At 57.8% G+C, this 56803-nt stretch carries 56 protein-coding genes and 1 pseudogene (2 of these 57 only partly in view); 30 read left to right on the forward strand and 27 right to left on the reverse strand.

Translation table 11 applies throughout. The features are described from left to right. Positions 1-157, reverse strand: the 5' portion of a protein-coding gene (locus L0U84_RS04060) for a hypothetical protein (RefSeq protein ID WP_233847948.1). Its footprint begins 2090 nt before the window's first position; only the first 157 of its 2247 coding nucleotides appear in the window; it begins with the start codon at positions 155-157; the stop codon falls past the left edge of the window. 600 nt (positions 158-757) lie between these two features. Beyond that, positions 758-1273, reverse strand: coding sequence for a hypothetical protein (locus L0U84_RS04065; RefSeq protein ID WP_233847949.1), 516 nt, complete (start codon positions 1271-1273; stop codon positions 758-760). A 92-nt stretch (positions 1274-1365) separates the two neighbouring features. Between L0U84_RS04065 and L0U84_RS04070 the strand changes: the two genes are divergently transcribed. From L0U84_RS04070 to arsC, 3 genes are all read left to right on the forward strand, one after another. After that, positions 1366-1737, forward strand: coding sequence for a hypothetical protein (locus tag L0U84_RS04070; protein ID WP_233847950.1), 372 nt, complete (start codon positions 1366-1368; stop codon positions 1735-1737). Positions 1738-2031: 294 nt separating this feature from the next. Beyond that, positions 2032-3114 (forward strand): ArsO family NAD(P)H-dependent flavin-containing monooxygenase, encoded by a 1083-nt coding sequence (locus L0U84_RS04075; protein ID WP_233847951.1) that lies wholly within the window; start codon positions 2032-2034, stop codon positions 3112-3114. Next, positions 3111-3539, forward strand: a complete 429-nt coding sequence (gene arsC / locus L0U84_RS04080; protein ID WP_233847952.1) for an arsenate reductase (glutaredoxin) — start codon at positions 3111-3113, stop codon at positions 3537-3539. The genes L0U84_RS04075 and arsC overlap by 4 nt, the downstream gene beginning before the upstream one ends. An 18-nt stretch (positions 3540-3557) precedes the next feature. Here the strand turns inward: arsC and L0U84_RS04085 are convergent, their stop codons facing one another. The 3 genes from L0U84_RS04085 to L0U84_RS04095 form a co-directional block, all read right to left on the reverse strand. Then, positions 3558-3887, reverse strand: a complete 330-nt coding sequence (locus L0U84_RS04085) for a c-type cytochrome (RefSeq protein WP_233847954.1) — start codon at positions 3885-3887, stop codon at positions 3558-3560. A 65-nt stretch (positions 3888-3952) separates the two neighbouring features. Then, entirely contained in the window at positions 3953-6430 is a 2478-nt protein-coding gene (locus L0U84_RS04090; protein WP_233847956.1) for an arsenate reductase (azurin) large subunit, read from the reverse strand. An 11-nt stretch (positions 6431-6441) separates the two neighbouring features. Continuing rightward, entirely contained in the window at positions 6442-6966 is a 525-nt protein-coding gene (locus L0U84_RS04095) for an arsenate reductase (azurin) small subunit (protein WP_233847958.1), read from the reverse strand. Between the two features lie 166 nt (positions 6967-7132). Between L0U84_RS04095 and L0U84_RS04100 the strand changes: the two genes are divergently transcribed. The 6 genes from L0U84_RS04100 to L0U84_RS04125 all read left to right on the forward strand — a co-directional run bounded on the left by L0U84_RS04100 (position 7133) and on the right by L0U84_RS04125 (position 12367). Further along, positions 7133-8023: a substrate-binding domain-containing protein gene (locus L0U84_RS04100; protein WP_233847959.1), complete on the forward strand. Its 891-nt coding sequence runs from the start codon at positions 7133-7135 to the stop codon at positions 8021-8023. A 7-nt stretch (positions 8024-8030) separates the two neighbouring features. Continuing rightward, positions 8031-9494: a sensor histidine kinase gene (locus tag L0U84_RS04105; RefSeq protein WP_233847963.1), complete on the forward strand. Its 1464-nt coding sequence runs from the start codon at positions 8031-8033 to the stop codon at positions 9492-9494. Further along, the gene (locus L0U84_RS04110) at positions 9491-10852 is read left to right on the forward strand and encodes a sigma-54-dependent transcriptional regulator (protein ID WP_233847965.1); all 1362 of its coding nucleotides are present in this window, start codon (positions 9491-9493) and stop codon (positions 10850-10852) included. The genes L0U84_RS04105 and L0U84_RS04110 overlap by 4 nt, the downstream gene beginning before the upstream one ends. A 119-nt stretch (positions 10853-10971) precedes the next feature. Beyond that, entirely contained in the window at positions 10972-11187 is a 216-nt protein-coding gene (locus L0U84_RS04115) for a GDCCVxC domain-containing (seleno)protein (protein WP_233847966.1), read from the forward strand. 104 nt (positions 11188-11291) lie between these two features. After that, a complete protein-coding gene (locus L0U84_RS04120; RefSeq protein WP_233847967.1) occupies positions 11292-11837 on the forward strand; it encodes a chromate transporter in 546 nt (181 codons plus the stop codon). Then, a complete protein-coding gene (locus L0U84_RS04125) occupies positions 11834-12367 on the forward strand; it encodes a chromate transporter (protein ID WP_233847968.1) in 534 nt (177 codons plus the stop codon). Before L0U84_RS04120 ends, L0U84_RS04125 begins: the two co-directional genes overlap by 4 nt. A gap of 78 nt (positions 12368-12445) precedes the next feature. Here the strand turns inward: L0U84_RS04125 and arsB are convergent, their stop codons facing one another. After that, entirely contained in the window at positions 12446-13519 is a 1074-nt protein-coding gene (gene arsB, locus L0U84_RS04130) for an ACR3 family arsenite efflux transporter (RefSeq protein ID WP_233847969.1), read from the reverse strand. A gap of 2 nt (positions 13520-13521) precedes the next feature. Further along, positions 13522-14037: an arsenate reductase ArsC gene (locus L0U84_RS04135; RefSeq protein ID WP_233847971.1), complete on the reverse strand. Its 516-nt coding sequence runs from the start codon at positions 14035-14037 to the stop codon at positions 13522-13524. Between the two features lie 246 nt (positions 14038-14283). On the opposite strand from L0U84_RS04135, the gene pstS reads away from it, so the two are divergent. From pstS to L0U84_RS04170, 7 genes are all read left to right on the forward strand, one after another. After that, positions 14284-15303, forward strand: coding sequence for a phosphate ABC transporter substrate-binding protein PstS (gene pstS / locus L0U84_RS04140; protein WP_442793972.1), 1020 nt, complete (start codon positions 14284-14286; stop codon positions 15301-15303). A gap of 60 nt (positions 15304-15363) precedes the next feature. Beyond that, positions 15364-16392, forward strand: a complete 1029-nt coding sequence (gene pstC / locus L0U84_RS04145; protein ID WP_233847981.1) for a phosphate ABC transporter permease subunit PstC — start codon at positions 15364-15366, stop codon at positions 16390-16392. Beyond that, positions 16392-17249 carry a phosphate ABC transporter permease PstA gene (gene pstA, locus L0U84_RS04150; RefSeq protein ID WP_233847983.1) on the forward strand — a complete coding sequence of 286 codons (858 nt, stop codon included), beginning with the start codon at positions 16392-16394 and terminating at the stop codon, positions 17247-17249. Before pstC ends, pstA begins: the two co-directional genes overlap by 1 nt. Beyond that, on the forward strand, positions 17236-18024 hold the full coding sequence (gene pstB / locus L0U84_RS04155) for a phosphate ABC transporter ATP-binding protein PstB (protein ID WP_233847984.1): 789 nt from the start codon (positions 17236-17238) through the stop codon (positions 18022-18024). Before pstA ends, pstB begins: the two co-directional genes overlap by 14 nt. Before the next feature lie 8 nt (positions 18025-18032). Then, complete coding sequence (gene phoU / locus L0U84_RS04160; protein WP_233847986.1) at positions 18033-18755, forward strand: phosphate signaling complex protein PhoU; 723 nt, start codon at positions 18033-18035, stop codon at positions 18753-18755. After that, the gene (phoB, locus tag L0U84_RS04165; protein WP_233847994.1) at positions 18756-19484 is read left to right on the forward strand and encodes a phosphate regulon transcriptional regulator PhoB; all 729 of its coding nucleotides are present in this window, start codon (positions 18756-18758) and stop codon (positions 19482-19484) included. It begins immediately after the preceding gene. Between the two features lie 418 nt (positions 19485-19902). After that, on the forward strand, positions 19903-20250 hold the full coding sequence (locus L0U84_RS04170) for an ArsR/SmtB family transcription factor (RefSeq protein WP_233847995.1): 348 nt from the start codon (positions 19903-19905) through the stop codon (positions 20248-20250). Between the two features lie 67 nt (positions 20251-20317). Here L0U84_RS04170 and L0U84_RS04175 read toward each other — a convergent pair whose 3' ends face one another. From L0U84_RS04175 to arsH, 3 genes are read right to left on the reverse strand one after another with little or no spacing between them, the layout of a single operon-like run. Further along, the gene (locus tag L0U84_RS04175) at positions 20318-20785 is read right to left on the reverse strand and encodes an ArsI/CadI family heavy metal resistance metalloenzyme (RefSeq protein ID WP_233847998.1); all 468 of its coding nucleotides are present in this window, start codon (positions 20783-20785) and stop codon (positions 20318-20320) included. Next, complete coding sequence (locus tag L0U84_RS04180; protein WP_233851927.1) at positions 20786-21106, reverse strand: ArsR/SmtB family transcription factor; 321 nt, start codon at positions 21104-21106, stop codon at positions 20786-20788. Positions 21107-21120: 14 nt separating this feature from the next. After that, positions 21121-21807: an arsenical resistance protein ArsH gene (gene arsH, locus L0U84_RS04185; RefSeq protein ID WP_233851929.1), complete on the reverse strand. Its 687-nt coding sequence runs from the start codon at positions 21805-21807 to the stop codon at positions 21121-21123. A 254-nt stretch (positions 21808-22061) separates the two neighbouring features. Here arsH and L0U84_RS04190 point away from each other — a divergent pair, with 254 nt between their 5' ends. The 7 genes from L0U84_RS04190 to L0U84_RS04220 all read left to right on the forward strand — a co-directional run bounded on the left by L0U84_RS04190 (position 22062) and on the right by L0U84_RS04220 (position 29120). Continuing rightward, a complete protein-coding gene (locus tag L0U84_RS04190; RefSeq protein ID WP_233851930.1) occupies positions 22062-23327 on the forward strand; it encodes an MFS transporter in 1266 nt (421 codons plus the stop codon). Between the two features lie 21 nt (positions 23328-23348). After that, positions 23349-23813, forward strand: a complete 465-nt coding sequence (gene arsN2 / locus L0U84_RS04195) for an arsenic resistance N-acetyltransferase ArsN2 (protein ID WP_233848002.1) — start codon at positions 23349-23351, stop codon at positions 23811-23813. A gap of 724 nt (positions 23814-24537) precedes the next feature. After that, complete coding sequence (locus L0U84_RS04200) at positions 24538-25056, forward strand: gamma-glutamylcyclotransferase family protein (protein WP_233848003.1); 519 nt, start codon at positions 24538-24540, stop codon at positions 25054-25056. Positions 25057-25203: 147 nt separating this feature from the next. Then, positions 25204-26925 carry a hypothetical protein gene (locus L0U84_RS04205; RefSeq protein ID WP_233848004.1) on the forward strand — a complete coding sequence of 574 codons (1722 nt, stop codon included), beginning with the start codon at positions 25204-25206 and terminating at the stop codon, positions 26923-26925. Between the two features lie 41 nt (positions 26926-26966). Next, a complete protein-coding gene (locus L0U84_RS04210; protein ID WP_233848008.1) occupies positions 26967-27728 on the forward strand; it encodes a DUF3431 domain-containing protein in 762 nt (253 codons plus the stop codon). A gap of 93 nt (positions 27729-27821) precedes the next feature. After that, positions 27822-28568 (forward strand): HNH endonuclease, encoded by a 747-nt coding sequence (locus L0U84_RS04215; RefSeq protein ID WP_233848010.1) that lies wholly within the window; start codon positions 27822-27824, stop codon positions 28566-28568. A gap of 297 nt (positions 28569-28865) precedes the next feature. Then, a complete protein-coding gene (locus L0U84_RS04220) occupies positions 28866-29120 on the forward strand; it encodes a hypothetical protein (protein WP_233848012.1) in 255 nt (84 codons plus the stop codon). 38 nt (positions 29121-29158) lie between these two features. Here the strand turns inward: L0U84_RS04220 and L0U84_RS04225 are convergent, their stop codons facing one another. The 6 genes from L0U84_RS04225 to L0U84_RS04250 form a co-directional block, all read right to left on the reverse strand. Further along, entirely contained in the window at positions 29159-29500 is a 342-nt protein-coding gene (locus tag L0U84_RS04225) for an H-NS family nucleoid-associated regulatory protein (protein WP_233848014.1), read from the reverse strand. A 109-nt stretch (positions 29501-29609) separates the two neighbouring features. Then, the gene (locus tag L0U84_RS04230; protein WP_233848016.1) at positions 29610-29876 is read right to left on the reverse strand and encodes a hypothetical protein; all 267 of its coding nucleotides are present in this window, start codon (positions 29874-29876) and stop codon (positions 29610-29612) included. A 21-nt stretch (positions 29877-29897) separates the two neighbouring features. Then, positions 29898-30203: a hypothetical protein gene (locus L0U84_RS04235; RefSeq protein WP_233848018.1), complete on the reverse strand. Its 306-nt coding sequence runs from the start codon at positions 30201-30203 to the stop codon at positions 29898-29900. A gap of 489 nt (positions 30204-30692) precedes the next feature. After that, positions 30693-31301 (reverse strand): RNA 2'-phosphotransferase, encoded by a 609-nt coding sequence (locus L0U84_RS04240; RefSeq protein WP_233848019.1) that lies wholly within the window; start codon positions 31299-31301, stop codon positions 30693-30695. A 116-nt stretch (positions 31302-31417) separates the two neighbouring features. Then, positions 31418-32074: a hypothetical protein gene (locus tag L0U84_RS04245; RefSeq protein ID WP_233848020.1), complete on the reverse strand. Its 657-nt coding sequence runs from the start codon at positions 32072-32074 to the stop codon at positions 31418-31420. Between the two features lie 184 nt (positions 32075-32258). After that, positions 32259-32702, reverse strand: coding sequence for a BPSL0761 family protein (locus L0U84_RS04250; protein ID WP_233848021.1), 444 nt, complete (start codon positions 32700-32702; stop codon positions 32259-32261). Positions 32703-33545: 843 nt separating this feature from the next. On the opposite strand from L0U84_RS04250, the gene L0U84_RS04255 reads away from it, so the two are divergent. The 4 genes from L0U84_RS04255 to L0U84_RS04270 all read left to right on the forward strand — a co-directional run bounded on the left by L0U84_RS04255 (position 33546) and on the right by L0U84_RS04270 (position 39292). After that, the gene (locus tag L0U84_RS04255) at positions 33546-33782 is read left to right on the forward strand and encodes a helix-turn-helix domain-containing protein (protein WP_233848022.1); all 237 of its coding nucleotides are present in this window, start codon (positions 33546-33548) and stop codon (positions 33780-33782) included. A gap of 347 nt (positions 33783-34129) precedes the next feature. Beyond that, entirely contained in the window at positions 34130-35056 is a 927-nt protein-coding gene (locus tag L0U84_RS04260) for an HNH endonuclease signature motif containing protein (RefSeq protein ID WP_233848027.1), read from the forward strand. Between the two features lie 401 nt (positions 35057-35457). Beyond that, positions 35458-37962, forward strand: coding sequence for a DUF2726 domain-containing protein (locus L0U84_RS04265; RefSeq protein WP_233848030.1), 2505 nt, complete (start codon positions 35458-35460; stop codon positions 37960-37962). A gap of 178 nt (positions 37963-38140) precedes the next feature. Continuing rightward, the gene (locus L0U84_RS04270; RefSeq protein ID WP_233848032.1) at positions 38141-39292 is read left to right on the forward strand and encodes a GNAT family N-acetyltransferase; all 1152 of its coding nucleotides are present in this window, start codon (positions 38141-38143) and stop codon (positions 39290-39292) included. Here L0U84_RS04270 and L0U84_RS04275 read toward each other — a convergent pair. The 6 genes and pseudogenes from L0U84_RS04275 to L0U84_RS04300 form a co-directional block, all read right to left on the reverse strand. Then, positions 39258-40661 (reverse strand): hypothetical protein, encoded by a 1404-nt coding sequence (locus tag L0U84_RS04275; RefSeq protein WP_233848034.1) that lies wholly within the window; start codon positions 40659-40661, stop codon positions 39258-39260. The two genes, L0U84_RS04270 and L0U84_RS04275, sit on opposite strands and share 35 nt — an antisense overlap. Beyond that, the gene (locus L0U84_RS04280) at positions 40658-42757 is read right to left on the reverse strand and encodes a hypothetical protein (protein WP_233848036.1); all 2100 of its coding nucleotides are present in this window, start codon (positions 42755-42757) and stop codon (positions 40658-40660) included. Before L0U84_RS04280 ends, L0U84_RS04275 begins: the two co-directional genes overlap by 4 nt. Before the next feature lie 403 nt (positions 42758-43160). Then, a complete protein-coding gene (locus L0U84_RS04285; protein WP_233848038.1) occupies positions 43161-43772 on the reverse strand; it encodes a hypothetical protein in 612 nt (203 codons plus the stop codon). Then, positions 43769-46138: a hypothetical protein gene (locus L0U84_RS04290; RefSeq protein WP_233848040.1), complete on the reverse strand. Its 2370-nt coding sequence runs from the start codon at positions 46136-46138 to the stop codon at positions 43769-43771. Before L0U84_RS04290 ends, L0U84_RS04285 begins: the two co-directional genes overlap by 4 nt. Next, on the reverse strand, positions 46092-48128 hold the full coding sequence (locus L0U84_RS04295; protein ID WP_233848042.1) for a hypothetical protein: 2037 nt from the start codon (positions 48126-48128) through the stop codon (positions 46092-46094). The genes L0U84_RS04290 and L0U84_RS04295 overlap by 47 nt, the downstream gene beginning before the upstream one ends. Before the next feature lie 151 nt (positions 48129-48279). Then, a pseudogene (locus tag L0U84_RS04300) lies at positions 48280-48546 on the reverse strand (peptidogalycan biosysnthesis protein); the annotation flags it as partial. A gap of 150 nt (positions 48547-48696) precedes the next feature. On the opposite strand from L0U84_RS04300, the gene L0U84_RS04305 reads away from it, so the two are divergent. After that, positions 48697-50409: an NAD+ synthase gene (locus L0U84_RS04305; protein WP_233848043.1), complete on the forward strand. Its 1713-nt coding sequence runs from the start codon at positions 48697-48699 to the stop codon at positions 50407-50409. 102 nt (positions 50410-50511) lie between these two features. Beyond that, entirely contained in the window at positions 50512-50850 is a 339-nt protein-coding gene (gene glnK / locus L0U84_RS04310) for a P-II family nitrogen regulator (protein WP_062126765.1), read from the forward strand. Between the two features lie 184 nt (positions 50851-51034). Here glnK and L0U84_RS04315 read toward each other — a convergent pair whose 3' ends face one another. From L0U84_RS04315 to L0U84_RS04335, 5 genes are all read right to left on the reverse strand, one after another. Further along, a complete protein-coding gene (locus tag L0U84_RS04315) occupies positions 51035-52192 on the reverse strand; it encodes a porin (protein ID WP_233848044.1) in 1158 nt (385 codons plus the stop codon). Between the two features lie 609 nt (positions 52193-52801). Further along, on the reverse strand, positions 52802-53581 hold the full coding sequence (locus L0U84_RS04320) for an ABC transporter ATP-binding protein (protein WP_233848046.1): 780 nt from the start codon (positions 53579-53581) through the stop codon (positions 52802-52804). A gap of 38 nt (positions 53582-53619) precedes the next feature. Then, positions 53620-54333, reverse strand: coding sequence for an ABC transporter permease (locus tag L0U84_RS04325; protein WP_187635130.1), 714 nt, complete (start codon positions 54331-54333; stop codon positions 53620-53622). Next, a complete protein-coding gene (locus L0U84_RS04330) occupies positions 54330-55019 on the reverse strand; it encodes an ABC transporter permease (RefSeq protein WP_233848049.1) in 690 nt (229 codons plus the stop codon). Before L0U84_RS04330 ends, L0U84_RS04325 begins: the two co-directional genes overlap by 4 nt. Positions 55020-55312: 293 nt before the next feature. Further along, complete coding sequence (locus tag L0U84_RS04335; RefSeq protein WP_233848051.1) at positions 55313-56089, reverse strand: ABC transporter substrate-binding protein; 777 nt, start codon at positions 56087-56089, stop codon at positions 55313-55315. Positions 56090-56767: 678 nt separating this feature from the next. Here L0U84_RS04335 and L0U84_RS04340 point away from each other — a divergent pair. Next, positions 56768-56803, forward strand: the 5' portion of a protein-coding gene (locus tag L0U84_RS04340; RefSeq protein ID WP_233848053.1) for a pirin family protein. It continues 675 nt past the right edge of the window; the window shows 36 of its 711 coding nt (coding positions 1-36); its start codon is at positions 56768-56770; the stop codon falls past the right edge of the window.

Raw genomic sequence — 56803 nt, forward strand, 5'->3', positions numbered from 1 at the left:
CGAGGGTCCCAACGGTCAGTTTCTTTCCGACACGCTCCATCACTCTGGTTAGAACTCTCCGCAATAGGTCACCTTCGTACTGGTACCTGCTTATGCGGAAGTGCCCCTTACCCTTGATTTTATCTATGAAGGTTTTCTCGGCGAGTTGGAATGCCAAGCAAAGTACGTCCTCAGCGCGCCTCGCATTGCGTGATTTGAGGGAGCTGTCGATTGCGGTAGCGAACCAGACGAAGTCGTCAGAAGCAGGCGCGCGCAACGTAGACAATTCCAATTGGATTGCGTCATCCGTCCAAGGTCTCGTTCCAAGTCGCGTGGCCGCCTCTTCAATCCCCGACGATGCAACGCGTTCTTGTGTCATTGATTTCATAGGATCGAGCGGGAGATGGATTTGCTACAGGCGCACCCGAGTCACTCACACTGCTTCTTCCCTTGCAGCGGCAGTACGCGCTGGAGGGGCACGCGCTCAGCGGCTTTTGAGTTCTTCGTTTTCACGAAGGGCTTCCTCTAACAGCACTCCCGCGTGTGCCCAATCGGTTTCAGCTGTGCGATGTGTGCCTCGCCGAATGTGGCCCGACCGCGAGGTGCTTCCGTGGCATTGATAGGGGGTTGATGGTGGGGCGCCCGAACCGATTCACGAAGCGGAGGATATGCGTCCGTGCCAGACGATGCACTCTTCGAGCAGGTTCCTTCATTGGCACCGTTTATCATTATGCCCCATTTAAGACGCTGGATTTTGCGTCATAGCTCGGAGTCGTCGTCACCGCCGTTCCCACTTGATGGGCCCTATTCTCTGTATCTCATGCATCAGGCGACGCCTTAGGCGCCCCAAGGACTTGCGTGCTTCCTCTAACGTTGCGTGGTCCTTCTGAAGGTGCCAATAGCCCTCGGCGGCAATCGCCTCAAGTTCGGAAATGGCGTACCGTCCCGTCTGCACCTCAAGCGCGAGCCTACCAATGTCATCCCGCGGATGCCGATTCCAGATGCGCCGCAGTTCGTCGTCGAGCGGCGTAACGAACGGCGGCAGGCCGTACCTGCATCGCTCGGCGCGGACCCGGCGGTCACGATGCCACGGCAGGTCGGCAGCCGGCGGGTCCACGGCCGGGCCGGCCGAGTGCATCCGGTCTCGCTTCGTATGCTCGAGCCGGTAGACGCACATATCGTAGGCATACCAGTCGGACCGGGCTTCCTCATCGGTAAGCCAAATCGGCGTGGGCACAAACCGAGCTTTGGCCTCATCCCAGACTGCCCACTTGTATTCCCAAACTGGCTCCATGACCTGACAAAAACACTGTATGAATGTACAGTATATCCAGGAACAAAGGTGGACGGGATAGATGTTTTTGCTACGAGGGAGGAAGCCGGGAGATGAAGGGGCTGGATGACGAAACAAGAGCTGAGCTGCTCACGTTCCTCGTGGTTGGGCAGCTCTTCGCATTTGCTCGTAGCGGCGAATGGCTGCGTACTGACCATCTCATCACGTCGTCTCAGATGTGGCTAAGCTCCAACGGCGCCGAATGCGACTGGCTTGAGCGCGCGCAGCTCATCGCAGCTTGTCGCGAGCTTTCGGTATTGGCGCTGGACCTGCCATTTCCACAGCTTGAAGCCGAGCTCGTGCAGCTGTTCAATCTGAACAACGGCTGGTTTCTGGATTATCGAAAGGCCGTCGTGCAGCAGATTCATGCACTCAGCGTTGCTCATCTCGGAACACTGAGAGACCACGCGTCGGATTCCAGCTGAGCTCGAGGGGTGGCGTTCGAAGGAAATCGTTGGGCTGTGGATGAGTCCAAATTTGCAATTCCAATGGAGTAGAGGTTCGTCCGCGGCGCGGCGGCTAAAGGAAGCGCTTGGGCCCTGCGGGGCCCAGCTCCGGCGCACGCTCTATGAACACCGAGAGGCGCGCAGTTGGAGGGCCAATGCGACCGACAATTCTCGACGAGACGGGAGTCATAACACTCCGCGCTCCCACGATGAGCACGACATTTCCGGTATTATCGAAGTGTTGCTTAATCCCCGGTCTCTTCCCAACGAAAAATGCCAACGACCCTCACAAGCGATGTTTGCATTATCGGTGGTGGCCAGTCGGCGCTGGCCGTTGCTTATTTCCTGCGCCGCGCCTCCATCGATTACGTCGTACTGGACGCACAGTCGGCGCCGGGCGGCGCGTGGCAGCATACCTGGGACTCGTTGCGCCTTTTCTCGCCGGCACAGTGGAGTTCGCTTCCCGGCTGGTTGATGCCACCAGACACGGAAGAATACCCATCACGTGAGCACGTAGTCCGCTACCTCGCGGAGTACGAGCGTCGATACCAGGTTCCTGTGCATCGCCCCGTCCGCGTTTCCTCGGTCAAGCGCTCAGATGCCGGACTTTTGGTTGAAAGCAGTCAAGGCGCTTGGCAGGCCCAAGCGGTCGTCAGCGCGACTGGCTCGTGGCAGAAGCCCTACATTCCTGAGTACCCGGGGCAGAGCCTCTTTCGCGGCAAGCAGATTCATTCCGCAAGCTATCGGAACGCCGACGGCCTGCGTGGGAAGAACGTGCTCGTCGTCGGCGGTGGCAACTCAGGCGCACAGATATTGGCCGAGGTGTCGCTGGTCTGTAACGCGACATGGGTTACCCTGGAAGAACCGCTGTTCCTGCCGGATGAAGTCGACGGCCGTGTTCTCTTCGAACGGGCGACGGCCAGATGGAAAGCGCGCAGCGAGGGAAAACCAGACCCCGCGCCTGTCGGCGGCCTTGGTGATGTCGTCATGGTACAGAGCGTCAAGGAGGCACGAGCCCGAGGCGTGCTCCACACCGTGCGTCCCTTTACGCGCTTCGAGCCTGACGGAGTCGTGTGGCCGGACGGGACGTTTTCACCCGTTGACGTCGTCATCTGGTGCACCGGATTTCGTCCTGCCCTCGACCACCTCGATGCACTCGGCGTGCGCGAGACCAATGGTCTGGTGGCAACCGACGGCACCCGGGCAACGCAGGAGCCGCGCCTCTGGCTGGTCGGGTACGGAGAGTGGACCGGCTTTGCTTCGGCGACGCTCATTGGCGTCATGCGGAGTGCGCGCGACACAGCCAATCAGATTGCGGAATATCTCAACTCAATTCGAGAACGGAGTAGCTCATGAACGTAACCATCTACCACAACCCCGATTGCGGGACATCGCGCAATACGCTGGCGATGATTCGAAACGCAGGCATCGAACCCACCATCATCGAATACCTCAAGAATCCACCGTCACGCGACGAACTCGCTGAGCTGATTCAGAAGTCGGGACTGTCGGTGCGTGAAGTCGTGCGGCAGAAGGGAACGCCATACGCGGAACTCGGACTGGACGCCCCGAGTGTTACGGACGACCAGTTGCTCGACGCCATGATGGAACATCCTATCCTCATTAATCGACCTCTCGTCGTGACGCCGCTAGGTGTGCGACTGTGCCGTCCGTCAGAAGTGGTGCTCGATATTCTTCCGGCACAGCAGAAAGGGGCGTTCACGAAGGAGGACGGTGAGGTCGTCGTCGACAGCGAAGGCAAACGCGTCAGCAAGTCCTGATTTCCGTTCCGGCTGCACCTATTGCGTGGGTGCACCAGCGAGGACCCACGCTAGCACGACTTGCAGGTCTGCATCGCTGATGCCAGGATTGGGCGGCATGGCAACAGGTCCCCATGCACCGGCCCCGCCGCCTTTCACCTTTTTCATGAGAGCCGCCATCGCATCGGCGTCGCCTTTGTATTTGTGGGCGACGTCGCGATACGCTGGTCCGACCACCTTGTGGTCGACCGCGTGGCAACTGAGACACATGTGCTGGCCTGCGATAGCCTGCGCCTTTGCGGCGTCTATGCCTGCGAAGGCCGGAACGGCTGAAGACAGCGCAAGACAGGCGAATAACAAGCGCTTCATTGAGATTTCCCTTGGGTGGGCGGATAAAAAAACCGCCCGTGAATAACGGGCGGCTCAAGGAGGAGTTAAACGAATCGGCGGCTCTTGAAGCTTACGGTCCGCGTGTAGTCTTCCATGCTGCCGACCCTGCGCACATTGGCCCAGGTCCCCTTGTAGTAAGGGATGATGTTGCGGTCGGTCCAGTCAGTCGTGACGTCCCCCTGGATACCGTTGAAGTATCCGAAATTCATGAACGTCTGGTTCTGCTTGATTTCCTTCGCCGGATACGCCATGGCGTACGTTGACCCGAAATCGTTGTAGACCTCAACGATGTCTCCGGGTGTTATCCCAAGCTCCTTCGCATCGTCGGGGTTTATCTCGAGATACGCCATGGGATAGCGCCCACGGACGAACTCGTTGTACTGGTCGTGATAGGCCGTTTGCCAGATTTCATTGTTCCGGCCATTGTTTATCCAGAAGCGGTACTTGTCCTTCTGCTGCGCAACGGTCTTCGGAAGACCATTCCAGGCCGCAGGCTTGAACTGCGCCTTCCCGTCTGGTGTATCAAACTTCGAGTCGGTGTAAAGCATTTCGGTGCCTACGAGCTTGCCATCCGTATATGACTGCACCGGAAGCTGGACGCCGTTGTTGCCCGCCACGCGCAGACGCTCGTACGTAGCGAGGTTACCTGTCGGACCGCCCTGGCTGTCTATCTTGGGGACGCCCGGCTGACCCACCTGCCTGAACCCGTCGTTAAAGGCGTCTTCTTCCGTTTTCCAGTCGAAGCCGTCGAAGCGCGCTGCCATCTTCGAATTGCCTTCTTTCTGATACATGGCCTTCAACGCGTTGGCCATGCGCGCTGCAATCAGCGCGTCGGGCATAGCACTACCCGGTGGGTCCATGAACTTCTGCGACAGACGCATCCGACGCTCACCATTCATCGAGGTCAGATTGGTTTCACCGGGGTGCGCACCGGGCAGCATGAGGTGCGCAGCTTCAGCCAATTTTGTTGGATACAGGTTGACCGAGGCTACAAACAGACCACCATTGCTCGTCGCATCGAAGATGGCATCGACCAATTGTTCGTCGTTCGCGCCCCTCGCTTTCTGCATCGCTTCCTTCACGATTTGCGAGCGCTTCAGCACCGCTTCGCGTAACGCTTCCGCATTGTTGCTCGTCTGGAAGTTGTTGCAGGCCCACCAGGTCATGACACGACCCTTGCCATGAATGAGTTCCTGGTCGATGTAAATCTTCGTGTTGCCCGGATAAGGTGGTCTTGTGTAACCTTCCTGGTGGCCGCCCATGCGAACCACGCCAGTTCCGCGACGCCCAACGTTGTGCGTCGCGAGTACAAGGTCTACGAGCGCGGACTGAATCAGGTAATTGTCGTTGCCCCAGATGATGCCTTTCTCGTAGGCGTGCATGGTTCGGGGTGACTGCCCGGACGCCTTGGGTTTGTAAGCCCATTCCGCTGCGGTGCGCAGCTTCTCGACGGTGACTCCGGTCACCTTGCTCGTCTCCTCGAGCGTCATGTGATTCGTTTTCACCGCGTCGTCGAAGCCGTTCGTGTGCTGGCTGATGAAGTCGCGGTCAATCCAGCCTTGCGAAACGACGTATGTGAAAAGACCATCGAAGAGCGCGACATCGGTGCCCGGCTGGATATCAAGATGGAGAACGTTGCCAGCACTCGCGACCTGCTCGGCAACTGCGATAGTCGGTGTCCGGCGCGGGTCGACGAAAATGATTCTCGTGACGGGCGTGGCTTCTCCGGGGAAGTGCTGCTTCTTCTTGTTGCTGGTTGCTCCCTGGAGGTTGGGGACCCAGTGATTCAGGAAGTAGTTTGTCTGCGTCTCATATGCATTGTTGCCAATTGCCATGATGACGTCGGCCAGCTCCGCGTCTTCATACGAATTGTTCAATTCGCCGATGCCCATCTCGCGCGTGGCGTGGCACTCGGAGTTATAGGCAGGCCGATTGTGGATGCGCACCATCGGTGTCTGCAAAGCGGTGAACATCAGCTTTCCGGTCGCCCACGTATTTTCGAATCCGCCACCGGCACCGCCGTGGTCGAATGCAGAAAATACGATACCGTTCGGACCATCCTTGTCGAGTGTGCGCTTGAGCAGTCCCGCGTAAATCCTCATTGCGCGGTCCCAGTCCGTATCGACCCATTGGTCACCCACATACAGGCGAGGATTGAGGAGACGTTCGCGCGTTACGCCATTCGCGTTGTACATGTACATGGCCATCTTTCCGCCACGCGTTGAACTCAGTCCGCTGTTCACGACGCACTGCTTGTCCGGAACAATCATGATGTTGTGGCGCGTGCCATCCGCGTCAGTCACCACGTTTGTCATCGCGGGCGTCAGCGTCACCGCAAGTGGCGGGAGCTGTTTGCGGTAATCGAGTCCCAGCGCATTCTCATTGGGTGCACGGCCACCCTCGGTTCCCTCCGGCCATTTGAACACGTGGTATCCACATCCTACGATGCAGAAGTGGCAGGTCATGTTTGTGCGTTGCGCGCCAACGGGCGGCAGCGTGATACGGTCGCCTTTGTTGTCCATGGTCTCCTCCGTTACAGCACGTTTGCCTGACGGCCGTACAACATGCCTTCAATGCCCGTGGCCGTGATACGGCCGGTCTTTTCGTCATAGGAAAGCAGGATGCGGGGCAGGTTTTCAGTCGCCTGTCCCGCAATCATTTGGCCGCCTTTTTCGGCGTCGAACATGCTGTAGTGGCACCCGCACTTGAATATGTTCGTACCAGCATCAAACGCGACCGGACACCCCATGTGCGTGCACATCATGCTGAAGGCGACGATGTCGCGGTTCGGTCCAACGCCGCCGGGTGCAGCTGTCCCAAGCTTGACTGCCACACACGGCGAGGCTGCGTCGGGATAACTAAATTGCAGTGGCGCGCCTTGTGTGAGCTGTCCGGCGACAGCGACGGCTTTTCGCGGATAAGGCAAAACCGTGTGACTCGTGTCAGGCGTTGCGGTGGGAGCGGCAGAAACGGGATGAGAAATCGCAGCAGCCGTTGCCGCTACGCTTCCTCCGCTCAGCTTGAGGAACGTGCGGCGGGATATGGTGTTGTTGGACATGCCAGCTCCTTTAAGCCTGTTTGGGCGGTTGGTTCTATCGGAGCGGCAAAGGCAACCTCCATGCCATAGGGGGTATAACCCCGCGTGGCGCGGCACAGAATGATTCGACTACACTGGAGATGTAGTTATAAGTTCCGGGTTGGTAACGGACAGAGGGGACCAGACAATGTCGGGGTTACCGTTTAGTAACACGCGACGAACACTTGTTCACGCGGTCGGCGCAGGGTTGGCGCTCGCCACGTGCGCTTCGGCGCGCCATGCGCTTGCTGTACCGCAGCAAAAGTTGCTATTCGGAACGACGGCCGTCTTTCTCGACAATCAAGTCCGACTTCTGTCGAAGTGGCGTGCGTATCTCGAATCACGCCTTGAACAGGAAGTGCATTTCGTCCAGCGAGGAAGCTACGGGGAAATCACGGAGTTACTGCTCGCGGACCAGATAGATATCGCCTGGGTTTGTGGCTATCCGTACGTCACTCACGCTGACCGGATGAAACTGCTTGCCGTGCCGCAGTACGAGGGTAAGCCGCTTTATCAGTCGTATCTCATCGTTCCGAAATCTGACGAAGGGGTCACGACTATCACTGAGTTGAAGGGGCAGGTATTCGCATACAGCGACCCGCAATCTAACTCAGGCTATCTTGTGCCACGCACGGAACTCATACGAAACGGCATCGACCCGAGGCGATTTTTCAGCAAGGCTTTCTTCACATTCGCACACAGGAAGGTAGTCGAGGCGGTTTCCTCGGGGCTCGCATCTGCAGGCGAAATCGATGGCTACGTTTACGACACGATGGTGAAGCAGCTACCGGATTCGGTGTCGAACGTGAAGGTAGCCTGGAAATCACCACAGTACGGATTTCCGCCGCTTGTGGCGCGCAAGAGTATCTCAATCGAGACATTTGCTCGCGCTCAGCTTTGCCTTCTATCCATGACTGAGGATGAAGATGGACGGGAGTTGCTTCACTATCTAAATCTCGACCGGTTCGTCATTGGCGATGACCACCTGTTCGATGGCATTCGGGGCCTCGTCAGAATCTCCGATACGATGCCCACGTGAGACGAAGATGCTGGAAAACGTCAGCTACCGCTACAAGATTCCCCTCGCGCTCACGCTGGCAATCCTTCTGACTGAGTGCGTGGTCACTGCCGTACTTCTTGGTCTCGCGCTTGCTGACGCGAGGCGAAACGTTGTAGACGGAGCGAGGAGTCTCACAAACGCTACGGCGATTGCTGTTCGCGAATCCATTGTTCGTGATGACCTCTTTCGAGTCTTCGAATTTATCCGCACGCCGGTCGCAGCCAAGCAGCCTGATGACCCACTTAAGGCCGTTATCGTATTCGACGCGAATGGGCAGGTCTACGCGGCAAGCAACCCCCATCGCTACGCGACGTTGACCCGTGCTGCGACCATGGGTCACCCAATTGCCATGGCGGTCGCTTCGACGAAGGCGAAGCCGCTAGATTTCTACTTTCGGTACCCCGGCGTCTTCAGTAGTGAGGACATCGTGGGGGCGCAGGCAGTTCTGGCCGAGGACGACAGCCCACTTGGTTTCGTCGTGGTGACCTACGACACAGGCACACTGCGCACCGGGCTCGCCACTTTATTCGTCCGCATGGTTGCGCTCAACGTGGTTGGCTTCCTCCTGATACTTCCGCTGAGCTGGCTCTGGGGAGCACGGATAGCCCGGCCACTACACCGGCTTGCGATAGCGCTTGGACGTGTTCATACGACCGAGCCTGAGATTCTCAAGAGCGAGGTTCACGCTCGTGGGAAAGACGAAATCGGCCGCCTGTCATCAAGCTTCAGGGACATGCTGGACGAGCTTGCTGAGAAGCGTGAACTTGAGCGCGAAATGGTTGTATCGGAGCGCCTTGCAGCAGTGGGGCGCGTCGCCGCCGGCATCGCTCACGAAATCAACAACCCGCTCGGCGGATTGATAAATGCGGTCGACACTCTGGTCACGCACGGTCAGCCTGATGGACTCACGCAACGTACGCTCGCATTGCTGGAGCGCGGCCTTGCCCAGATTCGTGCAACTGTTGGGGCGCTCCTGTTTGAAGCTCGACTTGACTCGCCGCAAACCGCGCCATCCGACTGGGACGACTTGAGACTTCTCGTACAACCGCAGGTCATAGCCAAACGGGTCACCTTCGAGTGGGACGTTCCCACCGAGCGTATTAATCTTCCATCGCATCTGGTTCGCCAACTCGTCCTCAATCTGCTTCTCAACGCAATGAAGGCAGTCGCGCAGGATGGCCGCGTCGCGTGTCACGCTGCCATAAATTCTCCGACGCTTCGCATCCGGGTGCTGAACACGGGAGAGCAGATACCCGAAGAGATGGTTGCCCATCTCTTCGAGCCATACTGGCCAAACCAGAATCCGCGTGGCGTGCGCTCATATGGAATTGGATTGTGGGTGAGCTACCAGATAGTCACACAGCTTGGCGGAACGATAAGCGTGTCAAGTGAGGCAACGGAGACGACCTTCGAGGTCGCCTTGCCATTGCCCGGCGGAGACGAACCATGAGCGACCCGAGAATCTGTCTCGTAGAAGATGACCCAATCATGGGTGAATCCATGGTGGAACGATTCCAGCTGGAGGGATTCGGTGTCGACTGGCATACCGCAGGTATGACTGCCCTGGAAGCGATACCGAAAAACCACTACGCTGTCGTCGTAAGCGATGTCCGACTTCCTGACCTGGCCGGAGACGATTTGTATTCCCGCCTGGTGACGACGATGTCCAACGTCCCACCGTTTGTGCTTGTGACCGCGTATGCGTCGGTCGACCGCGCTGTTGAAATGCTCAAGGCGGGCGTCTCCGACTACATCACCAAGCCCTTCGATATCAGCAGTCTGATTCAGAAGATACAGACGCTTGCGGCGAACTCCATCCCTGATGAGGCGATGCCCGCTCACGGGCCGCTCGGCGTTTCGGCGACGATGCGCAAGCTCGCTGACATTGTGCCGCGCGTTGCCAAGCGTGCATCTTCCATCCTCATTAACGGCGAGTCCGGTGCTGGCAAGGAGGTGCTTGCCAAATACGTCCACGACATTGCGAGCGATGGGCACGTTGAACCGTTCGTGGCCGTGAACTGTGGAGCAATCCCCGAGACCCTGATGGAATCGGAGTTTTTTGGCTATGAAAAGGGCGCGTTCACCGGCGCTGACAGGCAAAAGAGAGGACTCTTCGAACAGGCTCACGGAGGTACATTGTTCCTCGATGAAATCGGGGATTTACCTCTGAGCATGCAGGTCAAACTGCTTCGCGTGCTGCAGGAAAAGCATGTTCGGAGAGTCGGGGGCGAGCACGTCGTCGCGTGCAACTTCCGTCTTGTCTGCGCGACCCATGTGGACATCCACAATCTTGTCGAACAGAAGCGTTTTCGCGAGGACCTTTTCTATCGTCTCAACGTGGTCACGTTGCGTGTGCCGCCGTTGCGCGAACGACCCGATGACATTCTCTGGATTGCTCGCAAGTTCCTCGCGTCGTACGCCTCGACCAACCACGAGACAGTCAAGGAGCTTCATCCCGCAACGGAGGCCGCCTTGATTGCGTTTCGCTGGCCAGGCAACGTCAGGGACTTGCGCAACCGGTTGGAGAGGGCTTGCCTGCTGGCCAGTGCGCGCGTGCTTATTCCATCCGACGTGTTCCCCGAAGCTGCGCTGTCGGAAGATGAAGCTGATGAAGTCCAGGAGGGGCCACCGCTTTCGCTCTATCTTCAACGCTGCGAGACCCTCTACATTCGTGGTGCACTGCTCGCGCATGGCGGACGGATTAGCGAAACCGCTTCAGCGTTGGGTATATCGAGGAAGAGTTTGTGGGAACGTATGCGTCGATACGAGATAGCCGGCGACGAGCTACTCGAGGTTGTGCCGAAGTAAGATGGGCCGGTGGTGTCTGCCGTCGTGCGCGGTCGTCCTCATCACGGCCGCCGTGACATGGACTGTTACGCGATGTCCAGGCAGTCCACTTCCTTATCTGCCCGACAGGAGACGAAGTGATGAGCGAGGTCATGTTGAATTCCACCATCACGTGTCCGGTATGCGGGCATAGGAAAGACGAGACGATGCCCATCGACGCCTGCGTGTGGTTTTATGAATGCGACCATTGCAAGACAGTGCTCAAGCCGAAAACTGGCGATTGTTGCGTCTATTGCTCGTACGGCACCAACAGGTGTCCACCGATGCAGCAGTCAGGCCCATGCTGCATGCGCTGAGTCTTTGGAGACAACGGGCCCCGAGTCAATCTCGTAGCAATGAAAGATGTGCGGGACGACCCACCCGCGAAGGTGTCCCGGTAATCTGGCAAGGAACCCATTGAATGACCAATGTTCGCGTAGGCCTGCTTCGCCTGGGATTGACGTTTGTTCTCTATGCGAACCTGACCTTTGGCGGCGGCAGCGCCACTGTCGCGACAATTCGCAGAGCAATTATTGAGCGGCACAGATGGCTGCCGGACGAGGACTTTTCCCACGTGTTCGCGATTGCGCGCCTGACACCCGGGACAAACTTACTGGCGTTTTGCTGTGGTATTGGTTGGCTATTGAGAGGCTGGTGGGGAGCAATCGTTACCCTGTTAGCAGCCTCTATCCCCTGCGCGGTCATAACGGCCGTCGTGATGGCAACCATTGATGTACTCGCGCGCAATGCGCTGTTCACGGCCGGGCTGAAAGGAGCAATGGCAACGGCGGTCGGCGTGACGGCCGTGACCTGCTGGACCATCGTGAAGCCGCACGTCAGTCGAGCGACGCAATGGCGCGTCCTCGTTGTTGCGGCCGCTGCACTTATGGCCCAAACGGTAGTGCCGCCATTTTATGTCCTGCTTGCAGCGGGCGCTGTGGGTTTCCTATTTCCGCGAAAGACATGAACGCTTTCATACTTTTTCTCATCCTGCTGAAAGCCACAGTAACGAGCTTCGCTGGGCTCGCCTCGATTTCAGTTGTTCGCGATGAATTGGTCGTACACAGGCACATACTGACCGACGAGCAACTCAATCAGGCCGTCGTTGTGACGCGGAGCACACCAGGGCCAGTGGGACTGTACGTCGTCGCGGTCGGGTATCAGGCTGCGGGCACTGCCGGGGCTGTCGCTGGATGGGCCGCGATGACTGCGCCTGCACTGGCCATCCTTCCCTTGCTCCTGCTATTTCGTCGATATTTGCGACACCCTCGGGTGCACTCCGCACTCCAGTGCATCGTCATCGCGAGCGCGGCTCTGCTCCTTGCAACGGTCTATCCATTCGCAAGGAGCGCGGTAACGGGTCCGGTCAGCGCAGCCGCCGCGCTCGTTACGCTTCCATTGATGATTCGATTCAAGATTGACCCAGCACTGATAATTCTGGGCACGGCTCTCATCGGAATGTCGATGTACGCGCTCAATCTGATGGCGTACCTTTAGCTCGTGATTTCGGATTGAAAAAAAAGCCGCCTTCACATGAGAAGACGGCCCCGATGTCACGACTATGCCGAGACACTATTACGTTTCGCGCTGATACCACCGCCGTGACGAGTTCACCACCTTCACCACAGCCAGCATGACCGGCACTTCGATGAGGACGCCGACGACGGTCGCAAGGGCCGCTCCGGACTTCAGACCAAACAGGCTGATTGCGGCAGCCACCGCCAGCTCGAAGAAGTTGGATGCACCAATCAGACACGAAGGCGCGGCGACGTCGTGAGACACACCCAGTTGCCGGTTCGCCAGGTAAGCGAGCGACGAATTGATGATGACCTGAATGAGGATAGGCACGGCAAGCAACACGATGACGAGAGGCTGCGCGATGATTTGCTCGCCCTGGAACGCGAACAGGAGCACCAGCGTCAGAAGCAGCGCGGTTATCGAGAACGGGCCAATCTTTGCCAATGCGCGCTGGAAGTTCAGTTCACCCTTTGCGAGCAGCATCTTGCGCAGAAGTTGCGCGATGATGACCGGGATGACGATGTAGAGCACGACGGAAGTGAGCAGCGTATCCCAAGGCACCGTGATGTTCGAGATGCCAAGCAACAGGCCAACGATAGGTGCAAATGCGAAGACCATAATCAGGTCGTTCAGCGCCACCTGCGAAAGCGTGAAGTACGGGTCCCCCTTTGTCAGCTGGCTCCATACGAACACCATCGCCGTACACGGTGCTGCTGCGAGCAGAATCAGGCCCGCGACGTAGCTGTCCAACTGGTCAGCCGGAAGCATTGCGGCGAAGGCATGGCGTATAAACAGCCACGCGAGGAAGGCCATCGTGAAGGGCTTTACCGCCCAGTTGATGACCAGCGTGACTCCAATACCTTTCAGCTGGTTACGCACCTTGCCCAGCGAGGCAAAGTCGATGCGCAACAGCATCGGGATAATCATGACCCAGATAAGGACGCCGACCGGGATGTTGACGTGGGCGAATTCGAGTCCAGACACCGAATGAACGGTACCGGGAAGCAGCTTGCCAAGGACAATACCCGCGACAATGCAGAGCGCGACCCAGACCGACAGGTATCGTTCGAAGAAACCGATTCTGCCCGCCTGGCGTTCAGCTGGCTTTCCGACGGTTTGGCTATCCGACATTGTTACTCTCCCTTCTCGCGCAGCTCTGTGCCGATACTTTGCATCTCCTGCTGAACAGCAATGCGGTCGAGCTTTTCGAATGGCAGATTGACGAAGAGTTCGATGCGCTTGCGCAGCTGGATGTATGCCTCCAGAAAAGCGTGGCGCTTCTCTTCGTCGCTACCTTCTACCCTCGAAGGGTCGGGTACGCCCCAGTGAGCCTTCGCCGGATGACCTGGCCAAATCGGGCAAACCTCCCCGGCGGCGTCGTCGCAAACCGTGAAAATGAAATCGATATGCGGTGCGCCGTCCTGCGCAAACTCGTCCCAGCTCTTGCTGCGCAGACCCTCGGTCGCTACGTGCTGGGAACGCAGCAGCTCGATTGCGTACGGATTGGGAGCCGAGCCTGGGTGGCTGCCAGCGCTATAGGCGACAAATCGGTCTCCCGCGAGCGCATTCAGTGCGCCCTCAGCGAGAATCGAGCGCGCCGAGTTATGCGTGCACAGGAAAAGGACGTTGTACTTGCGATGTTCGGTCACGAAAATTCTCCGTTCTATGGGCGTGGCCATTTTCAAATCGACATCTCCAATATAATCGAAATGTCGTAACGTCACAAGTTCAGGACCGGAATGATGCGCCCAATGCGTGGGCCGTTGGCCAGCGTCACAGAAAATTCATAATCAACGCCTTGTCACCTGTTTGTCACGAACTATACTTACTCTCCCGACAGTCGTAACGTATCTAGAGTTATCGAAATAACGTTTGCGCTATCGAGGATGACCGTGATGAACAGACTATTCGTGCGACGTTTGGCGGTTGCGTTGGCCATCGGAGGTTCCGTTGTTCTCGCCCACGCCACCGAAATCACCGGAGCGGGCTCAACATTCGTGTACCCCGTCCTGTCTAAGTGGTCTTCGGACTACAACCAGGCATCTGGCAACAAGGTCAACTACCAATCGATTGGCTCTGGCGGTGGCATCGCCCAAATCAAGGCTGCCACTGTGGACTTCGGCGCGACCGACATGCCGCTGTCCGTCGCTGAGCTCAAGAACCGGTACATGGGCCAGTTCCCGTCAGTCATTGGCGGCGTCGTTCCCGTTGTAAATATCGATGGCGTCGCACCAGGAAAACTGCGTTTCAGCGGCGCCGTGCTCGCCGATATCTATCTCGGAAAAATTACGAAGTGGAACGACCCGGCAATTGTAAAAATCAACCCTGACCTGAAGCTGCCGGACGCCAACATCACGGTGGTCCATCGTTCAGATGGGTCGGGAACTACTTTCAACTGGGTGAACTATCTCTCGAAAGTTAGCCCCGAGTGGAAAGACAAGGTCGGTGAAGGCACTTCGGTCTCCTGGCCTGTCGGTGTAGGAGGCAAGGGCAACGAAGGCGTTGCAGCTTATGTGGGCCGCCTGAAGAACTCTCTTGGCTACGTCGAGTATGCGTACGTTCTTCAGAACAAATTGACCTACGCGGCGGTGCAGAACAAGGCGGGCAACTTCATCGAACCCAGTGCGAAATCGTTCCAGGCCGCTGCTGCGACCGCCGACTGGAGCAAGGCGGAGGATTTCGACCTCGTCATGACTGACGCGAGTGGCCCCGATTCCTACCCCATCACGGCGACGACATTCATCGTGATGTACAAGCTGCCGAAGAACGCTGCCCAGTCGAAGGCGACTCTGGACTTCTTCAGGTGGGCTCTGGAGAAGGGGCAGGCACAGGCGCAGTCGCTTGACTACGTACCGTTGCCCGACCCACTGGTCAAGCAAATCGAGACTTACTGGTCGAAGAACTTCAAGTTCTGAAGTCCGGGAATTCGACGCGATACATAACTACGATTTTGTGTGGCCGGCTCAGGAGATGCGATGCCGACAACTGCCGACGAACTGGCAACGGATGTGCCGGATGCGCGCAAGGGTTCCTTGCCTGCGGCGGAGCTGACATTCAGAAGTCGCAGGCGCTGGTTGCCTGATGCGACAGCGGACCGCCTGTTCTGGTTGGCGGCCGCTGCAGCAGCGATATCTGTACTTGTTCTGCTGTCCGGGGCTGCATTGTCAATGTTGTGGGGGGGGCGGCTCGCCTTCATGACGTTCGGTTGGCATTTTCTGGTCAGCCCGGACTGGAACGCTGTCACTCACAGGTTCGGCGCACTGATTCCAATCTACGGAACGCTCGTCAGCTCGCTCCTCGCTCTCGTCATAGCGGTACCCGTCAGCTTCGGCATCGCAATGTTTCTCACCGAAATTGCGCCGCGCTGGATGAAGGCACCCGTCAGTACGGCAGTGGAATTGCTCGCAGCTATCCCGAGCATTATCTATGGCATGTGGGGCCTGTTCGTCCTCGCGCCTGTTCTCGCCGACTACGTTGAGCCGTGGCTCATCAATACGTTCGGCAACGCTCCGCTGATTGGCCGCCTGTTCTCGGGCGCACCTATTGGCCTCGGTATGCTGCCCGCCGGCCTCATTCTCGGCATCATGGTTATTCCCTTTATCACGGCTGTGACGCGGGACGTCTTCTCGGCGACGCCGCAGATACTGAAGGAGTCGGCGTTCGCGCTCGGGGCGACACGCTTGGAGGTTATGCGAAAGGTTGTCCTCCCTTATACGAGGTCAGCGGTCATAGGGGCGATTTTCCTAGGGCTCGGCCGCGCGCTGGGGGAAACGATGGCGGTCACGTTCGTACTTGGGAATTCACATGACTTCAGCGTCTCGTTGCTCGACCCGAGCAATTCCATAGCGGCAACACTTGCCAACGAATTCACCGAAGCGGACTCACCCATCTACCTTTCCTCGCTTATCGCACTGGGTTTCGTTCTGTTCGCGGTTACTTCCGTCGTGCTGGCGCTTGCAAAGCTGCTGCTATTGCGCCTCAAGCGCCTTGAGGGGGCAAAGTGATGCAGACGTTCGACATGGCGAAACTCCGCCGCCGACGGCTAGCCAACAACATCGTGTTCCTGCTCTCGGTTCTTTCGACCGCGTTTGGCCTCTTCTGGTTGTTCTGGATTCTCGGGACGACAGTCGTCAACGGGTTCGCAGCGCTGGGTCCCAGCCTGTTCACACGCATGACGCCACCAGCAGGAGAGAACGGAGGCCTCCTCAATGCGCTGTATGGAAGCTTCCTCATGATTGGCATCGCTGCGGCCATCAGCGTGCCACTGGGCCTGATGGCCGGCATCTATCTGGCTGAATACGCGCGCAGTACACGCCTGGGTAGCGTCATTCGATTCGTCACGGACATCCTGATGAGCGCGCCCTCGATTGTCATTGGCCTGTTCACCTACGAACTCATCGTCCGTCAGGTTGGGCATTTCTCTGGCTGGGCAGGTGCCGTCGCATTGGCAATCATCATGCTGCCCGTGGTCATCCGGACGACGGACGAGATGCTGCAACTCATTCCCGACAGCGTGCGCGAAGCAGCGCTGTCCCTCGGACTTCCACGTTGGAAGGTCAGCTCACGCATCCTCGTGCGGGCTGCCAGCGCAGGCATTGTCACTGGCGCGTTGCTGGCTGTCGCTCGCATCAGCGGCGAGACGGCACCACTTCTGTTCACGGCACTGAACAACCAATACTGGTCGACCACTCCGAACGGACCTCTGGCCAGCATTCCCGTCGTTATCTTCCAGTTCGCGATGAGCCCTTACCAGGCATGGCACGCACTTGCCTGGGCCGGTGCGTTCCTCCTGACCCTGTTCGTTCTCGCACTGGCCATTGTTTCCCGTACCGTTTTCAACCGCGCCCATGCCTCAAGTTGATATGCCATCCGCCAGAGCGAGCATCGCGCGTATCAGCGTGCGCGGCCTGAATTTCCACTATGGGCGTCGCCAGGCATTGTTCGACGTGAGTGTGGACTTTCCCGACCGTGAGGTGACTGCCATCATCGGCTCGTCGGGATGCGGGAAATCGACGCTGCTCCGGGTCTTGAACAGGATGTACTCCATTTACCCAGACCAGGTCGCAACGGGCACCGTTGAACTTGAGGGCAGAAACATCCTTGCGGATGACTTCAAGCTCAACGAGCTACGGCTCAAGGTCGGCATGGTGTTTCAGAAACCCACTCCGTTCTCGATGTCGATATACGACAACGTCGCGCTGGCCATTACACATCACGAAAGGCTCAGACGAAGCGAACTCGATGAGCGGGTGGAGTTTGCTCTGCGACAGGCGGCGCTGTGGGATGAGGTCAGAGACAAGCTTGACCAGAGCGCGCTCGCACTTTCCGGTGGTCAGCAACAACGTCTTTGCATCGCACGTGCTCTTGCGATTGGGCCGGAAGTGCTCCTGCTCGACGAGCCGACATCTTCCTTGGACCCGATTTCGGCTAGCAGGATTGAAGAGTTGCTCATCGAGCTTCGCAAGCACTACACCGTGGTCATCGTGACGCACAACATGCATCAGGCGGCCCGGTTGTCGGAGCACACCGCGTTTATGCATATGGGCCGAGTTGTCGAATTCGGTACAACGGAGCGGATTTTCGCAAAGCCCTCACAGAAGGCGACGGAAGACTATGTCACGGGCCGATTCGGCTAGGAGTCAACATGACGACAAAGCACCTTTCCACCCAGTTCGACGCCGACCTGGATGCTGTTTCAGACCAGCTCATGGAGATGGGTGGTCTCGTCGAACAACAGATTGTGCGCGCGATGCGCGCGTTTGCTGAACTCGATAGCACTGCAGCAGAGCAGGTCATCGAGGACGAGCATCTGGTCAACACGATGGAGATTGAGATTGACCAGGAGATTGGCAACGTCATCGCACGTCGTCAGCCCGCAGCCGGAGACCTCCGGCTACTGATGGCGACGTCCAAAACAGTCACCAACCTCGAACGCGTTGGAGACGAAGCCCGAAAAATTGCAAAGCGAGCAGTGCGCATCGTTGACGAAGATGTCACGAGGTGTATCGACGTTGCCGATATCAGGGTGGCCGGAGAACTGGCAATCGGCATTCTGCGCAGGGCACTTGATGCGTTCTCCCGCCTTGACGCGACATCGGCCGCACAGATTGTCCGCGACGATGAAGCCATTGACGAACTGTTCAGGGCGTTTGCGCGAAAGCTCATCGGCTACATGGGTGAAGACCCCCGGTGCGTCAGGGTGGGGCTTGATTGCCTCTCTATTGCGAAGGCCATCGAACGTATTGGCGACCATGCGAAGAATATCGCGGAGTTCGTCATCTACGTTGTGAGTGGTACGGACGTGCGACACGTGCCGAGAGACACGCTTTACCGCGAAGCCGAAGGCGCTGACGAACAGGAAGAGTAAATGCCAGCCAGCATTCTTATTGTCGAAGACGAGCCCTCCATCCTGGAGCTGTTGTCTGCAAATGCCCGACATGCAGGCTTCTATCCAATGGAAGCGCCCGATGTGCCTGCTGCTCGAACACTGCTGAGCGAAGTGCTACCGGACCTGATTGTGCTCGACTGGATGTTACCGGGCATAACGGGAATCGCATTTCTACGAGAGTTACGCACCGACAGCCGCACAAAAGACGTGCCCGTCATCATGGTGACCGCTCGCGCCGACGAAGACGACTCCATTAGCGGGCTCGAGGCCGGTGCGGATGACTACGTTACCAAGCCGTTTTCGCCAAAGGAGCTGATGGCGCGCGTCAAGGCCGTTCTCCGACGCCTACCGCCTGACCTCGAGAGCAGCTCGGTCACCGTCGACGGTTTGACTCTGGACCCCGCGACACGACGCGTATATACGACACGAGATGGCACCGAGCAACGGCTCCATTTGGGACCGACCGAGTTCCGCCTTCTCCACTTCTTCATGACGCGGCCGGAACGTGTTCATAGTCGCCGTCTCGTTCTTGAACAAGTGTGGGGCACTGACGTGCCCGTTGTGGAGAGAACGGTGGACGTGCACGTCAAGCGGCTTCGCGACGCGTTGAAGCCAGCCGGGTATGACACCTTCATTGAAACGGTGCGTGGAAGCGGCTACCGCCTGTCGAGGATAGCAACGGCCCGGCATTTAAAGAGTGCCGCCTAGCAAGGGCGAACTTCTCGCCGATGCGACGCACCCGGAACGCAAAGTTGACACCCGTGAAAGCGACCCGACACCACGCAGCACAACCCCGCGCCGGCTCTTCGGACCAGCACGACGCGCAGACAGCCCGTGGTCGCGGGTATGGCCGCTATCTGCTCTGGGGGTGGCTCCGGCTGGTACTGGGAATCGCCCAGATGGCGTTGGTGGGTGCCGCTGTCGTCGCGTTCCTGTACAGTGGACTGTCCGACGTGACCGTCGGCTGTTTCCTGGCGGCAAGCGCCGCAACGCTGCTCAGCCGCGTTCTCTACCATGGTCGCCATCAACCTGATAGCGACCAGGAACCGTAACCATGGCCTCCTTGTCGCACCTTTGTCGTCTGGTCAGGTTTAGAATACCTGGCTAACTCAAGCGACTACGTACCATGAAGGAAAAGGACGCAATCAAAGCCCTGTCTGCGTTGGCCCAGCCGACGCGCCTTGCGATTTTCCGCCTGCTCGTCACGGCCGGCCCGGACGGACTGAGCGTGGGCGTTATCCAGGAGTCACTGGACCTTGCGAGCGCCACCTTGTCGTTCCATCTGAAAGAGTTGACCCACTCCGGTCTCGTGTCTTCTCGTCAGGAAGGACGCTTCGTGTACTACGCGCCCGAGATTGAGCAAATGAATGACCTTGTCGGTTTTCTCACGGAGAACTGCTGCCAGGGCGTGGATTCGGCCGCGTGCACGCCGAAGAAAAAGGTCAAGTGCAAGCCCAAGGCTGTTCCTGCCTGACTGGTTCGGCAGGGATTGGCGTGAAAAAAATGGCCGCCCTTGGGACGGCCATTTGTCTTTCAATTGCTTAACAGCAACTGGATTTTCGCGGAATCGCGGCAGGGATTGAGGTCGTTGGCATGCAGCAGGCCCCGCCTTGCTCCGATGCCGTCTGGCTGTCCGCACCGTAAAGGGGAATGTTCCCCAGCGTGTGCCAGGTTTCCCATGGCACGCCGGCCGGGTCCTTTGCCCAATATTTGTTCGACGATGCGTAGCAGCACTGCGCCCCGCGCTGGTCAACGACGTCCAGGCTCGCCGCAAACGCCTGCTCGCGTAGCGACGAAAGTTCTTCGTCACTATCGACCTGGAAGCCGAGGTGGTTCACACCGGTTGCACCGCCTCGGGCCGAAATTGCGAAGTTGACGCGCGGGTCCTCCAGCATCCACTTCGCGTAGTCGTCCTTGAGTACGGTCGGCTCAGCTCCGAAGAGACCAGTGTAGAAGCGCACGCTTTCGTCGAGCTTCGGCACCACAACGTGTACATGGAATCGCTTCATTTACGCCTCCGTTTCGTTGGAAGGGCACGCGCATTCCTGCGCTGCGCAACAGTTTTCGAGCAAAAAGTCGATGAGTGCCTGCATGTTGTCGTAGTTGGCGCTGTAGATGACGTGCCTTCCCTGTGAGCGCCCCTCAATCAGGCCAGCGTGACTCAACTCTTTCAGATGGAAGGACAGGCTCGGCGCGGGCATGTCGAGTGCCTCGGCGATGGCACCTGCACTCATACCGGGTGGCCCTGCCGTAACAAGCAGGCGAAAAGCGGCAAGACGGGATTCCTGTGCGAGCGCCGCAAGCGCCGTTACAGCCAGTTTCGTATCGATGGTGGCCATGAGATTTACTCGAGCTCTTCCTGTTCGGACGCTTCGTCCAGACCCATTGCCAGGGATGCAAGGTCGCTCTTCGGGTCGAGTGGCCGGTCGGCTTCGACCCGCTCGCTGTAGCGGTCAACGAGGTAATCCGCGCGCCCACGAAGCAGCAGCGTGAATTTCACCAGTTCCTCCATCACATCGACCAGCCGGTCGTAGTACGACGACGGCTTCATCCGTCCGGCTTCGTCGAACTCCTCGTACGCCTTCGCAACTGACGACTGGTTGGGGATGGTGAACATGCGCATCCAGCGCCCGAGCTGACGTAGCTGGTTCACCGTATTGAACGACTGGGACCCGCCGCTGACCTGCATGACTGCGAGCGTTCGTCCCTGGGTAGGGCGAATGCCACCCATCTCCAGAGGCAACTGGTCAATCTGCGTCTTGATGATTCCCGAAATCGTGCCGTGACGTTCCGGGCTGCACCATACGTGTCCCTCGGACCAGAGGGACAACTCCCGCAACTCCTTGACCTTGGGGTGGTCGTTGCCTTCGACAGCATCAGGAAAAGGCAGACCGAGCGGGTCGAAAATGCGGGTCTCGGCACCGAATAACTGGAGCAGACGGGCTGCTTCCTCGACAAGGAGGCGCGAATACGAGCGCTTGCGCAGCGAGCCATACAGCAACAGGACGCGGACCGGCGGGGCGTCAGGCATACCGAGTCGGGCTGCGATGGATGTGTCCAGAAAATCCGGCTTCGCGGCGGGGAACGTCGAGGAATTCACGAGGGTAGTCATCACGATGTATCAGCTAATCTTCAATGATTCCAAGTTTATGGAAATATCAAAGAATTGCAAGTAGAATCGATTCATCGAGCGACTGCGTCGCCGCGACGCACCCACCCTAATCAGGGCCGCACCACAGGTGGTACGACATGGAGCGCATCAAATTGAATTCGCAGACGAAGACGATGGAGCCCGGTGTTTCGCCGTCGACAGAAAAAAACGGATTGGTCGCGACATGGGCGCTCGCGGTCGCGCAACTTGTATCGTGGGGTTCTGTCTACTACGCCTTCTCGCTCTTTGTCGTGCCGATGGAGCACACGATGGGCTGGAGTCGGACGCATACGAACGCCGCGCTATCGTTTGGCCTGCTGGTGTCTGGCCTTGCGGCCTATCCACTTGGCACTTGGATTGACCATGGCCACGGTCGTCGAATCATGGTCCTGGGCTCAATACTCTCAAGCGCCATGCTGCTGCTCTGGTCGCAGGCCCAGACGTTCGGAACGCTCTTCATTGTCTGGGGTGGCCTCGGGGTCTCGATGGCGGCGACGCTCTACGACCCGGTATTTGCCATTGTTACGCGTGACTATCCCCGGAGCTTCCGCACGAAAATCACACTTATTACTTTGGTGGCAGGCTTCGCAAGCACCGTATTCATTCCGCTGACGCAGGGCTTTGTCGAATGGTTCGGTTGGCGGGGCGCGCTCGTCGCGCTAGCAGCACTCAATCTGGCCGTCTCGCTGCCCATTCACGTGTTCGCAATCAGCTCGCGTGCTGCAAGTGCGTCCTCGGATAGCCAGAGAGCGAGGATACGAGAAGCGAACAAGGCGTCAACCCAGCGGGCGCTGCGCACCCCGACGTTCTGGGCGCTTGCCGGGTGCTTCACGGCGTACTACGCAACGTTCGCAGCGCTGACGTTTCATCTTGTCCCGCTCATGGTCGAGCGAAAGGCCTCCAGTGCTGTAATCCTGACTACGATGGCTATCATTGGTCCGGCTCAGGTTGTCGCGCGCGCACTTTGGTTTGCCGCCGGACGTAACGTGAAGCCGGCTGTCGTTGGTATCGTGGTGACAACAGTTTTCCCGGTATCGGTTGTGGTGCTCCTTCTGGCCGGCACGTCTCCCTATGCGCTTGCCGCGTTCGCACTTCTCTACGGTGGTGCGAACGGCATGATGACAATCCTGCGCGGAACCATCGTGCAGGACCTGATGTGGACGGAAGGGTATGGCGGCATCAGTGGCCTGCTCTCGATGCCGTCAAACATCGCGAAAGGTATTGCGCCGATATCTGCAGCAGCGATATGGAGCATCGAGAAAAGGTACGCACCAGTCGAATGGGTCGTGCTACTCGTCTCGTTGATTTCGGCCGCAGCGTTTGTGCTCGCAATCTGGTTTGCGCGGGAGGTCCACTTGAGCAAGCACGGACCTTCTCCACGCGCGCTTGCTCGAGACTAAACTGAAAGGGGGGACCGCGATATGGAAATTCGGAGCGCTCGTACAGACGAAATTGATGCGATACGCGAATTGCTTGCTCAGTGTGGCCTTCCAGTGGAGGACGTATCGGGTTCGGCGCCAATACAGTTTCTGGTGGCGGTCGTGGATAGCGACAGTACGATTGTCGGGTGTGTGGGTTTGGAAGCGTATGGCACTGTTGGTCTGCTGCGCTCCCTCGCGGTTGCCGCGGATGCTCGCCAGAGGAGGATTGGCGTCGCGCTCGTTGCGGAAGCGGAAAGTGTGGCTAGACGAGCGGGCATCGAAGGGTTGTACTTGCTCACGACTACGGCGAGCCGATTTTTTCAGGCAAATGGATATGAGGTGGCCGGTCGAGAGGTCGTGCCGCGCGCCGTCAAGCAAACGACGCAATTCTCGACGCTATGTCCCGCAACAGCGGTCTGCATGAAAAAGCCCATCGCGAATACAAGTGCGTTGCGGCACGCATGAGGAAGATAAGCGCTCCACATTGATGTGCCGCCACGCCGCTCATGCAGTGCACGATTGTCAAAACTCATGCGCGAACGGGCGCCGGGTTGACGGCCGCCAGACGGGTGCCAGCAAGGCCACAGTCGCCAATCGACATTAGTCCCGTTACCTGATTGCTGTTCTCGCGTCTCTTTGATTGCAAAATGTTCGGGCGATTGTCCAGCGCTTGTCGCTTGCACTTGAGAGCTCTCAGATTTACGTACACGAACCTTGGCCTATGTGCCTTCTGCGTTACACCTTAGATGTGGTCCAAGGACTTGCGTGCTGCCACAACGGCACAAGTGGCGACAATAACGAGAAGCAGTCGCTTTACCTCATGATGCTACCGGCCTAGCTGGCAGCGAGGTCAACGGGTTGCATCACGCATGCTCATCGGATTTGAGAATTCTCAAATCCGATGAGAGGCGCCGAGAGACGGGCAGCCAATATCGGATGTCTTGACCCCACCCTTGGAATGAGACGGCCTTGGCTGTCAAGTTTGAGGAAGCGCATCGATAAGAAATTGGGTGAGACGAGAGAAAGCGCGTCGGGAACAAAGAGGAGGCATGGGACTCGCGCAACTCGGCCTGTCGTTTGAGCTGGTGTCGTACATGCTGCGCCACTCCAACAAACGAGCACGATTTCTCGCGGCGGTCCAAGGTAGGCGTGATAATGGCGCTCAGCCGCTTATTGACACGGGGGGCACATGCTTCAGCCAAATGAGTTCACTTACTTTGCATACGGGTCGAACATGAGCGAGCCGCGGTTGGCCCAGCGCATCAAGACCCTTCGGCGTATCGCAATCGGCCATCTCGATGGGTATCGCCTCACATTCGACAAGGTGTCCAAAGATGGTTCTGGCAAATGCGATTGCGAGCTTACCAGGGAGGCTACTCATCGGGTCTGGGGCGTTCTCTTCGCGATAGAGCTCACAGAGCAAGCTATGTTGGACACATTTGAAGGCGCTGGAAACGGTTACGAACGCCAGGAGGTTAAGGTGACGACTGACCATGGAATCGTCGGGGCAGTCACCTATTTCGCGACCAGGAAGGCGCCGGGACTGAGTCCTTACCACTGGTACAAGCATCACGTGCTGTTCGGCGCTCGTGCAGCCCAGTTCCCACCCGAATACATTGCTGCAATCGAGTCCGTAGCTTCAGTTGAAGACCCCAAGCCTGCTCGAGCGGTTGAGCAACTTGCAGTTTACAACGACGACCGGGCGTAACGCCGGACCATGTCAAGGCTCGCGATGCGAGCAAGATGACATTCTGTAGTTGGAAAGCCTTGGGTCGCCCCGTCGACCGCCTCGGCCACGTCCAACATCAAGGGCTACGCGAACCCTATCTTTCGCGAACATAGCTATCGAATTGGTATGTCTGACATCAGGCAAAAGCTCGAAAATATCCTGACCGCAAACATTGGGATTGGCGTTGGGCGCAAAGAGGAGCAACCGGACCTCTACGAGTTCCTCGCTCACGAACGGCACGCAGACAGAGTCGTTCTGTACGCAAGCGCCTTCGGCACTCTGGGGTCCGTGCTCATACAATCGGTGCTTGTACCGAGCGCTTCAATAGACCTTAGTGCGGTCTCCGACTTCACCGATTGGCGCGGTAATCCATTCGATAGCCCGAGTTGCGGACTCGTTTACGGCGGCGGCGAAGGAGCCCGTGTTGAATACGAACACGGAGCGCTTGGGGCCTCGGGGATGCTGGCTGATGCCAGACGAACGGTCTTTGGAAGGTCCTTCGACGCGCTCCGTGATGGAGCGAATTATTACGAACTCTCCCAAGAGCTGACCTTGGCGCATGGTTTGCACTGGATGGAGGAGCGCAGCGCGTGGTGTCGCCTTGACGACAGGGGCGATGTCGAGGATGTCGCGAAGGTGGAGGTTGAGGAGAGTTCAGGGACTGAGCTGAAGACGACGATGGTAACGGTCGACCGGAAATTAATGAATCTCCACATGGCCGCTACAGATACTTGCCTGTTTCAAATGTTCGACGTCGACGTTCGTCACAACAAATTCCACATGTTTGACGGTGGGGTTGAACAGGATTTTGTTGACGCGTGGAGCGAGCTGGTTCTGAAGTACCGGATTGATGACCATCGTGCGAGCTATTTCCGGGGCGGGCAGATATTGCGGCCGCCGCTTGATGCCCATGGACTGGGGGATGCCTTGTATGCAGCCCAGAACGCTCCAAGGCAATACGCGACTTTCATCACGCAGGACTTTAAAAACGGAGAGGTTGCAGACGTCAGTTGTGACCCGATGAGTCTCGCTTCGTACTTCGAGCCTAACTCCGCGCTGCCGTTCCAGACTTCCCCTGTCTTCTTCCGTCCCGAAGTGCTGGACAAGTACAAGGCGGACCCGGACAAGTACCGTCTCGACTCTCGGACGATAACGTGCCGCAACTCCTGGTACCTTAAGACGTACGATTTCAACGAGGCTGGCCAGGTGCACACGATGATTACGTACCTTGGAAACCTTCCCTTTGACGAGCAAATTTACTGGAAGTCGTTCAACGAAAAGCCAAAATCTCCCATCTCGAAACGCTCTTTCCAGACTGACTTCCAAGGCACGTTTGCGAGCGACCGCGACCCTCTTGACGAGCTGAAAGCAAAGCTTGGAAATATGGCGGCACATAGGGAGCCGTGGTTCACTCTGCGCGAACCACGGCTCGTGGAGCAACTGCACTATCCGTTGACGCTTGCTAACAAGGGCTGGAATGACGTCATTGTGAATCTGGCGAAGTGCGTAACAGAGGGGCTTGAGAAGCGATGCATTGAGGCCGCGGCGCGCGCCCGTGGGAGTGATGCGCAGCCCACTTGGGGTTCAATTAAATGGCTTGATGAACTGCTGAGAAGGTTGGAGGTCGATGATGACCGAGTTAGAGAGATATGCGAGCCACTTTTTGAGTTGCAGCGTCTGCGCAGCAAGCTTGCTGGCACGCATGCGACAGGGAGCGACGCTGCGGAGATTCGTAAGGTCTTGTTGAAAAAGCACAAAACGCCACATGAGCATATCAAAGCGTTGACCGCGCAACTGCTGCATTCGATGGTCAGCTTAACTGAACTGCTCGAGGCAGTTGACCATTGAGTCGTGGCACTATATAGAACAACATTCGGACCAAGACATTCGTGAATTTCGAGTTCTTCGAGAAGTATGAGGCAGCTATCCGGGGCTACCAGGGCGACCCGCAGTCTCAATCGCTTCGCATGCATCGAAACGGCGACCTGGTCGTGTATTACGCACCGTTCGAGTGGGTGAACCCCTCTGCGAAGGTCGTGCTAGTAGGCATTACCCCCTGGAAGGCGCAGGCCGACATTGCGTTGACCGAGGCTCAACGCGCGCTGGTTGAGGGTCTGCCGGTGCCCGAGGTGCTTCGGCGCGCCAAACTCGCAGCCGCGTTTGCTGGGAGGGCGCGCCTACGTCTCATATCGCTCCTCGACCATATTGGCCTGCATCAGTGGTTGGGCCTGCGCTCAAGCGACGACCTTTTCGGCGAGGCGAGCGACTTACTGCAGGCGACGTCCCTGTTTCAATTTCCCATCTTCAGCAAAGGTGAGAATTTCCGGGGGGTGATACATCCCGAGAGAGACCCAATGCTACGCCTGCAGATGCGAGGCCACTTCGGCAAGATGGCCAAAGCCATGCCGGATGCCGTCTTCATACCGGTGGGCGCGGCAACGTCGAAAGGCGTCGAGTGGCTAACCAAGGAAGGCTTTCTAAAAAAAGAGCGAGTGTTGCATGGCCTTCCTCACCCGGGCAAAGAAGCCAGCGACCACACTGCATATTTCCTTGGCGAAAAGGAGCGCGCCGACCTGTCCCACCACACAAACGCCGACAAGATTGACGCGGCGCGTGACTATCTTCGGAGGGCGATGGCCGCTCTGAGCTGAGGATGTTACCGGCGCAGAGGCCGACGTCGAGCACCGGACGCATGAGAGGTGGTGAAATGAACTCAACCCTTGCTTTCTTTCGATACTCAGGACATGCCCCGTTACCTTGTTCCTTCATCTGCTTTCCAGCTCGCCCTTGAGTTGGCCCGCGCGGTTGTCGCCGGGAGCCTGCAATTGCCGCAGGCCGAACGAGCATTGCGCGATTCCCATCCTGAAATGTCACCTCGCGCTGCGAAGGGCTACATCGGAAGTTACGTTGCAATGCGCCGCGGCACGAGAGGCTTTGCGACGACTATAGCGGCCGACGCGTGGAGACTTTACTTGGCGGATATTGCTCAAGACGGCGCCGGCCCGCTATCAGTTGCGCTGGACGCGTTCTTGTCCCATATCGTCTATATCCAGGGCAAAACGAACGGACCGGAGGCTCCACTTCACAACGTGCACGACGAGTTCGTCGGGTTGCTGAAGGGGATGGCCGTCCACGAGGCAGTCCTCGAGAATCTGGACGTGGCTGTCGGTCAGTCTCTGAAGGCTTCTGCGCAAGAACGTAGAGAGCGTCTCGCCAGTGCAAACAAGCAGCCCGAGCAAGTTGTCGTGTTGACCCGGACTTTCAGGCGGAATCCGGACGTCATTGCGGAAGTCCTGCTGCGAGCGGATGGGGTTTGTGAAGGATGTGGGAAGTCGGCACCGTTTCAGCGTTCAGACGGTAGGCCCTACCTCGAGGTGCATCATCGCCAACGTCTGGCTGACGGCGGCGACGACAGCGTTGAGAACGCTGTGGCTTTGTGTCCGAACTGTCATCGCGAGCGGCACCACGGTACCAAGTACGCGAACAATTGACACCTCGGGCGTCGACCGCGAACCACGCCGCGAGCTGACTTACGAGGTCGCTAGGCTGGTGCCGGCGCGAATTTGCAATGGAGAAGCGACAACGAACCCAATGTTGTCGCCGTGCACGCAGCCGTCAGCACCAGAGAGCAAGCACCATCTGGGGCGTTACTCGAAAAGAGCATGCTTTCGTATGACGACTATGGAACATCAAATACACAATCGACTGCGACGGGAATCCGTCGAGCGCGCTTAATGCAGCATTGGGGCGTGCTAGGATGAATCGCACGGAGCACGTGGAGACGTCACATGGAGGCGTTCACTGACACTTATCTAGGGCTCGAGATTCATGTGCAGGTTTTCTCCATTTCATCTGGAGAAGCTGACGTCTCTTGCCGCATCGTCGACCCATCCGACCTGCGGCTTGCGCCGCTCACAGCGGAGGTCATGCGGGTACCTGGCGGCCCGTTTCCTCGCACGGCGGCGGTACGCATTGGGTTGGCTTATTGCATGGGCGTCATCGATGCCTATCGCGACGAAGGCGACGAGCACACTCTTCATTGACGATGCCATCGGGCCCGAAGCAGGCCGGGAGGCAAATCTCAGGCAACCCCGAGACTTTCGGTGTTGATGGTGGCCAGTCTGCTGCCAGCGAACGGGTCACCGGCCCAATCTACACTGGCTCGCTTGCCTGATACGGATTCCGGCGTCCCGCTGAGTGCAAAGTGCTCTAGCGATTGCCCGGCGCTGGTCGCCTGCAATACCCACCGCGGGGCATCGCTTTTGCCGTCCCAGGTGTTGCCACTGGCGTCGCGGTAACGTACCGCTCGCAGTTTCTCCTGGTCAGCCGCGATTGACGCGGCTACATCGTCTGGTTCGATTCCCAGTTCGGCCATCCTTCGGCGAAGGTAGGCCACAATGCTGTCTCGTTTTCGTTCGTCCATCTACGTGTGCTCCGCTCTTCATACAATTCTTGAGCAGATGTGTTCAAGTCGTCTGTCGCCAGGATAACACAGCTCCGAATGGGCATTATCGACGGCGGCTGGCGAGGCATCACGTGGTCGGCCTCTGTTCCCTGGTAGCTTGCCGTTGTGCGGCTCGTTGCTCCGCATGCTTCTTCGCAACGTGATGACCGACGATGCAGCCGCCGACTGCGCCGGCGACTGCGTGGTGGCCGGCATAGTGTCCGGCTACACCGCCCACGACGGCGCCTTTGAGGCAGCCGGCGGCATTTGCTGTTCCTGCCGCCACCAGTCCTAAGGCGGTAGCCGCAACGAACGTACTGATTCGGCAATTCGGTTTCGTGACTGGCACCTGCATGGTTTTACACGTTGAACCGGCTTAATAGCCCCAGCCACCGCGGTCGTGCCACTCGCGCTCACGCCATTGGTGCTCGCGACGTTCGTGTTCTCGCCATTCATGTTCCCGCCACTCACGTGCGCGCCAGCCATCGTCGTCGCGGTAGGCCATCGCAACTGGAGCAGGCGCGTACGCAACAGGCGGAGGGGCAACGTAAGCCGGTTGTGCCGGGATGTAGGCTACGCCAGGAACGCCAATCCCCAAAGCAACATCCACGTGCGCGCTTGCGGCCGTCGACGCGGCCAGTGCGGCTGCGCCCAGTACCACGCCGAGAATCGTCTTCTTCATTTCCGTTACTCCTTCGCACGGTGTGCGCGCTGTTGGTGAGCACGGTTCGGAGTGTAGGAGGCGGACCAGGACACAGGTGAAACGACGGTGCGAGATTGGTAACAACGAGTTAGTAATGGCCTTCGACCGCGCACCACCTCTTGGAAGTTGACTCGTCGCGTGCGCCGCGACGTGCAAACATTCTGTCTTGCAAAGGGTTGGTTGCAGCCTAATCGCGCTAGACTCATACAAGCAGAACACCGGAATTTCGTTATGGCTTCCAACCTGAAAGCCTTGCTTGCGCGCGCGACCCCGCTATCCGCGGAGAGAGCTCATGCGCTTATCGAAGCGAACATGAAGGCGAATGCTCATCGCTGTCAGCCAGCGTCCGACTCGTCAGAAGCGATGGAAAGCGAGGATGCCCCGGTAGAAGACCAGGACCACCCGGCTGTGCCCGAGCGATAGGTGAAAGTTGCGGCGTATTCGCTGGCCTGCTAGCTGAGCGTAAGGTCACTCTCTGAGACGGGCGAGATAAGTGGCCGGGACTTGCGTGGTAAGCCAAACCCCGTTATCGGACCGCGAGAAAGCAAAGCCGTCGCTATGCATCCGTGCTGCGTCGACTACAAGTACGATTGGGCGGCCGTGGCGAGCGCCTACACGTGTCGCGGTATCCACATCGGCGCTCAGGTGTACCGCGTGCCTGCTCTGGGCCGTCAGACCCTCGCTGGCGATGGATGCCCAGTTGCTCCAGGCAGTGCCGTGATAGAGGATTGCCGGAGGTTCCGCAGCTGCGTACCCCAGGTCTATCTCTATAGAGTGGCCTTGTGCAGCGCGTATTCGCTCGCCATCAGGGGAAAGGGAAAAGCGCTGCTTGTCGTTCGTAACCACGACTGCCGAAATGAGTTCCTTCGTGACAGTCGGCAGCGTTCTCAGACGCTTAGGGGCGCCCGCTTTACGCGCGGTCCGCTCTATTGCGCGGACAAGTTCGTCGACGGATACCCAGCCTTGACTGTCGAGACGTATGCCAACCATCTCTGGTTCATGCCGCAGTATTTTCGACAGTAGTTTGCTCAGCGCGACGTGCCCATCTGATGGATGACACTCTGTATCGGTGTTCATATGGTCAATTCTCGAGCGAAACTATTCCGCAAATCACTATGGCGTCCAACTCAGCGAACGCGATAGGTGTGTGTCTCCGCGAGTGGTAGGCAGCCCAAGCGCTTGGTCACCTTCGCTTACCGCTCCGCGAAATCTGCGGCTGCCTTCAGTGCCAGCGTTACTTCCTCACGCATGAGAAGTCGGAGCGGCGTGAGACCGCCGAGCGACTCTGCCGGCGTCGTGAAGAATTTCCACTTGCTCCAGCCGGTTGAGTCACCCAACCGCCGCACGACCTTCGCAAAGTCCTTGCGGTCGAACAGGTTTGAGAGAAAGAACGTTGGGTAGTGTGGCTCGGCCTCAAATTCAACGCTGAAGATTCGGCCTGAAGCGACGTCCTTGCTCAGTCTCTTTTCTGTGATGCCTAGTGCCCGGCAGAAATCTTCCCCGCACAGCAACTTCCCTTGAAGTACAAGGGAGTACCGTTCCACGTTTGCCGCAGAAAAATCAGTCAATCCCCCGAGTTCCGACGCCCGTCGTCTGGTGCGATTGCCTTGTTTCTCGTCTTCTTCACGAAGCGAGCTTAGGTCCAGGTTCAACGCTGTAGCGACACCGATGGCTTGCATGAGGCGTGTTTTGAAGCGCCGCCCAAGTTCTGCATCAGGAATGTCAAGAAGTGCTACGGCGCCTGTTGGGTCGAACAGGATTGCCGCAACGACGGCGGTATTGATGAGATGTTGCAATCGTGCGTTGTGGAACGATGGATTGTCCTTCGTATCGTGCGGATGTAGTGGCATTTTCATCTCCGTGCTTTACCTCTACCAAAGCCTGTTGGCGCTGAATCAACTCACCCAACGCCCAAGTCGGGAATGGCATCAGCAACAGTTCTGCGTCTTGCCCTTCAAGCCGCAGAGCGCCTGGAGCGCAGCTGACCTTTTAGCGCTTCGCAAATCGTGGGCCACGCTATTCGCCATTGCGACCCTACGCATCGTCGTCCGCTGATTGCGCGAGTAGCTGCTCCGTAACCTCTTTGCATATGCCGGCGCTGTTTGCTTCGAACCAGAGTTCCCACACGTCCTCGACGTCCCAAAACGAACCCGGTTTGCCGACGAGTTGATAGACAAGTCCGGAGCGCGCCTTTGCGCGCATCGCTTGGCGGTCAAATGAGACAAGAGACGAGGCAACGCATCCCTTGCACAGGGAGTCGTAGCCGACAAGATGCTTAAAGCCGTCAGCGGTCTCGATGATTCTCCAACGCGATAACGAGACATCAGGCTTGACCGCGGCGAGCGGATAGTACCGAAAGAGCCCCACCGCCTCTTCTCGGAGGTCGCCGTTGTTCGCGCAGCTTTCGTCGGAGGAGAGCATCTGCAGAAATCTACGCGTCTCGACAGCTACGCTGCTACGTTCATGTGCTGTGGTCATATGTTGCTCGCATTATCTAGGACGGTCGGTATGCACTTCAGTGAGGCTCGCAATATGGCGCGGGACGAAGGGCGACATGGCAGTCGAGTCCTGAGTGCGATGAAGTTATTTCGTTGGAAGGTCGAAGGGAAAAGGCGCTACGCATGCATCGCAGTAGACGTGTCGCCAGTGAATCTCGCGGAACCTCCCTGGCTTTCCGCAGCTTTCGCACGTACAACGAGACATAGCCGCCGCTTGCTCGATTGATTTGCGGATACGTCTCCACGCGGCCACGTCGCAAAGGTGGCCACTCTCAATGTCCATCATCAATGCGCCCGCTACCTGGCTGACGTCTCTGCAAAATGGAAGTAGGGGATAGGCTTTCCTGCCTGAAAGAAGCTCTTCGTCCATGGCGGAGATGCTCTCTGGATTCTGGAACGGCTCTGACCACATCGTTTGTAGCTCATGCTCAATATCTCGTGCGGCTGCTTCGATGATTGGATACCAGCCTGGACCACATTGAATGCCGAAATTCGCAAGGTTCGACGGGTATGCCTCTGGGTTCCGCGCCGCACGAAAAAGCAGCGGATATCGCGAAACTAACTGGCTCTGCTCGGCAGTCAGGCTCGGGCATTGCAAGTTGAGCACCTTGTCGCGAAGACGCGCGCTGTGAACCATCGCCGAAGGGCCTCCGTCGTTCTGTTTGTCGATGCGCTGGCCGCCAAGAGGAGTCGACGTATGACAGGTCCTTGGAGGCATGCATATACCGTGATGAGTGCATTGTATACGTTTACGCAGTATATGTTTAGACGGTAGATGTTTGAGAAGTAGACGGAAAGGTCATGTTGCGCCAACCTCCGGCCCATGACCGAAACCGACAGCAAAGACATCGACCCGTACCTCCGACGCCGGCTGGCAGAACATGTCCGGCGCCTTCGCTCGGAAAAAGGCATCTCCCAGGAAGCGCTCAGCGTCCAATGCGGCTTCCACCGAACGTATGTGAGCCATATCGAACGGGCTGCAACTAACATTACGCTTGATAACCTGCAAAAGCTCGCGTCGGGGCTTGGCGTAGACCCGGCGGAATTGCTTGTCGGCTAACTTGGAAGCGGCGTGGTTGTGCCGCCTTCATTTCGAGCAAGCATCGCGTAGACGCGTTTTGAGAACGCGAGACGCCGTCTGGAGAGCAGGTCCATGGAGTCCCGATGGACAAGTCGACATCTGCGTAGGTTCGTCCTGAACGTTCCGGCCATTCATGCCGTGAGGACGGTTCGCACAGCAAAGCCGGGCATCCAGGAACAAGGCCGGTGAGGCTGCGTAGAAGTGAGCGATGCACGTGCAATCGGCAGTGTCATTTCCCATCTTCTGGCAGACAAGACCGAGGAAAGAATAGAAGGGCACGCGAACTCCCTGCAAAACGCCAGGCGCTCCCACCCTCAGAAAAATATATGACAACTCTGGCAGACCTGAAACCAGTAGCGATACAGCGCGTCCGAGACATCGCGGAGAAAGTCGGTGTGCCTATGACGACGCAGTACGATTGGTGCTTCAAAGGCGATGGCGGTCCCTACCTGGTCAACATCTGGCATGACAATATGGATGAGGATGGTGATGAGATTTTCTTCATCGACACTGCTTCCGACTGGGCGCAAGAGAATATCGACACGGCCGCTCCAGTCCAGTTGAATCGTGCAGACGCCGTATCTGCGCTGATGCTAGAAGCCTACTACCGCAAGAAGCCGATTCATGTGGCTATCCTCGATGGAGTACGGAGAAAGAAAGGGCTGAGGGAGACGAGCGAGGCTCATCAGCGCGAGCTTGACCCTGTCCTCTGGTACCCACATCACCGAAATGAAGACCGGCGGATTGTGGTTATTCGCGGCAAACCGCAACTCGCCGAGTTCGACGGCTACGCCGAAGACCAAGAGTATGAGAAGCAGCGCAACGCCTCTCCGGCCCCTGCTGTTCCTGCGAAGAAGGTCATAGCTCCGGCCACGGCGATTTACGAGCGCGACTCGGCGGTAGTGCGTGCGGCGAAGCTGCGGGCTGCAGATGGATGCTGTGAGCTATGTGGCAAGAAAGGGTTTGTGACGGCAAGCGGCGCGTACTACCTGGAGGCGCACCACGTCATTCCGCTGAATTGCGGTGGGGCTGACGACGAACGAAATGTTGTCGCGATTTGCGCGGACGACCATCGGCAAGCGCATTTCGGAGAGGACCGACATGAACTTCGTGACTCCATGATTTGGGACGTACTTGCAAAAAAATATCCCCATGACGAGGAGTTCTTTGAAGGCCTCGACGAAAAGTCCCATCAAATTGTTCAGAACGAAACCGCCTTAAGGCGGTTAGAAGAAAATAAAGTAGAAACGTAGGACGGAGGTGCCGTAGAGCTGTCGGTCTCAACGAAAGTCATGCGATACGAATCGCACCGACCCGAGCATATTAGAGCGGTCTATCAAGTGTTTGGCGACATGCATGACTTTCGCTTCGACCTGCCAAACGCCATACACGGCGAGAAGTGACGCGCCGTGATGGTAATAGGAGCTTTCGTTCAGGCGGCGGCATCCCTCTAGCTCCCCCATATCGACATATCGAGGCCAATGTGTCCCGTAAGAACAAGAAGTCTGGAGCTACCCGACGCGCTACCGCGGGCCACCATCCTGCATCCTCGACGGGGAGCAGCGTCAATTCCCAACCCCCCATAGGCGTCACGCTTGAAGACCTTCGGAAGCAGGTCCATCGTTGCGTCCAGGCAGAGCAGTGGAACGAGTTGTTGGAATTCGCCAACGCGCTGACGCCGCCGAGCATCGTTGACAAGACGGACAACGAGGCGGAATTTTGGATACTGAGTTCGAAGGTTGTCGCTTGGACGAAGGCACACGTCTCGTCAATCGAATTTGTGGACGCGCAAAACCGCTCAGCGCTCAAAGGTGCCGTAATGCGCATGGCCGCACTCGCGACGCACTTCTATCGCGCAGACGAGTTCAATATCTATCTGCGCCTGCTCGACTTCACCTTAGAGGACACGCTGCACGCGCTGGACCAATTGACGCGTGCCTGTATGGAACCGATGCAGTTCAAGTGGGTTGAACGTCTGCGAAGCGAAGCCCTGTCCTTGATGTTCCCTGACGAGTACTGGGAGGAAGAAGACCTTCTTCCTGGGCAAAAGGAAGCGCTTGAGCAACTCCCAGACCTGGACCTTCTGCTAAGAGAAGCCTATGCGCGAGCTTCGAAGATGCCTGGGCTTGAGGATGACGACAAGATTCGATTGCTGGCTATGCAAACGGAACTGGACATGCTCGCCGCCACACCGAGCGACGCTCCGGCTGTGCGCGCAGCGTTGGCGAAGCTTCCCGAACCTGTGCTGCCCGATGAGTACGTGGGAGAAGACTTGGACGACGAGTACTTATCCCGACAGGAATTGATTCCGTCAGGCTGGGGGTTCCTGTGGGAGATGGGTTTCGCAAAGCCCAATGACTACGCAGCCGTCCTTGAGAGATACCCCGGGCCTTTCGCGCACGATTTCTCCGACGGTCTCGCGGCAATGATGCGCAGCATCTTGGCGACTCACGAGAATGACCGCGACCGCTACCTGGTTAGCGCAGTCAATTATCTCTCCCGGTACGCGCGTGTCTCGGACATCGAGGCGGGCGGCTTGATGGTGCAGGGCACAGACGGTCCAGAATCGATTCCGTTTGCATTCTCGGGCCTTCGAAAGCCCGCACCGGTAGACCTTCTCGTCTCGGTGGTTCACCCACTGACGAAAGCCTACCCGCGCCACCGAGAAGCATGTCAGCTCTATTTCAAGCTGGTGCACGCCATTTCGGCGTCGGGCGCCGACTACACGAAACAGCCTCACATGCAATTTGAGGACCTAGCGTGGCTTCGCGAAAAATCTTGCCGTTTCCAATGGATGGCCATGGACAGCGCAGTTACGCTGCGCGACCGCTTGCGATTTTTCCTTGATGCGCTGGTCCATCCTCAGGCTGCCGTGCAACTGCGCGAGCAGCCTATGCCCGCTTTCGATGGCGAGCTTAGTGCATCAGACATTTCGCTAGTGATTCCGCATCTCGAAGCGCTTGCCGCACGGCGGGACGAACTGGCTGGCGACCCCGAGAGATTGTGGCAAGGCAGTGCGGTGGCCGTGTTCAACAAGTTGCTCTCGGCGGAGGGGGAGGCGTTCGAGCGCATTGTCGAGCTATCGCGCGACCTTTCGTCAGACCTGGAGTCGCCGCGCGGATGGTTCATCAAGGGCTACCTGGAGCAGGTGAGCTCCTCGGGGACAAGATACGATGCACTGTGCTTCTATACGGCAAGTCTCAGTGCCTCATATGGTGGGCTCGATGCCATCAAAGGCAACCTCGTCACGTTGTGGAAGGGCGAAACCTCGGTTTCCGACATGAAGGACCATCTGCATCTCCTTGAAGCGGTGAAAACTGAGGACGTGCAGGCAACGAAGGCGCTCGCACAGATTCGTGAGAGCGCCCAGCGCCGACTTGATGAGTTGCAGCAGGCGGACCAGCATGAGCGAACGGCCGTGAACCGTTGGCCTGCGCTGAGCGGACCCGCCAAGACCTTGCTCGCGACGCTGCACCAGATTGACGGATTCAAAGGCTACGAGGAACTCGGCCGCTATGCCGGCATGTCCGCGGAGTGGGCGGGGAAACACCACAAGCGGCTCTTAGCTGAAGGGATGATTCGGGATACGCCGACCGGGTACGTTGTGAATCCGCACATCATTTCGCTTCTTGAGCGCGAAAATCAGCACTCGGTTGCCGGTCGAATTGTGCGGGCCAACGGTACCTCCGCTATCAAGCAGGTATTCAACAGCGAGCGCGAGTTCAGCATCTACCAGGTCGTGGTGCAACTGTGCCCGAACCACCTGGTGTTCCCGAATTGCTCGTTGCAAAGCATCATGAGCTACGACCGCCTGAAAGAACTGGTCGACCAGGATGATTTTGGGTACTACCTGCGCGCGAGCGTAGACATCGTGGTTGTGTCCAGTACCACATATCTGCCCATGCTGGCTATCGAAGTGGATAGCCCATGGCATGATACTGACCGTCAGCAGGAACGCGACGAGCGCAAAGACAGGCTCTTTTCCACGGCGGGAATTCCGTTCCTGCGCTTGCGCCCGCTCGGGCGACCGACGCCTGAAGTCGTGCGCGCTGAAGTTGCGTCTCACATAGCCGAGCTCGTGAGTGCGCTGCGTTCTGACATCCCGGGCTATGACCAGGCGCAGGGGTTGTTGCGCGACTTGGCGCGGCCCGCTGACTAAGCTGGCATGAGCCTGACTCCGGACATGTTCTTCGGAGATTTCAGTGGGTCCCCTCGTGGGAAGGACCTAATTGTCGCAGCCACGTTAGATTTCGTCCGCCTGAAGACTTTTGCCATATAGGCGACAATGCTGCTTTGCGCGTGTGCGCGGCGTGCAGACAGTCGTTGGGAGAGGCGTAGTGAGCAGCAAGGTCGAGATTTTGGTTGTCGATTCCCTTTCAGATGTGCCTGCAGAGGAGTGGAATGCGCTCGCTGCAGGCAATCCCTTCGTGGCGCACGAATATCTGTCAGCGATGCACACTACGAAATGCGCATCGAAGTCGACAGGGTGGCAGCCGACCTACCTGCTAATGCGGCGCGGAGGCGACCTCGCTGGCGCCATGCCGTTGTACCTGAAATCACATAGCCGTGGGGAATACGTCTTCGACCACGCCTGGGCGGATGCATTCGCGCGTCACGGTATCCAGTACTACCCCAAGCTCCTGTCCGCTGTACCGTTCACGCCTGTTACAGGCCCGCGACTGCTGGCGAAGACGCATGCCGACAGGGTACTACTCGCACGGGGAGCAATCGAGTTTGCAAAGCAGCTCGATGTGTCGTCAATCCACGTCCTGTTCTCCCACGAAGATGACCTTGAGGCGCTCACCGACGCTGGCTTCATGCTGAGAGAAGGTGTCCAGTTTCACTGGGAGAATTTTGGGTACCAGACCTTCGACGAGTTTCTCTCGAAGATGTCGCACGACAAACGGAAGAAGGTCAAGCAGGACAGGCGACGGGTCCACGACGCCGGCGTCACCTTCCGATGGCTACGGGGCCAGGAGATTGGCGAGGACGACCTCGACTTCTTTTACGGGTGCTACGAAAATACGTATCGGGAGCACTGGAACCCGCCGTATCTAACTCGCAAATTCTTTGGACTGGTTCATCGGTCGATGCCGGATGCACTGATGCTCGTTATTGCTGAGGCGAACGGGCAGCGGGTTGCGGTGGCGCTCAATGTTGTTCAAGGCGACACGATGTACGGCCGCTATTGGGGCACCAAAGAGTTCGTCTCTGGTCTTCACTTTGAAACCTGCTATATGCAGGGCATCGAATATGGCATTGCCAATGGACTGAAGAGCTTCGAGGGCGGAGCTCAAGGTGTGCACAAGATGTCACGCGGGCTGATGCCAACGCCCACGTGGTCCGCTCACTGGATTGCTGACCATAGGTTCGCGCACGCCATTAGCGAGTTTCTGGACCAGGAGACAGCGGCGATGGACGAGCATATTGACGAGCTCGAGGCACATACGCCGTTCAAGCGGCATCCAGCTCGGTCATCAGATTCATGATGCTCTGACGCAGCGGTGAGTCTGTCGCGACGCTCGCGTAACCTGCCGTCTCAACGCATTTTGCAAGAGTGTCGCGAAGCCTCGCAATCGTGCTCATCTGGACCGCAACGGTGTCATTGAGCTCTGCAATCCGGTTCTTCAGTACCTGCTCGACACTCAGCTTTCGTATCCTGCTCAGCACTCTATGATAAGAGTCTTGAGAGATAATCGATGCGTGGCCCAAGATGTCGGCTACGGCCATTGCGACATCCTCGTATGCAAGGGACAAGCCCTCGCGCTGGCGAAACTCAATCTCTTCGGCCCACGTGGACTCAGCAAACTTGCGACGGAACGAATGCGTGTTTGCTCCAATGTCGCTGCCAATCGCGCGAAACGCGGCCCGGAAGATTTCCGAGACCGCCGGATGTGTAAGAGGTAGGCCGGTATTTACTGATAGGAACAAACGCCCCTGATGTATCTTGGTGTCTGACTCGCTCAAGCCATGCTTCGCCAACAAGTCGAAACGTTCCTCGCTGATGTATCGCTTGACGGCCAACGCAAGGTTTATTGGTACAGGGAAGGCGCGCTGATAGCCAAACTTTTGCTCGGGTGGGACTATCGAGATGTTTGTCTCACCAGTACCAACTGCCTCGACAATGATTGAGTCTGCGAATTGGTCAACAGTAAGGCTATTCACGCTCGCACGACGCCAACCGAGGCCTTCGAACAAGCGCAAGAACAGGTCATTTCTCGCGGCAGTAGCTGCGCCGCCTGATGACCAGAAGAACTGTCGAATCGCTTCGAAATCTTCATCGGTTGCCCAATACTGCCTGTCGCTCGTACGCGACGCCTCGCCCACGTCTTGAAACTGCTTCGGGTACTTTAGCTTTGGGTCGCGCAGATTCTTATGTCCGGTGTTCTGGAGTTTGGGCAATGAAGACCGTACTGGAAAGATTGCAGAATTGCCGACAACCGACTGAATGAGTAGTGCGTCTTCCTGTGCCCACGTCAGGAACTCATAGACGACGCGCAGCCTTGAATTTGCAGTTCTCTTCGCAGTTTCCTCGTTTCTTGAGCTCGGTTTTAGTCTGGCTTCATCCTTAACCCAGTTGCGAAAGGTAACCAAAGTTCGGTCTGTAAGTCCTTCCCAGGACAGACCTTCTGATGCGAGGAAGCGCGCAAGGGCGAGAAGAGCGTAGCCAACGTGTTGCATACCAGAACGAAAAGCTCCGTCCGAGACGTTGGCGTCGCACTTGTCGCGGGCGACTCGCAACGTGTAATCGAGGAAGGGTTCTGACAGGTTGAGATGAGCGTCCCTAATAACTGGAATCCGCCGACCACCTGTCCAATTGACCCACATCATGGAAACGGGAAATTTTTTCGATTTCATATCTTGCAGAGGTTTAGCGAAGGAACATACGTCGACTCGGATTCCCGACGGCGCAAGGCATCTTCGAACACTCCTTCTGCGGCCAGAATTACAATCTCCCGGTCGGCCCGGGCAAGCGCGTGCCGGCACCACGAGTGGTTGAGAGTTTTGGACGACTCCATCGCAACAATGAGCTTCTTCCATCGCGAGAGCATTACATGTTGGACCTGCACCGCATGGCCCAGCGACATGAGTTCGCACTCTTGCAAAGTGAGGTCGACGTAGCCTGCCGTGTCGAAAAGTACACGCACGGCTGCTGCCGAAAGGCGAGCTGACCTAGAACGCCCGCTTTGGCTTATCCGAGCGATGACGCCTCGGCTTCCGGGAAATAGCCCCTTGGCATAGTCGCGTCCTAGGAAAATTACAACGTCGCCGACCGTAGCCTCCTGCTTGTTTCGCAGCTTTAATATAGGAGGCTCAGGGTCAGGTATAGCGAGATACTCCAACAGCTCTTCATGGACACGATGATTAAGCTCTGTCGCGAGATTGTGTGACGAGGCTACGATGACCCCATTATGGGGCTCGGTCTCAAAAACCGCGCGATAGGATTGAAGTGTCAGGTCGACCAACTCATTGCGCGTTCCCGCCTGCACAAACCGCAATGCTTTCAGGCGGTAGTCAGCCGGCCGGAATGTCCGTGACAAAATTGCCGGAAGGCGCACAAGTGGAGTCGTGCGCTCATGTTGCTCAAGGAAGGCGGAGACGTTCTCGTGCACAAGTGCGGGTTCGGAGAGGAGGGCGTTGAATATCTCTCCGGGACCGGAGCCGGCTGTCACGCTAGGGTCGCCGATAAAAATAAGGCGGGTCGCCTCTTGAACGTTGCGAAGCAGCTTGTTGACAAGCAACACGTCAATCGCCGTGCAGTCGTGAATGACAACAGTCATGCCGTCGACAGGTCGTGGTAACGCGTCGTCGATGATGAATTCACGCAGCAGATACCAGTCGAGCCGGAGTCTTCCTGTGTTGGCAAACAGCGCTGACGTCGGCGAAATGTGAATGGCTTTCGGGAAGCATCGTGCGACGGCCTCGACGGCAATGACCGCAGAGGCACCCGGCGCTTCGATAGTCGCGACGCGCGTTTCAGAAAGAACTTCTAACAAGCGTTGTTCGTGCGGACGCAATTCGGCATTGTGATTGTGTGGGCTGTTCGATTGAGGTCGAGCGTCTTGGTCCCGATTGAGAACGGACATGATGTGACGGTGAATGCTCGCCTCGATGTTAGTCATGCCAGCGCCTTGGACAAAGTCGTGTCCTTGACCTCGGACACGTCGAACTGAGCCGCCGGCTAGCCAAGGCCCAATCGAGGCATTTGGATGGATGTTCATTCCCGTCCGCGCCTGAAAGGCCTGCTCGAAAGCTTTGAGAGTCACAGCTGCTTTCCGGTGTGCCACCGCCGTATTGCAAATGGACTCGCAGCAACCCCGGATTCGTCGGGGACAATCGAAGGCGACCCCGAAGAATCGCGTCGCCGCGTTGTCGACTTCGTCCCAATCGCAAATCGCTGCTAACACGTAAGGGTCGGCCGATATAACGCTCACGGCGGAACTGTCCCACAACTCGGCAGCCAAGGCTGCGGTTGACCAAGAGAGGCCGCGCTCGAGCAGGAACCGACAAGTCTGGATTCGCGTCTTGTAGTCGGTCCACGCGATGGTCATTGCATTTGCCATCCTGCCATCTACGCCAGCGCTATTCAGTGCGGCAAAGTCGTGCGTTTCGAGCACGGAAAGCATCTGCACGCCAATCTTCCGGCAGATTTTGCTGATATGACGCTTACCAAGGGTCGAGAACGCGGGATGGTTCAAGAGTAGTTCAGGCGCTGAGTTCGCGGTTGGCAGCTCCGGCAGCACGAGTGTAGGAACAAACTGCTTCCCGTACACGTCAAGCCGGAAGTCACCGCTTAGCGTCAGACGTTCGCCAATAAACGGAGCGTCGTACAGTACTGAATAGTCGGCCTTTACACGAATTGGTTCGGCGCGCGTCTCGGCTTGCAAGCTGAAGATTGCTCCTCCTGTCGGAGATGCAGAAAACACGCGACGAACTGTGCCCGTGATTTTCATTTCAGTCGTTACTGGTCTCGGACTGAGGTGCCAGTGTCGTCGCCCCATCGCAAGCGGCGCAGCCTCGCGCGCAATGCTGCATTCTCACTTTGCAGTGCAATAACGACCTCACGAAGTCCCTCTGCGTCGACTGGCTTGTTCGCGGACGGGTGGGGGGCAGATGTGTCCTGACCAAGCAAGCGCTTGTCGAGTTGTTCGAAGAGCTCAGCAATTCTCGGATTGCTGTGCGCGGTGGACCGGGAGGCCCCAATCAACTTTAGAATGGCTGTCCGTGATGCCCCGCCTGACTGATTTGTGGGGATATTTTCCAGCTTTGCTCCTTTGGCCCATTTCCGTAGCGCCTCTTCGTTCTCATGGCCTTGCTCTCGAGTCGAAAGTCGACGGGATACCATAGTAAACTCCCTCAATTAAGGGGTGCCACCTTGGCCAAGAGGCCGGTGAGGTTTGCAACTTTAGCGTTGAGATTGTCGATGACGCGTTGAGCTTCGATTCTATTATTCTCTAGCGCCAACGTCGCCGCACGTAGCTTTACCTCTGTCTCAGACATTCGCTCACGCAGGGCGATGATGTCGCCTTCCTGCTTGCGTGCTAGTGTTTCCCAGTAGTCGGCGCCTGCTTGCAGTGTTTCAATACGAGAAGTCTTGTTCGCGAGCAGTAACTGCTCACGACCTTTGGCGCGGAGCACATCAAGCACAGCTTTGACCTTCGACTGCAGGTCACTGTGATACGGTTCTGACAATGTTGAGCGTCGAGTTGTCTTGATAGACGAGAGTTCAGGAAACAACGTGTGTGTTGACTGACAGTTCTGCGTGCCATTCCAGCTAGCAAAATCAATTAGCCGTGGTGGATAATAGTCCAACAGTTGCTCGCCGTCAGAATCCCGAACTTCATTGCCAGCAGCATCTCGAAGCCACGGGATTGCTGTTCGTGACCAAGTCTCCAGAATTGCCAGTTTCGCCGTGAGGTTTGCCCGGACAATCTGCTTATTTCGTTCAGAGATATGCGATGCGGTCATTCTTTGCTCTCATCCAGAAGTTCGGACCAGTGCCGTACCAACTTGACGACTATTTCTTGATTTCCTGCCGCGACTTTCTCGTCGGCTTCGAGATACGCGTCAATGATACGGACGTCGTCTAACAATTGGTCTCGATGTGCTCGAGACAAAGACATATCTTGTGCGTCTTCCATGAGTTCGTGTCGTTCAGACCGCATGTATTTTCGGTAGCCTTCTGAAGTCAAAAGATTGATACATCCTGAGCAGATTTTGGGACCAGCTAGTTCTGGACGGACTGTGTAGCCGTCAAAGCAGTGAGCTTTCCGCGCAGCATGTCGTGCCGTGCCTGCCACACAGATGCCGTTATCCTTCTCGTTTGCCGCAAATCCGCGGTTGCGCACACACTCGGTGACGAGCTTAGCTTTGACCTCTACAGGGCTAGCGACGAATGTCGCATCCGCAGAGAGCCGCGTCATCATTTTGAGGAGGAGTCGAGCGAATGGTCCACCGATGTTTTCTCCTTTGAGGAGTCGAACGATTTTGTCCGTAAGATGCTCCTCGCGGACCTCGGCCAAAATCATACGAAAATTTAGGTCGTCTTCCTTGATGCGCCTGAGGATTTTCGCTGCCTTCTTATCAGGTTTTCGCCCATGCGGGTCGAGACCGTAGATGGAAGTCTCGTAAACGGTGGAGTGATTAAGCAGATAACGCAACGCAGCCAGAACTGGATTGTCGTATCGGTTGACGTAAACTAAGCAGTAGAAGCGACGAAAAACATTCCGATTTCTACCGAAGATTTCGATTCCGTCAATCTCCGCGAGTTTAAAAAAGAATTCGCAGTTTCTTGCTAGGTCAAAACCGATAGGATTGTCGTCAGCGAATCCTGTGAATGTGAAATTTCTCGAAGAAAAAAGCTTATCTCGACGGGCGACTTCTATATTTTCTGAATATTGCTTTTCAGGGCTGTTGAGTGGCCGGAAAATTTGTGATAGTTCCTCAAGGGATTGAATCGATTTAACTGCTATATTTGGTGCCCAATACTCCGTATAGTCGAAAAGTGTCTTCTCGATATAAACGTCCATCTTGTATTGTTCGCTTCCCTCGACGATTTCCCGGAGACAGCCAAAGTGGAGTCCGTAGTCTTTCCCCTGCCCAACCAGTTCGTTTCTCCGACGCGCGCAGCATGCCACAATGTTGAAGAACATCGCGACCTGGTGCGTGAGCACAAGATTTCTGATTGACGAGGCCCCATGAACAGGGCGGAAGATTCCACTTAGAGGTAAATTGTGGATTGATTGGAATTCTTCAAACGCCGTCTCGCACGCAGAATTCAAAAATCGAGCATAAACGTTTCTATCAATCACAAACTCTCGTGCGTGCGCTTCGAGCTTCGCCCGAATCGACTTGAGCATGCTCATAAGTGATGGGCCATAGTCGTAAAGCCAGCGCAAGGATAACTCGACAATCTTCACGACCGTCGGCAGCGACAAATTATCAGTGCGGCCATCATTTGCACCAGGTCTTCCAAATCGCTTGTCTGCTATGCTCGCGGGGCGAGGATATGGTTTGAAGGGCAGCGAATCAAACCCGTCCATGCTGAAGTAGAGTTTGTTGACGGCATTAAATGCAGTTTGGCAGGACCCGTGTGATGCTTCGATAATCGACGTGTCGGCGGTCTTGTATGGTTTAACTTCGTCAGTTATGCGTTGAAATATGCCATAAAACCATCCGGGTACTAAATGCCCAGCAATCGGAAGTCCAAGGGCTTGTTCTAGCTCTGAGATGTTAAGGGTAAAAAAGGTGTTGTTAAGGCTTCTGCCTCTTAGCCTATTTTGAAGGACTGAATCGCTTCGAAGTCGCCTCAACACGCGTCGAAACATGATGTTGTAGCAGTTTGCCTTCCACCATCCGAATTGTAGGATACGATGCTTATAGAGCTCGCTAATTTCTCTAGTGACCTGCGGTAGGCTGTAAATCCCTCGGCCAATCAGGAAGGAGAAAAATCTCAAACAGTGGTTAACGTTTGCCCTAACATGGTCCAATAAATTCGTTTTTACTTCGGAGAGGGTGCGCTTTACTGCTATTTTTATGGCCAAAACAAATTGCGGGAAGGTTATCAATGGGACGATTTGGCCTCGATAAATTCCCATATTTCCAGCAGTTCCGAGATTGACTGCATTCAGGTCAATCGACTCAATCCGCGATATTTTTGAGCCTAAGTCTCTCGCATCGAATCTTATGATGTCGTCATCCCAATCACTCAGGTACCGGGCGCCGGTGTTAGAGTCCACCGGGTCGGTTTCTATGAAAGCGTCGTCTGCCTCCTTTTGCTCAGCAGTGTCAGCTGGATTTGTCTCTACGAAGGTTCCTGCGGATTGCTTTTTCATGGAGAGTTGCCTCCAAAGAACGAAGTTGGCCGCCGAGTGGACTGTCAAGAATGACGCGATGCAGCGCTTCACAAAAAAGAATTCGGGGGAGATGATAATGGCGAAATCGTTCTCCGTTCGCAGCAATGAGTTTTGCCGTGTTCTTCGAATAGTAGTGGCGTTGATATGCGCACTGCTTTATCTCCGCTGCGCCGATTTCGAATGAGATGTTGCCGAGCGATTTAATCCATTTGTCGGCGACAGACTCGCCGTCCTCGGGGTGTTGTGAGGATGGAGGGAATAGCAGAAGAGTTTTAATCAGCTTGGTCTTTCGGTCGGTTGCATTATTATTGAATCTGAGGCGACCGGCCGAATACTCGAAGGCGGAAGAAAGGATGTCGCCAAAATCTTTGATAGTCGCTTCATGCGAAGTACGTAACGCAGTTCCGTCAATGTAGTGCATTGTTGTCGTGGCACTCGCGTGATTGGCCCGTGCTTGTGTGGCGCGAATATCCCTCCCATTAGCTAGGTAGAAATGAGAATGTGACTGTTTGCGCAGGTCATTGGCACGGAATCGCGGATGACGAATGAAGTCGCAAAATTCATTCAACTCATCTGAGTTCAACTTAAGTCGAAAATGACGAGACCGAAGTTCGGAGAGCGCGAGTGTCACGAATAGACTTGGGTCAGTTGAGTCGCCATATGTGTCGACGTTTTCTCGATGCTGTAACAGCATGTCGATTGCACGCACGGACGACAAATCCAACACTTCTCGGACGTCATTCCCATCATCTTCAGAGTCCTCATCGTTCTTGAGAAGTGGGGGCGCGAGGCCATTAGCAGTGTGGGAGGTCGGCTTGTTTTCGTTCCCCCGATTTGGGGGAACTGGCTGTTTGAGGTCCTCTGACTCATTCTGGCCGGACCGCGTCTTCAAGCCGGCAAGCTTATAGCCTCCTGGAATTTTTTGGACCCGGTGCTTCGTCAAAGTCATAACGGTGCCCTTATTCCAGCCAGTCGCGAGCATCACTATTACGAAGCATGCAATGACAACGACACGGGATAAATAAAACTCGCTTAACAGGATGCCAAAGCGCTCTTCGAATGTGTCGTGTGATATTAGAGGCGCAAACTCCGTGACTGCGCTCAATTCCATCCTGACATTGCTTGGCTTGTGTAGCTCGTACTGTTGGAGCATGTACGCTGCTAGCGCCAATTGAGATGATGGCGGTATCCCCTTGGGACGGTTGTGTTGGTGAGCGGTACCTCTCCTAAGCGCGCCTTTTGTTTGAGGGGGCAGAGGGACGTCTGAAATTCCCACATTCTTTGCATCGCAAATTGCGCGGACGATTTGGTCGTGGGAGTCGAGGATTGAAACGCAGGACGAACGGAGAACCTCTATTCGACCGGAGAAGTGTGCAAGTTGCTTCTTGTGGAGGTCGCTGGTGTCGGCAAATGCAAGGGCGCTTGCGGGGCGTATCAATTCGGGGTTGTGCAAACCAGGGTGGCTTCTGTCACTTAGCGTGTCATTCGCTCTGCTCGGCGACGGCTGGAGTTTTGTACGGTAGTCAACGTCACAAAGCAAAGTGCCGTTGCGGATTGGAATGACCGGACGGGTCAAGAACGCACGAGTCTTCTGCGCGTATCCAGAGCCTGCAGACTGCGAGCGCGCCAAAGCGTCCGTGTCGACGGCTTCGAGGACGTCTATGACGTTGGCTTCACTTAAGTGCGCAGACGGGTTGTTCAAGAGCACGCGAACAGATGTTCTTGTCGCGAGCGTCTTCAGGCTGTTCACGATTGCGGCGGCCTGCACGAAGTGTAGTTGGCTAGGTGCTGCTTCGACCGCCTCGCTCAACCATCCGCCTGCAGTCAACTTCAAGAGAGCAGTGTCAAGTACATATGTCTTGTAGGTCGTCGTGCCGTCCAACCTCTGCTTGGCAGCGAGACGCAATTGGTCGTCCCGCCAAATGTGCGTTTCGAGTGCACCGGGCTCTGTCCAATGCGCCACTGACATTTCTCAGTCTCCGCCCGAAAGCCTTCAAGTATCTTGGCAGATTTTGTTCGGGAAAGAAATTGAAGCAGGATGATGAATTTATTCCTTAAAAAACAAATAGATAGCACCTATCAATCAGTCGGGCAAATTTTTAGCACCCGCATAATATGGTGTACTCGCCGTACGAGTGGCCCTTCAGATAGACGGGTGCCGCCGCCGCGAGCTTGCCCGTGCGCGCATCGGTCAGCGTGACGAATTGCGGCGCCCAGCCGGTGTCGGCGACCGCGCAGCGCGTCGCGTCGAGCGCGCTCAGAAACTCGTGCCGCAAAAACGGCGTGGGCTGCGGCTGCGCGGCGAGAAGGGCGTTCCACTCGGCGGCGTCCACCTCGGAGGGCGATGCCAGAATGCCCGTGCGATAATCGATACGTTGCTGGTTCAATCTGAGTGACTGTTTGCAATGACCGGCGCGGCGCTGTGAAGCTGAAGCTGCCACGTCGTTCGTTGAGTTCGTTTATCCGGTTTGTTCAATTCCGTCGAGCCATCGAGCCGCGGTACCGCGAGCCGTGAAGGCTTGCCTGTCGATCCTGCCATGAAGACCCGAATCGCTCTTGCTCAAATCAATGTCACCGTCGGCGACTTCGCCGGCAACGTCGCGAAGATCGTCGCCGCCGCGCGCGCCGCGCACAGCGACGGTGCGAAGCTGCTGGTCGCGCCTGAACTCGCGCTGTCGGGTTATCCGCCCGAAGACCTGCTGCTGCGCCCCGCGTTCTACACCGCGAGCGCGGCCGCGTTGGCCGATCTCGCCGCGCAGCTGAAACCGTTCACCGGTCTGCACGTGATCGTCGGTCATCCGCTGCGCGACGGGTCGGACAATCTCGTGCACCATGCGGCGAACGGCCATGGTAATGCAAACGCGCCGATCGAGCGCGGCGTGCCGCCGGTGGATACGTTCAACGCGGCCTCGCTGATCGTCGACGGCGAAGTGAAGGGCACCTATCGCAAGCAGGATTTGCCGAACGCCGAGGTGTTCGACGAGAAGCGCTACTTCGCAGCCGATCCGCAGCCGTTCGTGTTCGAACTCGACGGGCTCAAGTACGGCGTCGTGATCTGCGAGGACGCGTGGCATGCGTCGGCCGCGCAGATGGCGAAGGCCGCGGGCGCGCAGGTGCTGCTGATTCCGAACGGCTCGCCGTATCACCTGAACAAGGAAGCGGTGCGCTTCGACATCCTGCGCGCGCGGATTCGCGAGACCGGTATTCCGATGGTCTACGTGAACATGGTCGGCGGCCAGGACGAACTCGTGTTCGACGGCGGCTCGTTCGTGCTCGACGCGCAGGGCGAACTGGTCGCGAAGCTCGCGCAGTTCGAGGAAACCACGGCGATCGTCGAGTTCGACGGCGGCACGCCGCTGCCGGCCGCGCTCGCGCCGGAGCAATCGATCGAAGCGCAGGTGTACGCGGCGCTCGTGATGGGTGTGCGCGACTACATCGGCAAGAACGGTTTTCCGGGCGCGCTGATCGGTCTGTCGGGCGGCGTCGATTCGGCGCTCGTGCTCGCCGTTGCGTGCGACGCGCTCGGTGCCGACAAGGTCCGCGCGGTGATGATGCCGTCGCGCTACACGGCGGACATTTCCACCACCGACGCCGCCGAGATGGCACGCCGGGTCGGCGTGCGCTACGACGAGATCGCGATCGCGCCGATGTTCGACGCGTTTCGCGGCTCGCTCGCCGAAGAGTTCGCGGGCCGCGCCGAAGACGCGACCGAAGAGAACATTCAGGCGCGTATTCGCGGCACGCTGCTGATGGCACTGTCGAACAAGTTCGGCTCGATCGTGCTGACCACCGGCAACAAGAGCGAGATGGCGGTCGGCTATTGCACGCTATACGGCGACATGGCCGGCGGCTTCGCGGTGATCAAGGACATCGCGAAGACGCTCGTGTACCGGCTTTGCCGCTATCGCAACGCGGCCACTACGTTTGCGACGCGCGACGTGATTCCCGAGCGCATTCTGACGCGCGCGCCGTCCGCCGAACTGCGCGAGAACCAGACCGACCAGGACAGCCTGCCCGAATACGAAGTACTCGACGCGATCATGCGCATGTACATGGAAGAGGATCGTTCGCTCGCGGAGATCATCGCGGCGGGCTATCGGGTCGACGACGTGAAGCGCGTCACGCGCCTGATCAAGATCAACGAATACAAGCGCCGTCAGGCGCCGATCGGCATTCGCGTCACGCATCGCGCGTTTGGCCGCGACTGGCGTTATCCGATCACGTCGCGCTACACCGAGCCGGTGGAGTGAAAGACGACGCCCGCGCGCGGATGCCGCAATGCATCCGGCGCGGCGTAGAATAAAAATCATCCTTTCCCTTTCCACTCTTCCCATCAAGAGACGAGGTTCGCCATGAAGCGCATCACCGCAGTCATCAAACCGTTCAAACTCGACGAAGTGCGCGAGGCGCTCGCGGAAGTCGGCCTCACGGGCCTGACCGTTACCGAGGTCAAGGGTTTCGGCCGCCAGAAAGGGCACACCGAGCTCTATCGCGGTGCGGAGTACGTGGTCGACTTTCTGCCGAAAGTGAAGATCGAAGTCGTGGTCGCGGACAGTCAATGCGATCAGGTCATCGACGCGATCATCGGCGCGGCGCGTACCGGCAAGATCGGTGACGGCAAGATCTTCGTGGCGGAGGTCGAGCGCGTGATCCGTATCCGTACCGGCGAAGAGAACGAAGCAGCCGTATAAGCTGCGCAAGCACGCACCGGCCCGGTGCGCGCAACCGCAAAAAACGCGCGCAGAAGAAAAAACGGTGCAATACCCTTGCGGATATTGCACCGATACGCGCCTCTCGCAGCAGCGTGAAAAAGATTCTCTTGGAGAAATCTGTGTTGCGCCCCGAGGGCATCGCCCCCGGGGTACACGCGTTCGATTAGAACGAGTGCTGGATACCTGCGTACACGCCGCTTTGCTGGCGGCCTTGCAGCGGGTTGTCCGTCGCGGCAGCGAAGCCCGCATTGTTTGCGTTCAAGCCCCAGTTCGCATTGCGGCTGTTGCGCACCGTTGCGGCCTGCAGGTCGACCAGCGTGCGCTTCGACAGGTTGTACGAACCGCCAACCGTGTAGATCGTCGCATTGCCCGCGCCGTTGTTGCCGTTCACGTGGTAGACCGCCGCGATCAGCGCTGCAGCCGGCGTTGCCTGCCACGTCACACCGCCCCATTCGTGATCCAGCGTGGTCGGCTGACCATATGCAACGCCCGTCGCACCTGCCGAACGGACTGCCTGGTAAGCGGCCTGGACCTTGAACTGGCCGAGGAACACGTTCAGCAGAGCCGAGTACTCGCGCGATGCCGAGAACACGCCGTTGCCCGTGTTAGCCGAATTGATGCCGTTGTTGGCGACCGGGCCACCCCACAACCCACCAGTTGTCGGGTTGCGGATTTCGTCGTAGATGCCTCGAACCTGGAACAGCGAGCTCGTGTAGGTGACCTGCGCGCCAGCTTCGCGACCTTGCGGGGTCGTGCCGTTGCCGTTCCAACTCGTCGCATTCGACAGCGCGTATTGACCGTAGAAGTCAAAGCCTGCGATCTTCGGCGACTGGTACGCGAAGTTGTTGCTCGACTGCGGCCAGTTGCGGCCACGCACGAGCGATGCCGACGACCAGTCGGACTGACCGAACGGGTCGAAGTCCCACACGCCGTTCGAGATGAAGAGCATGCGGCCCATCGTGAACGTACCGTACTGGTTGTTCGACACACCGACCGTTGCCCAGCGATTGAAGAGGCCGCCGCCGCCAGGACCTGCACCCGTCATCGTGTTGAACGAGCCTTCCAACTGGAACAGAATCTTGTTGCCGGCGCCGATGTCTTCGACACCCTTCATGCCCCACAGGCTGGTACCCCAGTCGCCGCTTTCCGCCTTGAAGCGGTTCGAGCTCGTGTTGGCCGCGCCGTTGGCGTTAGCGCCGGTCGGGACGCCCGACATGTACTCGAGACCTGCATCCAAACGGCCATACAGCGTGACGCTGCTCTGAGCGTGTGCAACAACGCCGGCCGACATCAGCGCCGCGGCGAGCAAAGCTTTCTTCATCTTCTCCTCCATACCCTGTCAAAAAAAGAAACCCAGTACTGCGAGTGGTGTTCGGACGCGATCAGCACCGAACAGAAAGCGGTACCAGGGGAGAGTGGCGGGTAGGTCTCCTGCCGTGACATGTAGCGTCGAGCTATCTTTGCGTCACGCCGATCCCCACGTCGACCGGTTCTCCTCTGTGTTTTGAAGTGAAACTACTTTTAATCAACTTTGTTTTGCTACTTTGGTTACCAATTTATCAAAAATAACTTTAACTGGGAGAAGAAATTAGTACCGCCCACAGGTGGTGTCGCCAAATTGCAATACGAATCTGGGCCCGGAACCCGGGTGATGCCTCGGGAAAACGCGCAACGCCTTGCCAGGCAAGGGAATCGCGCCTCGGGAGGGGTCGTATTAAGGATTGCCACTATTGACGAGTCAAAAGTGACAGGGTAGGGCGAAACAGCGGCCTGAATGGCCCGTTTTGTGGGATTTTCGGCGCTTTTTCGTGGTTCGAATGGCCGGACGGACGAGGGCGGCAAAAAAGAAAAAGGCGCTCGTAAGCGCCTTGTAAAACTACATCGACTACATTTCCGATGCCATTCGCATCATGAATGGCAGGTAATTTTATTACTTGAGACTGCCCGACAGGAATTGCTTCAGGCGTTCACTCTTCGTGTTCCTGAATACTTCGTCGGGATGACCTTCTTCCTCGACGCGGCCCTGGTGCAGGAACATAACGTGATTCGACACGTTTCGCGCGAAGCCCATTTCGTGCGTGACGACGATCATCGTGCGGCCTTCCTCGGCGAGCTTCTGCATCACCTTCAGCACTTCGCCGACGAGTTCCGGGTCGAGCGCGGAGGTCGGTTCGTCGAACAGCATCACGTCGGGGTGCATCGCCAGCGCCCGCGCGATCGCGACGCGCTGCTGCTGGCCGCCCGACAGATGCGACGGATACTGTTTCTCGAGACGCGGCGCGAGGCCGACCTTTTCCAGATATTCGCGTGCGCGATCCTCGGCTTCCTTGCGCTTCAGACCGAGCACATGCACCGGCGCCTCGATGATGTTCTCGAGCACGTTCATGTGCGACCACAGGTTGAAGTGCTGGAACACCATCGACAGCTTCGTGCGCACGCGCTGCAGCTGCTTCGGGTCCGACACGCGCAACGCGCCGTCCTTGGCGGTCTGCGTACGCACTTGCTCGCCGTCGACGAAAATGCGCCCGGCGTTCGGCTGTTCGAGAAAGTTGATGCAGCGGAGCATCGTGCTCTTGCCCGAACCGGACGATCCGATCACGCTGATCACGTCGCCGGCATTGGCTTTCAGCGACACGCCCTTGAGGACTTCATTGTCGCCGTACTTTTTGTGAAGCTCGTCGACGAAGAGCTTCTGCTTCTTGGAGTTCATCAGGATCCTAAAGAGCTTGCTTGTCCAGGGACGCGCGGTTACTTGCCTTGCGGCCGCAGGTAAGCGAGCCAGCGACGCTCGGCGCGGCGGAACAGCCACACGAGCGCGAAAGAAATACACAGATACAGCAGCGCGGCGATGCCGAACGCGTTGAACGACTGATACGTCGCCGAGTTCACATCGCGCGCGATCTTCAGGATGTCCGGTACCGTGGCCGTGAACGCGACCGTGGTCGCGTGCAGCATCAGGATCACTTCGTTGCTGTAGTAGGGCAGTGCGCGGCGCAGCGCCGACGGCAGAATCACACGCCGGTACAGCGTGAACGACGACATGCCGTACGCGCGCGCCGCTTCGATCTCTCCATAGGGCGTCGCCTTGATCGCGCCCGCGAAGATTTCGGTCGTGTACGCGCAGGTATTCAGCGTGAACGCGAGCAGCGTGCAATGCATGCCGTCGCGGAAGAACGCGTTGGTCAGCTCGTTGTTGCGGATGATCTCGAGGCTGTACAGACCCGTGTAGCACAGCAGCAGCTGCACGTAGAGCGGCGTGCCGCGGAAGATATACGTATACAGCCACACGAGGCTCGCGAGCCATTTCTTCTTCGACACGCGCGCAACCGCGAGCGGCACCGACAGACAGAAGCCCAGGCCGATCGACACGACCAGCAGCCACAACGTGATCGCGACACCGGTGAAGCGATAGCCGTCGGTGAACAGATAGTTGCGCCAGTATTGCTGAATGATCTCGATCATAGATCCGCCTTTCGCACGCCGGTCGAGTAACGCTTTTCGAGGTACATCAGCACGAAGTTCGACACTGTGGTGATGACGAGATAGATCGCCCCCGCGAGCAGGGTGAAGAAGAAGAACCGCAGCGTGCCCTTGCCGGCGTCCTGCGAGGCCTTGACGACGTCGGCGAGACCGATGATCGACACGAGCGCGGTCGCCTTGACCATCACCTGCCAGTTATTGCCAATGCCCGGCAGCGCGAAGCGCATCATCTGCGGGAACATCACGCGCGAGAACACCTGCCAGCCGGTCATGCCGTAAGCCGCGCCCGCTTCGAGCTGGCCGCGCGGCACCGCGAGAAACGCGCCGCGGAACGTCTCGGTGAAGTACGCGCCGTAGATGAAGCCGAGCACCGCGACGCCGGCCACGAACGGGTCGATGTCGATCTGCTCCCAGCCCATCGCGTCGGTCAGGTTGTTCAGCCAGATCTGGATGCTGTAGAACAGCAGCAGCATCAGCACGAGATCGGGCACCCCGCGCACGAGCGTCGTGTACACGGTGCCGACGCCGTTCGACAGGCGGTTCTTCGACAATTTCGCCGCCGCGCCGAGCAGGCCCAGCACGAACGCGAGCGCGAGCGAGAACACCGCCAGCTTGACGGTTTGCCAGGTGCCGCTGAGAAGCAGCGGGCCGTAGCCTTGAAGGAACATAGGTAGTCCTCGACGATGCGCTTCTCGCGCACCGCGAAAGACGCGGCCAGCGTTGCGCCGCGTCGGGGACGAGCGCCTGGCTCGCCGTGATCCGCGGCGCACAGCGTGCCGCTGTGCAAATCATGCTGCAAAAACGTTGGTGTTCCTGCAGCGCGCTTTTGGGACTTTCGTCTCGGATTGTTTTTGAATCTACTGCCGGGCGTTTCCACCCTCGCTGCCTCTTTCACTGCTACTGCTAGTGCTACTGCCGCCGGTCGGCGCCGGCTTGCTATCCAGTATCCTGCCTGTTTCGCTCAACGGCCAGGATAAATGTCGAAGTCGAAGTATTGCTTTTCGAGCTTCTTGAACGTGCCGTCCTGATGAACCTCGGCGAGCGCCTGATTGAACTTCGCCTTCAGATCGGCATCGCCCTTGCGCAGACCGATCGCGGTGCCTTCGCCGATCGTTTGCGGATCCTTCACTTCCGGACCTGCCCAGGCGAAACCCTTGCCGCGCGGCGTCTTCAGAAAGCCGGCGTCGGCCTGAACTTCGTCCTGCAGCGCCGCGTCGAGACGACCCGACGCGAGATCCGCGTACACCTCGTCCTGATTCTGGTACGACACCACGATCACGCCCTTCGGTTCCCACCAGGCCTTCGCATACTGTTCCTGGGTCGAGCCCTGCTCGACGCCGACGTGCTTGCCCTTCAGCGATTCAGGGGTGGGCAGGAGCGGCGAACCGCTTTTCGCGATCATGCGGGCGGGCGCGTCGAACATCTTGTCGGAGAAGTCGATCTGCTCGCGGCGATTGTCGGTGGCGCTGAGCGAGGAGATGATCGCGTCGAACTTGCGTGCTTTCAGCGCGGGAATGATGCCGTCGAGATCCTGCGCGACCCACACGCACTTCACGTTCATCTTCGCGCACAGCGCGCGGGTCAGGTCGGCGTCGAAACCGACGATGTTGCCGTCAGGCGCCTTCGATTCGAACGGCGGATAACTGGCGTCGACCCCGATGCGCACCGTTTTCCATTCTTTCGCCAGCGCGCCGGTGGCCATGACTGCCAGAGCCACGCACAGTGCGAACTTTTTCATGTTTCTCCTGAATCAAACTGATCGTCGTGATGACTCGACTCGACGAGCACCGGCCGAGTGCCGACGGTCGCTATTCTAGGCGGTCAAAATTGCCGTGCCGCTGGGATTGTCGCCGCGCTCTGGTCGTCCTTGCGCGGGCGAGTCGTTCGCCGTGGCGCGCTGGTCCGGCGCGTTCGTCGCAGCTCGGGCGCGCCTCGCACGGGTGCGACCCCGGGCCGAAGTCCATAGCACACCGGCTTCGGCAGGCCCGGCGGGGCTTGCGGGCGCGGCCTGCAGGTCCAGCGGGACGTCCGCGCGGCTCGAAAAGCGCGGTATTTTACCCGAAGAGCGGCAAGCTGCCAGTGCGGGGCGCCAGCGAGCGGCGCGACGCCGCGCCGCTCGTTGTCCGTGCGCGACGCCGGCGAGGTTTTCCGGGCGCCGGGCCACCGGGCGCCGGGCTTCCGGGCGCCGGGCCACCGGGCGCCGGGCCACCGGGCGTCGGGCCACCGGGCGCTGGGGCGCCGGGCGAAGACCTCCTATGCCCCGGGTTTCCCCGCTCGATGGGCTCGCCGGCAGCGCCGCGCGCGATTGCATGCATCGATGGAACGCTGCGGTGCGGTCTCGCACGATTGTTAAGTGGGCGTGCAGCCCCTACATTCCCGGCATCGCTCTGATTGATTACTTACCGGGAGACTTTCCATGATCGAGATTCGCCGCTCCGCAGAACGCGGCCAC

Origin of the sequence: Paraburkholderia sp. HD33-4 (assembly GCF_021390635.1) — a bacterium.
Lineage (GTDB): Bacteria > Pseudomonadota > Gammaproteobacteria > Burkholderiales > Burkholderiaceae > Paraburkholderia.

Coding starts and splice junctions, on each gene's coding strand:
- L0U84_RS04190 (WP_233851930.1), top strand. CDS start 22,062: ATGGAGCCCGGTGTTTCGCCGTCGACAGAAAAAAACGGATTGGTCGCG.
- L0U84_RS04320 (WP_233848046.1), bottom strand. CDS start 53,581: ATGAACTCCAAGAAGCAGAAGCTCTTCGTCGACGAGCTTCACAAAAAG.
- L0U84_RS04095 (WP_233847958.1), bottom strand. CDS start 6,966: ATGTCCAACAACACCATATCCCGCCGCACGTTCCTCAAGCTGAGCGGA.
- L0U84_RS04100 (WP_233847959.1), top strand. CDS start 7,133: ATGTCGGGGTTACCGTTTAGTAACACGCGACGAACACTTGTTCACGCG.
- L0U84_RS04110 (WP_233847965.1), top strand. CDS start 9,491: ATGAGCGACCCGAGAATCTGTCTCGTAGAAGATGACCCAATCATGGGT.
- pstB (WP_233847984.1), top strand. CDS start 17,236: ATGCCTCAAGTTGATATGCCATCCGCCAGAGCGAGCATCGCGCGTATC.
- L0U84_RS04200 (WP_233848003.1), top strand. CDS start 24,538: ATGCTTCAGCCAAATGAGTTCACTTACTTTGCATACGGGTCGAACATG.
- L0U84_RS04215 (WP_233848010.1), top strand. CDS start 27,822: ATGCCCCGTTACCTTGTTCCTTCATCTGCTTTCCAGCTCGCCCTTGAG.
- L0U84_RS04285 (WP_233848038.1), bottom strand. CDS start 43,772: ATGACCGCATCGCATATCTCTGAACGAAATAAGCAGATTGTCCGGGCA.
- L0U84_RS04290 (WP_233848040.1), bottom strand. CDS start 46,138: ATGAAAAAGCAATCCGCAGGAACCTTCGTAGAGACAAATCCAGCTGAC.
- L0U84_RS04245 (WP_233848020.1), bottom strand. CDS start 32,074: ATGCCACTACATCCGCACGATACGAAGGACAATCCATCGTTCCACAAC.
- L0U84_RS04105 (WP_233847963.1), top strand. CDS start 8,031: ATGCTGGAAAACGTCAGCTACCGCTACAAGATTCCCCTCGCGCTCACG.
- arsH (WP_233851929.1), bottom strand. CDS start 21,807: ATGCCTGACGCCCCGCCGGTCCGCGTCCTGTTGCTGTATGGCTCGCTG.
- L0U84_RS04335 (WP_233848051.1), bottom strand. CDS start 56,089: ATGAAAAAGTTCGCACTGTGCGTGGCTCTGGCAGTCATGGCCACCGGC.
- L0U84_RS04230 (WP_233848016.1), bottom strand. CDS start 29,876: ATGCAGGTGCCAGTCACGAAACCGAATTGCCGAATCAGTACGTTCGTT.
- L0U84_RS04120 (WP_233847967.1), top strand. CDS start 11,292: ATGACCAATGTTCGCGTAGGCCTGCTTCGCCTGGGATTGACGTTTGTT.
- pstC (WP_233847981.1), top strand. CDS start 15,364: ATGCCGACAACTGCCGACGAACTGGCAACGGATGTGCCGGATGCGCGC.
- arsC (WP_233847952.1), top strand. CDS start 3,111: ATGAACGTAACCATCTACCACAACCCCGATTGCGGGACATCGCGCAAT.
- phoU (WP_233847986.1), top strand. CDS start 18,033: ATGACGACAAAGCACCTTTCCACCCAGTTCGACGCCGACCTGGATGCT.
- L0U84_RS04280 (WP_233848036.1), bottom strand. CDS start 42,757: ATGAAAATCACGGGCACAGTTCGTCGCGTGTTTTCTGCATCTCCGACA.
- L0U84_RS04175 (WP_233847998.1), bottom strand. CDS start 20,785: ATGAAGCGATTCCATGTACACGTTGTGGTGCCGAAGCTCGACGAAAGC.
- L0U84_RS04070 (WP_233847950.1), top strand. CDS start 1,366: ATGAAGGGGCTGGATGACGAAACAAGAGCTGAGCTGCTCACGTTCCTC.
- L0U84_RS04275 (WP_233848034.1), bottom strand. CDS start 40,661: ATGAAATCGAAAAAATTTCCCGTTTCCATGATGTGGGTCAATTGGACA.
- L0U84_RS04115 (WP_233847966.1), top strand. CDS start 10,972: ATGAGCGAGGTCATGTTGAATTCCACCATCACGTGTCCGGTATGCGGG.
- L0U84_RS04305 (WP_233848043.1), top strand. CDS start 48,697: ATGAAGACCCGAATCGCTCTTGCTCAAATCAATGTCACCGTCGGCGAC.
- L0U84_RS04225 (WP_233848014.1), bottom strand. CDS start 29,500: ATGGACGAACGAAAACGAGACAGCATTGTGGCCTACCTTCGCCGAAGG.
- L0U84_RS04235 (WP_233848018.1), bottom strand. CDS start 30,203: ATGAAGAAGACGATTCTCGGCGTGGTACTGGGCGCAGCCGCACTGGCC.
- arsB (WP_233847969.1), bottom strand. CDS start 13,519: ATGTCGGATAGCCAAACCGTCGGAAAGCCAGCTGAACGCCAGGCGGGC.
- L0U84_RS04090 (WP_233847956.1), bottom strand. CDS start 6,430: ATGGACAACAAAGGCGACCGTATCACGCTGCCGCCCGTTGGCGCGCAA.
- L0U84_RS04315 (WP_233848044.1), bottom strand. CDS start 52,192: ATGAAGAAAGCTTTGCTCGCCGCGGCGCTGATGTCGGCCGGCGTTGTT.
- L0U84_RS04125 (WP_233847968.1), top strand. CDS start 11,834: ATGAACGCTTTCATACTTTTTCTCATCCTGCTGAAAGCCACAGTAACG.
- arsN2 (WP_233848002.1), top strand. CDS start 23,349: ATGGAAATTCGGAGCGCTCGTACAGACGAAATTGATGCGATACGCGAA.
- pstS (WP_442793972.1), top strand. CDS start 14,284: ATGAACAGACTATTCGTGCGACGTTTGGCGGTTGCGTTGGCCATCGGA.
- L0U84_RS04170 (WP_233847995.1), top strand. CDS start 19,903: ATGAAGGAAAAGGACGCAATCAAAGCCCTGTCTGCGTTGGCCCAGCCG.
- pstA (WP_233847983.1), top strand. CDS start 16,392: ATGCAGACGTTCGACATGGCGAAACTCCGCCGCCGACGGCTAGCCAAC.
- L0U84_RS04295 (WP_233848042.1), bottom strand. CDS start 48,128: ATGTCAGTGGCGCATTGGACAGAGCCCGGTGCACTCGAAACGCACATT.
- L0U84_RS04250 (WP_233848021.1), bottom strand. CDS start 32,702: ATGACCACAGCACATGAACGTAGCAGCGTAGCTGTCGAGACGCGTAGA.
- L0U84_RS04260 (WP_233848027.1), top strand. CDS start 34,130: ATGACAACTCTGGCAGACCTGAAACCAGTAGCGATACAGCGCGTCCGA.
- L0U84_RS04240 (WP_233848019.1), bottom strand. CDS start 31,301: ATGAACACCGATACAGAGTGTCATCCATCAGATGGGCACGTCGCGCTG.
- L0U84_RS04255 (WP_233848022.1), top strand. CDS start 33,546: ATGACCGAAACCGACAGCAAAGACATCGACCCGTACCTCCGACGCCGG.
- L0U84_RS04205 (WP_233848004.1), top strand. CDS start 25,204: ATGTCTGACATCAGGCAAAAGCTCGAAAATATCCTGACCGCAAACATT.
- phoB (WP_233847994.1), top strand. CDS start 18,756: ATGCCAGCCAGCATTCTTATTGTCGAAGACGAGCCCTCCATCCTGGAG.
- glnK (WP_062126765.1), top strand. CDS start 50,512: ATGAAGCGCATCACCGCAGTCATCAAACCGTTCAAACTCGACGAAGTG.
- L0U84_RS04065 (WP_233847949.1), bottom strand. CDS start 1,273: ATGGAGCCAGTTTGGGAATACAAGTGGGCAGTCTGGGATGAGGCCAAA.
- L0U84_RS04220 (WP_233848012.1), top strand. CDS start 28,866: ATGGAGGCGTTCACTGACACTTATCTAGGGCTCGAGATTCATGTGCAG.
- L0U84_RS04325 (WP_187635130.1), bottom strand. CDS start 54,333: ATGATCGAGATCATTCAGCAATACTGGCGCAACTATCTGTTCACCGAC.
- L0U84_RS04085 (WP_233847954.1), bottom strand. CDS start 3,887: ATGAAGCGCTTGTTATTCGCCTGTCTTGCGCTGTCTTCAGCCGTTCCG.
- L0U84_RS04330 (WP_233848049.1), bottom strand. CDS start 55,019: ATGTTCCTTCAAGGCTACGGCCCGCTGCTTCTCAGCGGCACCTGGCAA.
- L0U84_RS04075 (WP_233847951.1), top strand. CDS start 2,032: ATGCCAACGACCCTCACAAGCGATGTTTGCATTATCGGTGGTGGCCAG.